At 71.7% G+C, this 53251-nt stretch carries 60 protein-coding genes, 1 pseudogene and 1 riboswitch (2 of these 62 only partly in view); of the genes and pseudogenes, 24 read left to right on the top strand and 37 right to left on the bottom strand.

Annotated features, from left to right (window positions below):
• On the bottom strand, positions 1–1126 hold the 5' portion of the coding sequence (locus IE246_RS04130; RefSeq protein ID WP_189987676.1) for a Zn-dependent hydrolase. 140 nt of this gene lie to the left of the window's left edge; only the first 1126 of its 1266 coding nucleotides appear in the window; it begins with the start codon at positions 1124–1126; its stop codon lies beyond the left edge, outside the window.
• 130 nt (positions 1127–1256) lie between these two features.
• On the opposite strand from IE246_RS04130, the gene IE246_RS04125 reads away from it, so the two are divergent.
• The 5 genes from IE246_RS04125 to IE246_RS04105 all read left to right on the top strand — a co-directional run bounded on the left by IE246_RS04125 (position 1257) and on the right by IE246_RS04105 (position 7718).
• A complete protein-coding gene (locus tag IE246_RS04125) occupies positions 1257–2828 on the top strand; it encodes an ABC transporter substrate-binding protein (protein WP_189987675.1) in 1572 nt (523 codons plus the stop codon).
• Positions 2829–3048: 220 nt separating this feature from the next.
• Positions 3049–3993: an ABC transporter permease gene (locus IE246_RS04120; protein ID WP_189987674.1), complete on the top strand. Its 945-nt coding sequence runs from the start codon at positions 3049–3051 to the stop codon at positions 3991–3993.
• Complete coding sequence (locus IE246_RS04115) at positions 3993–5945, top strand: dipeptide/oligopeptide/nickel ABC transporter permease/ATP-binding protein (RefSeq protein WP_189987673.1); 1953 nt, start codon at positions 3993–3995, stop codon at positions 5943–5945. The genes IE246_RS04120 and IE246_RS04115 overlap by 1 nt, the downstream gene beginning before the upstream one ends.
• Entirely contained in the window at positions 5942–6943 is a 1002-nt protein-coding gene (locus IE246_RS04110) for an ABC transporter ATP-binding protein (RefSeq protein ID WP_189987672.1), read from the top strand. Before IE246_RS04115 ends, IE246_RS04110 begins: the two co-directional genes overlap by 4 nt.
• Positions 6936–7718, top strand: a complete 783-nt coding sequence (locus IE246_RS04105) for a FadR/GntR family transcriptional regulator (RefSeq protein WP_189987671.1) — start codon at positions 6936–6938, stop codon at positions 7716–7718. Before IE246_RS04110 ends, IE246_RS04105 begins: the two co-directional genes overlap by 8 nt.
• Here the strand turns inward: IE246_RS04105 and IE246_RS04100 are convergent.
• Genes IE246_RS04100 through IE246_RS04085 form a run of 4 tightly spaced genes read right to left on the bottom strand, consistent with a single transcriptional unit; the run spans position 7715 to position 11131 of the window.
• Positions 7715–9334, bottom strand: coding sequence for a Na/Pi cotransporter family protein (locus tag IE246_RS04100; protein WP_189987670.1), 1620 nt, complete (start codon positions 9332–9334; stop codon positions 7715–7717). The genes IE246_RS04105 and IE246_RS04100 overlap by 4 nt on opposite strands.
• Positions 9335–9357: 23 nt before the next feature.
• On the bottom strand, positions 9358–10068 hold the full coding sequence (locus tag IE246_RS04095; protein WP_189987669.1) for a TIGR00266 family protein: 711 nt from the start codon (positions 10066–10068) through the stop codon (positions 9358–9360).
• Between the two features lie 38 nt (positions 10069–10106).
• Positions 10107–10409 carry an AzlD family protein gene (locus IE246_RS04090; RefSeq protein WP_189987668.1) on the bottom strand — a complete coding sequence of 101 codons (303 nt, stop codon included), beginning with the start codon at positions 10407–10409 and terminating at the stop codon, positions 10107–10109.
• Positions 10406–11131: an AzlC family ABC transporter permease gene (locus IE246_RS04085; protein ID WP_189987667.1), complete on the bottom strand. Its 726-nt coding sequence runs from the start codon at positions 11129–11131 to the stop codon at positions 10406–10408. Before IE246_RS04085 ends, IE246_RS04090 begins: the two co-directional genes overlap by 4 nt.
• A gap of 77 nt (positions 11132–11208) precedes the next feature.
• Between IE246_RS04085 and IE246_RS04080 the strand changes: the two genes are divergently transcribed.
• The 3 genes from IE246_RS04080 (at position 11209) to IE246_RS04070 (ending at position 12809) form a co-directional block, all read left to right on the top strand.
• The gene (locus IE246_RS04080) at positions 11209–11823 is read left to right on the top strand and encodes a CGNR zinc finger domain-containing protein (protein WP_189987666.1); all 615 of its coding nucleotides are present in this window, start codon (positions 11209–11211) and stop codon (positions 11821–11823) included.
• 73 nt (positions 11824–11896) lie between these two features.
• Positions 11897–12349, top strand: coding sequence for a VOC family protein (locus IE246_RS04075; protein ID WP_189987665.1), 453 nt, complete (start codon positions 11897–11899; stop codon positions 12347–12349).
• Between the two features lie 43 nt (positions 12350–12392).
• On the top strand, positions 12393–12809 hold the full coding sequence (locus IE246_RS04070) for an HIT family protein (protein ID WP_189987664.1): 417 nt from the start codon (positions 12393–12395) through the stop codon (positions 12807–12809).
• Between the two features lie 6 nt (positions 12810–12815).
• Here the strand turns inward: IE246_RS04070 and IE246_RS04065 are convergent, their stop codons facing one another.
• From IE246_RS04065 to IE246_RS04040, 6 genes and pseudogenes are all read right to left on the bottom strand, one after another.
• Complete coding sequence (locus IE246_RS04065) at positions 12816–13379, bottom strand: L,D-transpeptidase family protein (protein ID WP_189987663.1); 564 nt, start codon at positions 13377–13379, stop codon at positions 12816–12818.
• Between the two features lie 28 nt (positions 13380–13407).
• Positions 13408–13890 (bottom strand): PAS domain-containing protein, encoded by a 483-nt coding sequence (locus IE246_RS04060; RefSeq protein WP_189988093.1) that lies wholly within the window; start codon positions 13888–13890, stop codon positions 13408–13410.
• A gap of 10 nt (positions 13891–13900) precedes the next feature.
• A complete protein-coding gene (locus IE246_RS04055) occupies positions 13901–15292 on the bottom strand; it encodes an NAD(P)(+) transhydrogenase (Re/Si-specific) subunit beta (protein WP_189987662.1) in 1392 nt (463 codons plus the stop codon).
• A gap of 16 nt (positions 15293–15308) precedes the next feature.
• A complete protein-coding gene (locus tag IE246_RS04050) occupies positions 15309–15737 on the bottom strand; it encodes an NAD(P) transhydrogenase subunit alpha part 2 (protein WP_189987661.1) in 429 nt (142 codons plus the stop codon).
• 128 nt (positions 15738–15865) lie between these two features.
• Positions 15866–17068, bottom strand: a pseudogene (locus IE246_RS04045) (Re/Si-specific NAD(P)(+) transhydrogenase subunit alpha); the annotation flags it as partial.
• An 89-nt stretch (positions 17069–17157) separates the two neighbouring features.
• The gene (locus IE246_RS04040; protein ID WP_189987659.1) at positions 17158–17799 is read right to left on the bottom strand and encodes a hypothetical protein; all 642 of its coding nucleotides are present in this window, start codon (positions 17797–17799) and stop codon (positions 17158–17160) included.
• Between the two features lie 85 nt (positions 17800–17884).
• Here IE246_RS04040 and IE246_RS04035 point away from each other — a divergent pair, with 85 nt between their 5' ends.
• Positions 17885–19087, top strand: a complete 1203-nt coding sequence (locus IE246_RS04035) for a class I SAM-dependent rRNA methyltransferase (RefSeq protein ID WP_189987658.1) — start codon at positions 17885–17887, stop codon at positions 19085–19087.
• A gap of 134 nt (positions 19088–19221) precedes the next feature.
• Here the strand turns inward: IE246_RS04035 and IE246_RS04030 are convergent, their stop codons facing one another.
• The 6 genes from IE246_RS04030 to IE246_RS04005 form a co-directional block, all read right to left on the bottom strand.
• On the bottom strand, positions 19222–20010 hold the full coding sequence (locus IE246_RS04030) for an enoyl-CoA hydratase-related protein (RefSeq protein ID WP_189987657.1): 789 nt from the start codon (positions 20008–20010) through the stop codon (positions 19222–19224).
• A 289-nt stretch (positions 20011–20299) separates the two neighbouring features.
• A complete protein-coding gene (locus tag IE246_RS04025; protein WP_229836362.1) occupies positions 20300–21658 on the bottom strand; it encodes an ABC1 kinase family protein in 1359 nt (452 codons plus the stop codon).
• A 115-nt stretch (positions 21659–21773) separates the two neighbouring features.
• On the bottom strand, positions 21774–23189 hold the full coding sequence (locus IE246_RS04020) for an FAD-binding oxidoreductase (RefSeq protein WP_189987656.1): 1416 nt from the start codon (positions 23187–23189) through the stop codon (positions 21774–21776).
• Between the two features lie 9 nt (positions 23190–23198).
• A complete protein-coding gene (locus IE246_RS04015; RefSeq protein ID WP_189987655.1) occupies positions 23199–23930 on the bottom strand; it encodes an SIMPL domain-containing protein in 732 nt (243 codons plus the stop codon).
• 105 nt (positions 23931–24035) lie between these two features.
• Positions 24036–25037 (bottom strand): SDR family NAD(P)-dependent oxidoreductase, encoded by a 1002-nt coding sequence (locus tag IE246_RS04010; RefSeq protein ID WP_189987654.1) that lies wholly within the window; start codon positions 25035–25037, stop codon positions 24036–24038.
• Positions 25038–25138: 101 nt separating this feature from the next.
• Positions 25139–25621, bottom strand: coding sequence for an SRPBCC family protein (locus tag IE246_RS04005; protein ID WP_189987653.1), 483 nt, complete (start codon positions 25619–25621; stop codon positions 25139–25141).
• Between the two features lie 314 nt (positions 25622–25935).
• Here IE246_RS04005 and IE246_RS04000 point away from each other — a divergent pair, with 314 nt between their 5' ends.
• Positions 25936–29436 carry an indolepyruvate ferredoxin oxidoreductase family protein gene (locus IE246_RS04000; protein WP_189987652.1) on the top strand — a complete coding sequence of 1167 codons (3501 nt, stop codon included), beginning with the start codon at positions 25936–25938 and terminating at the stop codon, positions 29434–29436.
• Positions 29437–29571: 135 nt separating this feature from the next.
• Here the strand turns inward: IE246_RS04000 and IE246_RS03995 are convergent, their stop codons facing one another.
• Complete coding sequence (locus IE246_RS03995) at positions 29572–29817, bottom strand: DUF2312 domain-containing protein (RefSeq protein WP_189987651.1); 246 nt, start codon at positions 29815–29817, stop codon at positions 29572–29574.
• A gap of 114 nt (positions 29818–29931) precedes the next feature.
• Here IE246_RS03995 and IE246_RS03990 point away from each other — a divergent pair, with 114 nt between their 5' ends.
• Positions 29932–30330, top strand: a complete 399-nt coding sequence (locus tag IE246_RS03990; protein ID WP_189987650.1) for a hypothetical protein — start codon at positions 29932–29934, stop codon at positions 30328–30330.
• A gap of 17 nt (positions 30331–30347) precedes the next feature.
• Here the strand turns inward: IE246_RS03990 and IE246_RS03985 are convergent, their stop codons facing one another.
• The 3 genes from IE246_RS03985 to IE246_RS03975 all read right to left on the bottom strand — a co-directional run bounded on the left by IE246_RS03985 (position 30348) and on the right by IE246_RS03975 (position 32067).
• Positions 30348–30899 (bottom strand): hypothetical protein, encoded by a 552-nt coding sequence (locus tag IE246_RS03985; RefSeq protein WP_189987649.1) that lies wholly within the window; start codon positions 30897–30899, stop codon positions 30348–30350.
• A gap of 8 nt (positions 30900–30907) precedes the next feature.
• Complete coding sequence (locus tag IE246_RS03980; protein WP_189987648.1) at positions 30908–31222, bottom strand: DUF1244 domain-containing protein; 315 nt, start codon at positions 31220–31222, stop codon at positions 30908–30910.
• 68 nt (positions 31223–31290) lie between these two features.
• Positions 31291–32067 (bottom strand): N-formylglutamate amidohydrolase, encoded by a 777-nt coding sequence (locus IE246_RS03975; protein WP_229836341.1) that lies wholly within the window; start codon positions 32065–32067, stop codon positions 31291–31293.
• A gap of 242 nt (positions 32068–32309) precedes the next feature.
• On the opposite strand from IE246_RS03975, the gene IE246_RS03970 reads away from it, so the two are divergent.
• Positions 32310–33524 carry a glycosyltransferase gene (locus IE246_RS03970; protein WP_189987646.1) on the top strand — a complete coding sequence of 405 codons (1215 nt, stop codon included), beginning with the start codon at positions 32310–32312 and terminating at the stop codon, positions 33522–33524.
• Between the two features lie 65 nt (positions 33525–33589).
• Here the strand turns inward: IE246_RS03970 and bfr are convergent, their stop codons facing one another.
• Positions 33590–34075, bottom strand: a complete 486-nt coding sequence (bfr, locus tag IE246_RS03965) for a bacterioferritin (protein ID WP_189987645.1) — start codon at positions 34073–34075, stop codon at positions 33590–33592.
• 154 nt (positions 34076–34229) lie between these two features.
• Here bfr and IE246_RS03960 point away from each other — a divergent pair, with 154 nt between their 5' ends.
• The gene (locus IE246_RS03960; RefSeq protein WP_229836333.1) at positions 34230–34925 is read left to right on the top strand and encodes an alpha/beta fold hydrolase; all 696 of its coding nucleotides are present in this window, start codon (positions 34230–34232) and stop codon (positions 34923–34925) included.
• Here IE246_RS03960 and IE246_RS03955 read toward each other — a convergent pair.
• The 5 genes from IE246_RS03955 to IE246_RS03935 all read right to left on the bottom strand — a co-directional run bounded on the left by IE246_RS03955 (position 34901) and on the right by IE246_RS03935 (position 38437).
• Positions 34901–35602 carry a glutathione S-transferase family protein gene (locus IE246_RS03955; protein ID WP_189987644.1) on the bottom strand — a complete coding sequence of 234 codons (702 nt, stop codon included), beginning with the start codon at positions 35600–35602 and terminating at the stop codon, positions 34901–34903. The two genes, IE246_RS03960 and IE246_RS03955, sit on opposite strands and share 25 nt — an antisense overlap.
• A gap of 87 nt (positions 35603–35689) precedes the next feature.
• Positions 35690–35914, bottom strand: coding sequence for a (2Fe-2S)-binding protein (locus IE246_RS03950; RefSeq protein ID WP_189987643.1), 225 nt, complete (start codon positions 35912–35914; stop codon positions 35690–35692).
• A gap of 86 nt (positions 35915–36000) precedes the next feature.
• Positions 36001–36471 (bottom strand): VOC family protein, encoded by a 471-nt coding sequence (locus IE246_RS03945; RefSeq protein WP_189987642.1) that lies wholly within the window; start codon positions 36469–36471, stop codon positions 36001–36003.
• A 71-nt stretch (positions 36472–36542) separates the two neighbouring features.
• Positions 36543–37766 carry an MFS transporter gene (locus IE246_RS03940; RefSeq protein WP_189987641.1) on the bottom strand — a complete coding sequence of 408 codons (1224 nt, stop codon included), beginning with the start codon at positions 37764–37766 and terminating at the stop codon, positions 36543–36545.
• Positions 37763–38437, bottom strand: a complete 675-nt coding sequence (locus tag IE246_RS03935; RefSeq protein WP_189987640.1) for a DUF1028 domain-containing protein — start codon at positions 38435–38437, stop codon at positions 37763–37765. The genes IE246_RS03940 and IE246_RS03935 overlap by 4 nt, the downstream gene beginning before the upstream one ends.
• Positions 38438–38528: 91 nt before the next feature.
• Here IE246_RS03935 and IE246_RS03930 point away from each other — a divergent pair, with 91 nt between their 5' ends.
• The gene (locus tag IE246_RS03930; protein ID WP_189987639.1) at positions 38529–39509 is read left to right on the top strand and encodes a ketopantoate reductase family protein; all 981 of its coding nucleotides are present in this window, start codon (positions 38529–38531) and stop codon (positions 39507–39509) included.
• A 3-nt stretch (positions 39510–39512) separates the two neighbouring features.
• Here IE246_RS03930 and IE246_RS03925 read toward each other — a convergent pair whose 3' ends face one another.
• On the bottom strand, positions 39513–40667 hold the full coding sequence (locus IE246_RS03925) for a putative sulfate/molybdate transporter (protein WP_189987638.1): 1155 nt from the start codon (positions 40665–40667) through the stop codon (positions 39513–39515).
• 155 nt (positions 40668–40822) lie between these two features.
• Here IE246_RS03925 and IE246_RS03920 point away from each other — a divergent pair, with 155 nt between their 5' ends.
• From IE246_RS03920 to IE246_RS03910, 3 genes are read left to right on the top strand one after another with little or no spacing between them, the layout of a single operon-like run.
• Positions 40823–41290 (top strand): Lrp/AsnC family transcriptional regulator, encoded by a 468-nt coding sequence (locus IE246_RS03920; protein WP_189987637.1) that lies wholly within the window; start codon positions 40823–40825, stop codon positions 41288–41290.
• A 3-nt stretch (positions 41291–41293) separates the two neighbouring features.
• Positions 41294–41941 (top strand): LysE family transporter, encoded by a 648-nt coding sequence (locus IE246_RS03915; protein WP_189987636.1) that lies wholly within the window; start codon positions 41294–41296, stop codon positions 41939–41941.
• A 13-nt stretch (positions 41942–41954) separates the two neighbouring features.
• A complete protein-coding gene (locus IE246_RS03910; RefSeq protein ID WP_229836328.1) occupies positions 41955–42452 on the top strand; it encodes a hypothetical protein in 498 nt (165 codons plus the stop codon).
• 13 nt (positions 42453–42465) lie between these two features.
• Here the strand turns inward: IE246_RS03910 and IE246_RS03905 are convergent, their stop codons facing one another.
• Positions 42466–43041: a manganese efflux pump MntP gene (locus IE246_RS03905; protein ID WP_189987635.1), complete on the bottom strand. Its 576-nt coding sequence runs from the start codon at positions 43039–43041 to the stop codon at positions 42466–42468.
• Positions 43042–43111: 70 nt separating this feature from the next.
• Positions 43112–43213: riboswitch (yybP-ykoY riboswitch) on the bottom strand.
• 116 nt (positions 43214–43329) lie between these two features.
• On the opposite strand from IE246_RS03905, the gene IE246_RS03900 reads away from it, so the two are divergent.
• The 3 genes from IE246_RS03900 to IE246_RS03890 all read left to right on the top strand — a co-directional run bounded on the left by IE246_RS03900 (position 43330) and on the right by IE246_RS03890 (position 45342).
• Positions 43330–43707: a rhodanese-like domain-containing protein gene (locus tag IE246_RS03900; protein ID WP_189987634.1), complete on the top strand. Its 378-nt coding sequence runs from the start codon at positions 43330–43332 to the stop codon at positions 43705–43707.
• 183 nt (positions 43708–43890) lie between these two features.
• The gene (locus tag IE246_RS03895; RefSeq protein ID WP_189987633.1) at positions 43891–44280 is read left to right on the top strand and encodes an STAS/SEC14 domain-containing protein; all 390 of its coding nucleotides are present in this window, start codon (positions 43891–43893) and stop codon (positions 44278–44280) included.
• Positions 44281–44382: 102 nt separating this feature from the next.
• Positions 44383–45342 carry a D-2-hydroxyacid dehydrogenase gene (locus IE246_RS03890; protein ID WP_189987632.1) on the top strand — a complete coding sequence of 320 codons (960 nt, stop codon included), beginning with the start codon at positions 44383–44385 and terminating at the stop codon, positions 45340–45342.
• Between the two features lie 18 nt (positions 45343–45360).
• On the opposite strand, the gene IE246_RS03885 is transcribed toward IE246_RS03890, so the two are convergent.
• From IE246_RS03885 to IE246_RS03875, 3 genes are all read right to left on the bottom strand, one after another.
• Complete coding sequence (locus tag IE246_RS03885; RefSeq protein ID WP_189987631.1) at positions 45361–46185, bottom strand: N-acetylmuramidase domain-containing protein; 825 nt, start codon at positions 46183–46185, stop codon at positions 45361–45363.
• A gap of 134 nt (positions 46186–46319) precedes the next feature.
• The gene (locus tag IE246_RS03880; RefSeq protein ID WP_189987630.1) at positions 46320–46907 is read right to left on the bottom strand and encodes an HD domain-containing protein; all 588 of its coding nucleotides are present in this window, start codon (positions 46905–46907) and stop codon (positions 46320–46322) included.
• A gap of 58 nt (positions 46908–46965) precedes the next feature.
• Positions 46966–47529 carry a carboxymuconolactone decarboxylase family protein gene (locus tag IE246_RS03875; protein WP_189987629.1) on the bottom strand — a complete coding sequence of 188 codons (564 nt, stop codon included), beginning with the start codon at positions 47527–47529 and terminating at the stop codon, positions 46966–46968.
• An 84-nt stretch (positions 47530–47613) separates the two neighbouring features.
• Between IE246_RS03875 and IE246_RS03870 the strand changes: the two genes are divergently transcribed.
• On the top strand, positions 47614–48471 hold the full coding sequence (locus IE246_RS03870; protein WP_189987628.1) for an NHL repeat-containing protein: 858 nt from the start codon (positions 47614–47616) through the stop codon (positions 48469–48471).
• A 255-nt stretch (positions 48472–48726) separates the two neighbouring features.
• Positions 48727–49485, top strand: coding sequence for a DUF1028 domain-containing protein (locus tag IE246_RS03865; protein WP_189987627.1), 759 nt, complete (start codon positions 48727–48729; stop codon positions 49483–49485).
• Between the two features lie 43 nt (positions 49486–49528).
• On the opposite strand, the gene IE246_RS03860 is transcribed toward IE246_RS03865, so the two are convergent.
• Positions 49529–50035: a PAS domain-containing protein gene (locus IE246_RS03860; protein ID WP_189987626.1), complete on the bottom strand. Its 507-nt coding sequence runs from the start codon at positions 50033–50035 to the stop codon at positions 49529–49531.
• A gap of 296 nt (positions 50036–50331) precedes the next feature.
• Here IE246_RS03860 and IE246_RS03855 point away from each other — a divergent pair, with 296 nt between their 5' ends.
• Positions 50332–50721, top strand: coding sequence for a rhodanese-like domain-containing protein (locus IE246_RS03855; protein WP_189987625.1), 390 nt, complete (start codon positions 50332–50334; stop codon positions 50719–50721).
• A 5-nt stretch (positions 50722–50726) separates the two neighbouring features.
• Here the strand turns inward: IE246_RS03855 and IE246_RS03850 are convergent, their stop codons facing one another.
• From IE246_RS03850 to IE246_RS03835, 4 genes are all read right to left on the bottom strand, one after another.
• Positions 50727–51923 (bottom strand): EAL domain-containing response regulator, encoded by a 1197-nt coding sequence (locus IE246_RS03850; RefSeq protein ID WP_189987624.1) that lies wholly within the window; start codon positions 51921–51923, stop codon positions 50727–50729.
• A 61-nt stretch (positions 51924–51984) separates the two neighbouring features.
• Complete coding sequence (locus tag IE246_RS03845) at positions 51985–52380, bottom strand: VOC family protein (RefSeq protein WP_189987623.1); 396 nt, start codon at positions 52378–52380, stop codon at positions 51985–51987.
• Between the two features lie 67 nt (positions 52381–52447).
• A complete protein-coding gene (locus tag IE246_RS03840) occupies positions 52448–52876 on the bottom strand; it encodes a gamma-glutamylcyclotransferase family protein (protein WP_189987622.1) in 429 nt (142 codons plus the stop codon).
• A 29-nt stretch (positions 52877–52905) separates the two neighbouring features.
• Positions 52906–53079, bottom strand: a complete 174-nt coding sequence (locus IE246_RS03835) for a hypothetical protein (RefSeq protein ID WP_189987621.1) — start codon at positions 53077–53079, stop codon at positions 52906–52908.
• Between the two features lie 154 nt (positions 53080–53233).
• On the opposite strand from IE246_RS03835, the gene IE246_RS03830 reads away from it, so the two are divergent.
• Positions 53234–53251, top strand: partial view of a phytanoyl-CoA dioxygenase family protein gene (locus tag IE246_RS03830; RefSeq protein WP_189987620.1) — the start only. Its footprint extends 816 nt past the window's final position; 18 of the gene's 834 nt are visible here — the first part of the coding sequence; it begins with the start codon at positions 53234–53236; its stop codon lies off the right edge, out of view.

The raw sequence follows: 53251 nt of genomic DNA, 5'->3' as shown, positions 1-53251 counted from the left end.
CGGCCGGCAGGTGGCGGGCGAAGGTCTGGGCGTCGTGACCGGCACCGGACGGCATGGTCCGGGCGGCGCCGGCGATTGTCGCCAGCCGACCGGCGATAGCCGGGTCCATGGCGGTCGGCGGCAGCCAGCTCTGCTCCGCGATCGCGACGCCGAGGCCGTGGGCGGCGGCGGCCCGTTCGATCTCGGCCCGGCAGGCGTCCGCCACCGCGCGCATCACCGCCTCGTCGACGTCGCGGCCGATCAGCGAGAACACCGCCCGGCCGGCGATGCTGTGCGGAAAGTTCGGGCTCAGCGCGACCTTGCCGACGGTCAGCCGGGTGTCCGGGCCGCCGTGGCGCGCCAGGATGCCGTCGATCGCCGCCCCGAACCCCGCCATCCCGCGGAAGGCGTCGCGGCGCAGGTCCATCGGCGTGGTCCCGGAGTGGTTGGCCTCGCCGTTCAGCGTGACTGTCCAGTTGAACACCCCGGACACCGCGTCGACCACGCCGATCCGGTCGCCGGAGGCCTCGAGTACCGGGCCCTGCTCGACATGCAGCTCCAGGAAGGCGGCGATCTCCCGCCGCCGGTCGGCTGACGCGGCAGCGGCCGGATCGAGGCCCTGGGCGCGCATCGCGTCGACGAGCCGGACGCCGCCGTCGTCGACCGCCGCGGCGATCCAGTCCGGCCCGACCTCGCCGCAGATCGCCTGGCTGCCGAGCATGCCGCCGAACCGGCCCTCCTCGTCGGCGGTGGCGACCACCTCGACCGGGCGGACCGGCCGCAGCCCGGCGTCGCGCATCGCCCGCACCGCCTCCAGCGCGGCGCAGACCCCGAGGGTGCCGTCGAGCGGGCCGCCGTGCGGGACGGTGTCGAGGTGCGAGCCGGCCAGCAGCGCCGGGCCGGCACCCGCCTCCCAGCGCCCGAACACGTTGCCGACGGCGTCCATCCGGGGGGCCAGGCCGGCCTCCTCGATGCGGCCGAGCAGCCAGCGCCGGCCCGCCATGTCGGCGTCGGAGAAGCTGATCCGGTTGATGCCCGGCATGCCGTCGATCCGGCCGATCGCGTTGACCGCATCGATGTCGGCGCGCAGGCGTCCGGCATCGATCGCGAGGGAGGCGGTGGCGGTTTTCGCCCTGGATTCAGTCATCAAGCCCAACCGTCGCGGCGGACGGTTCCTTCCGGATTCATTGATCACGATCAATTTTTGACCAATTGGAATTTATCATGAATAATTAACCAAAGTCCAACCGGGCCGGGTCTCGACAGGAGGATTGCCGATGCTCACCACCTTCCGCCGGATCGCCGCCGCGGCGGTCACCCTCGCAGCGCTCGGCGGCTTCGCCGGGCCGGTCGCGGCGCAGACGCCCCCGGGCGTGCTGGTCGTCGCCCAGATCGCCGAGCCGAAGTCGCTGGACCCGCACGCCGTCACCGCGGTCAACGACTTCCGGATCCTGATGAACGTCTATGACGGGCTGGTGCGCTACAAGTCCGGCACCCTGGCGGTCGAGCCGGCCCTGGCGACCGGCTGGACGATCAGCGACGACGGCAAGGTCTACACCTTCAGCCTGCGCGACGGGGTGACGTTCCACGACGGCACGCCGCTCGACGCGGCGGCGGTCAAGTTCAACTTCGACCGCATGCTGGACGAGAACAACCCGTATCACGACACCGGACCGTTCCCGCTCAGCTTCTTCTTCAGCGCGGTCGACACGGTCGCGGCGCCGGATCCGAGGACGGTGGTGTTCAACCTGAAGGAGCCGTACGCGCCGTTCCTGTCCAACCTGGCCTACCCGACCGGGCTGATCGTCTCGCCGGCGGCGGTGAAAAAGCACGGCAAGGACTTCGGTCGTCATCCGGTCGGCACCGGGCCGTTCCGGTTCGTCGAGTGGGAGTCGAACGCCAAGGTCGTGGTCGAGGCCAACCCGGACTACTGGGACGGCGCGCCGGACCTGCAGGCCGTGGTGTTCCGGCCGATCACCGACGCCAACACCCGGGTCGCCGAAATGCTGTCCGGCGGGATCGACATGATGGTCGAGGTGCCGCCGGACAACCTCGCGACCTTCGACCAGGATCCCGGCTTCACGGTCAGCGAGCAGGCCGGCCCGCATCTGTGGTTCTTGATCCTGAACGCCAAGGAAGGTCCGATGGCCGACAAGCGGGTCCGGCAGGCGGTCAACTACGCGATCGACAAGAAGGCGCTGGTCGACAACGTGCTGCAGGGCACCGCCGAGGTCGCCGCCGGCCCGACCCCGCCGGCCTTCGCCTGGGCCTACGACCAGACGCTGCAGCCCTATCCCTACGACCCGGACAAGGCGAAGTCGCTGCTGAAGGCGGCCGGCGCCGAGGGCGCGGACCTGACCTTCTACGTCACCGAGGGCGGCTCCGGCATGCTCGACCCGGTCGCCATGGGCTCGGCGATCCAGGCCGATCTCGCCGCGGTCGGCCTGGACGTGAAGATCGAGACCTACGAGTGGAACACCTTCCTCGGCAAGGTGAACCCCGGCCTCGAGGGCAAGGCCGACATGGCCGAGATGGCGTGGATGACCAACGATCCGGACACCCTGCCGTATCTCGCCCTGCGCACCGACGCGTTCCCGGACAAGGGCGGCTTCAACTCGGGCTACTACTCCAACCCGAAGGTCGACGAGCTGCTGGAGCAGGCCCGGCGCGAGACCGACCAGGACAAGCGTGCCGCGCTGTACCGGCAGATGCAGGAGATCGTGCACGACGACGCGCCCTGGGCGTTCATCGCCAACTGGAAGCAGAACGCGGTGACCAGCGCCCGGGTCCAGGGCTTCGAGCTGCAGCCGTCGTTCTTCCTGCTGCTGCACGGCGTCGAGAAGGGCTGAGCGGGGCTGCCGATGACGGCAATGCGCCCGTCGCTTCGTGGGTTCCGGATGTGGCCCCTCGAGCAAGTCGAGGGGCCACTCCGGAATGACGACAGGAGGGAGTTGCCGGACGGCGTATCCTTCTATTCCGTCATTCCGGACGAGACGGGTCGCGCAGGCGGGCCGGATCGAGCCGGAACCTACCCGCCGCCGCGCGCCGTGACGTTAGGATAGCCGCCGCATGTGGAGCTACATCGGCAAGCGCCTGGTCGTCGCCGTCCCGATCCTGTTCGGGCTGTCGGTCATCGTGTTCGCGATGATGGCGATGATCCCGGGCGACCCGGCGACCGCGATCCTCGGCAGCTACGCCACGCCGGAGAACATCGCCCGGCTGAACCGCCAGCTCGGCCTCGACCAGCCGCTGGTGCAGCAGTACTTCACCTGGCTCGGCAACCTGCTGCAGGGCGACCTGGGACGCAGCTACGCCCTGAACCGGCCGGTCGCCGACGAGGTGTTCGAGCGGTTCGGCGCCACCCTGGTGCTGGCCGGCAGCGCGCTGCTGCTGTGCGCGGTGCTCGGGCTGATCGCCGGGATCGCCGCGGCGGTCCGGCAGTTCGGCTGGACCGACCGGGTCGTCACCTTCCTGGTGCTGGTCGGCATCTCGACCCCGTCGTTCTGGCTCGGCCTGCTGCTGATCATGCTGTTCGCCGTGCAGCTGCGCTGGCTGCCGGCGTCCGGGATGTTCGCGATCTACGGCGGCGGCGACCTGCCCGACCTGCTGGCCCACCTGGCCATGCCGGCGGTCACCCTCGCGGTGGTGGCGACCGCGGTGATCGCCCGGCTGACCCGGGCGGCGATGCTGGAGGTGCTGCGCCAGGACTATATCCGCACCGCCCGCGCCAAGGGCCTGTCGGAGCGCCGCGTCGTCTACTGGCACGCGTTCAAGGCCGCCCTGGTGGCGGTGATCCCGGTCATCGGCATCCAGGCCGGCTTCGTGCTCGGCGGTGCCGTCTACATCGAGACCGTGTTCCAGTGGCCGGGCATCGGCCGGATGCTGGTCAACGCCATCGCCACCCGCGACCTGCTGCTGGTGCAGGGCGGGGTGCTGGTGGTGGCGGCCAGCTACGTGCTGTTCAATCTGCTGGCCGACGTCGCCCAGACGCTGGTCGACCCGAGGCTGCGCTGATGGTGTCGCTCGCCCTCGGCCGGCGGTCCGCAGCGGCGGCGAGCGGCCGGCCGTCGCCGTTCCGGCTGCTGGTCGCGAACCGGCTGTCGGCGCTCGGCCTGGCGGTCCTGGTGGCGATCGCCGCGCTGGCGGTGCTGACGCCGCTGCTGCCGCTGCCCGACCCCGACGTCACCGACCCGGCCCAGCGCCTGCTGCGGCCCGGCGCGGAAGGCGCCCTGCTCGGCACCGACCATCTGGGCCGCGACATCCTCTCGCGGCTGCTGTGGGGGACCCGGGTGTCGATCCTGGTCGGGCTGTCGGCGACCGCGATCGCCGCGCTCGCCGGCTCGCTGATCGGGCTGGTGGCCGGCTATGCCGGCGGCGCGACGGACAGCGTGCTGATGCGCGGGATCGACCTGGTGATGGCGTTCCCCTACATCCTGCTGGCGCTCGGGATCGTCGCGGTGCTCGGGCCCGGCCTGCTGAATGCGCTGTACGCCATCGCGATCGTCAACGTGCCGTTCTTCGCCCGCAACATCCGCGGCATCACCCTCGGTCTCGCGCGCCGCGAGTTCGTCGACGCCGCCCGGCTGTCCGGCGCGTCGCATCCTGCGGTGCTGTTCGGCGAGGTGCTGCCGAACGTGCTGCCGACCATCGTGGTGACCATGTCGACCACCGTCGGCTGGATGATCCTGGAGACCGCCGGGCTGTCGTTCCTCGGCCTCGGCGCCCAGCCGCCGCAGGCCGATCTCGGCTCGATGCTCGGCGAGGGCCGCAAGCTGCTGTTCACCGCACCGCATGTCTCGGTGATCCCTGGGCTGATGATCTTCGCCCTGGTGATGAGCATCAATCTGGTCGGCGACGGTATCCGCGACGTGCTCGACCCGCGCCTGAAGTCCGGCGCCCTGGCGGCCCCGGGGGCGGCCACCGCGGTGCGGCGCGATACGATCCCGGACGCCCCGGCGCCGGGCCCGGTGCTGGCGGTCGACGGCCTGCGCACCGAGTTCCGCACCGGCGACCGGGTCTACAAGGCGGTCGGCGGGGTCGACCTGACGCTGGCGCCGGGCGAGCGGGTCGGGCTGGTCGGCGAGTCCGGCTCCGGCAAGTCGGTCACCGCGCTGTCGCTGCTGCGCCTGGTGCCGACGCCGCCGGGCACCATCACCGGCGGCCGCGTGACCATCGGCGGCGACGACCAGCTGGCTGCCTCGGACGAGGCGCTGCGCCGGCTGCGCGGCGGCCGGGTGGCCTATGTGTTCCAGGACCCCCTGACCACCCTGCACCCGCTGTTCACCGTCGGTGACCAGGTGATGGAGGCGGTGCGGGCGCACCAGCCGCTTTCGGCCCGCGCGGCCCGGGCCAGGGCCATCGAGCTGCTGGAGCGGGTGCAGATCCCCTCGGCCGCAGCCCGGTTCGACGCCTATCCGCACGAGCTGTCGGGCGGCATGCGCCAGCGGGTCTGCATTGCCATGGCGCTGGCCAACGACCCGGAGCTGATCGTCGCCGACGAGCCGACGACGGCGCTCGACGTCACCGTGCAGGCCCAGGTCCTGAAGCTGCTGCGCAGCCTGTCCGAGGAACGCGGCTCGGCCGTCCTGTTCATCACCCACGATTTCGGCGTGGTGTCGGAGCTGTGCGACCGGGTGGCGGTGATGTACGCCGGCCGGATCGTCGAGATCGGCCCGACCGCCGAGGTCCTGGCCGCGCCGGCCCATCCCTACACGGCGAAGCTGATCGACTGCGTGCCGGTGCTCGGCCAGCCGGAGCGGCGGCTGGACGCCATCGAGGGGCTGCCGCCGGCGGTCGACCGGCTGCCCGAGGGCTGTGCCTTCGCCGAGCGCTGCCCGTTCGCCGAGGCGCGCTGCCGGGATGGTGACATCTCCCTCGACAACCTGTCCGGCGACCCGCTGTCCGGCGACCCGCTGTCCGGCGACCGCGCCGCCCGCTGCGTCAAGCCGCTGTGGGGCGAGGCGTGAGCTGGGCGCTGGAGGCCGAGGGCCTGACCCGCACCTTCGGTGGCGGCCGCACCCTGCTCGGCCGGCGCCGGCCGGCGGTGCACGCGGTGCAGGGCGCCGACCTGGCGGTCCGCGAGGGCGAGACCCTGGGAGTGGTCGGCGAATCCGGCTGCGGCAAGTCGACCCTGGCGCGCATGCTGGTCGGGCTGGACCGGCCGACCGAGGGCACCATAAGCATCGGCGGCCAGGATACCGCCGAACCGGCGCGCGGCGACCGCAGGGCGCTGGCCCGCCGGGTACAGTACGTGTTCCAGGACCCGGTGGCGTCGCTGAACCCGCGCAAGACCATCCGCCAGACGCTGGAGGCGCCGATGCGCCGGCTGCTCGGGCTCGACGCGGCGGCGCGCCGGCAGCGGCTCGCCGAGCTGATGGCGGCGGTCAGCCTGCGCGAGGAGTTCCTCGACCGCTATCCGCACGAGTTCTCCGGCGGTCAGGCCCAGCGCATCGGGATCGCCCGGGCGCTGGCCGCCGACGCCCGGGTGATCGTGCTCGACGAGCCGGTCTCGGCCCTCGACGTGTCGGTCCAGGCCCAGGTCCTGAACCTGCTCGACCGCCTGAAGCGCGAATTCGGCTTGACCTACGTCTTCATCAGCCACGATCTGAGCGTCATCGAAAGCGTATGCGACCGGGTGGCGGTGATGTATTTCGGGCGGATCGTCGAACTCGGCACGGCGCGCGAGCTGTTCGCCCGGCCGCGCCACCCGTACACCGCGCTGCTCATGCGCTCGGCACCGACGCCGGGTGGCCGTCGGATCGAGGCCGAGGCCGAGCCGGCCGAGCTGCCGGACCCGCTGAACCCCCCGGCCGGCTGCGCCTTCGCCTCGCGTTGCCCGCGCGCCGACGCCACCTGCCGCGACCGCCGCCCGCCGCTGGAGCCGAACGGCGGGAGCCTCGCCGCCTGCTGGCACCCGCTGGATGCAACGGCCCCGGCTGGAGCGGATTTGGGCGACCATGGCTGACGAGGCGGCTCCGAAGCCGCTGATGGCGTCCCGGCAGCGCCGGCGCGAGACCATCAGCGAGCAGATCAAGGACATGATCTACGAGCGCGGCCTGCGGCCCGGCGAGCGGCTGCCGGCCGAGCGCGAGCTGATGGAGCGGTTCCGGGCGTCCAAGGGCTCGATCCGCGAGGCGCTGAGCGCACTGCGCTCGCAGGGCCTGATCCGCACCCGCACCGGGCCCGGCGGCGGGGTGTTCCTGACCGAGATCGGCCCGCAACGGGCGATGGCGCTGCTGTCCAACTACTTCCTGTTCCGCACGCCGTCGATCACCGACATCTACGACGTGCGCTGCGAACTTGAACCGGAACTGGCGGCGTCGGTCGCCGGCCAGCTCTCCGAGGCCGACTTTGCCCGGCTCGAGCGGACCATGCGGGTCTACGACGCACCGCCGGGCACCGGCGAGGAGGAGTACGCCCAGCGCATGGCCGAGCTCGACTTCCACAGCGTCCTGGCCGAGCTGTGCCCGAACCCGGTGCTCGGGCTGTTCTGCGGCTTCCTGCAGACCCTGCTACGCGAGATGGTGGTGTGCCGGCGGATCTACGACGCCCCGCACCCGACGCTGCGCGACACCGCGCTGCACTACCAGATCCGGCTGATGCGGGTGCTGAAGTCGGGCGACGCGGCGGCGGCCCGCGAGATCATGGCCGAGCACATGGTGGCGGCGCGGGACTACATGGTGCGGATGGAGGCCAGCATCGCCGGCCGGTTCCTGCGGGCCGACGGCGACCGCGGCTAGGCCGAGGGACGGGCCGGCACACCGGGCGTGGCCGCCTCGTCGTCGACCAGATGGCGCAGCAGCCAGACGCAGCGTTCCAGCACGCCGGTCATCTGGTAGACGAAGCCCAGGTCCTCGGTCTCGATCAGGTCGTCGGATCGCCCCACCTTCTCGCGCAGCCGCCGCAGGATGCCCGACCGGTCGTCGGTGAGGGCGCGCGCCAGGGCGAGGTCGTCGCCGGAGCGGTCGTCGCCTAGCGCCTCGCCGACCGCGGTGACCAGCGCGTGCAGGCTCTCCGACATGGCGTCGACGATCGGGGCGATCGCCGGAGAGGTCGCGGCCACGTGGGCCAGCACGGCGAACTCCGACAGCGCGGCGTTCAGCTCCATCAGCGCGTTGGTCCGGATCATTGCCCGGGTCGCCCGGGCCACCGGCCGGCGCTCGTGGCTGCGGTCGATCAGGTCGGTCGCGAACCGGTCGATCGCCTGCCCGAGGGCGGCGATGCCCCGGGTCGTCGCTTCGGCCCGCCCGGTCGCGGTCCCGCGGTTCTCCGGCAGCGCCGACTCCACGACCAGGGCGAGATGCGGGACGATCCGGTCCTGCTCGCGCCGGATCAGGTCGAGGGCGGTCTCCGGGTCGACCGCGTCGGCGTCGAACAGGTAGCGCGGCGCCGCCAGTGCCTCGTCGCCGTCCGGCCGGTGCCTGACCAGCGCGGTGAGCCGCGGCCCGATCCAGATCCAGAGGCAGACCCCGGTAAGTACCTGCAGTGCGAGGTATAGGACGGCCAGGCCGAAGGCGTCGGTTGGGTGCAACAGACTGCCGACTGCCTCCGCGAGTGCGGTTGCGTCACCGACAGACGCCAGCAGCCCGGCGACTGCGACCACGGCGGCGGCGAGCCTCGGGACGATCTGGGCGTTGACGAGCTGCCGGACCGTGCCGCCGAGCCGGCGGAGCAGGACCAGCTCGGCGAGCGTCGAGCCGGCGAGGGCGCCGGCCAGGGCGAGGGCAGCAGCCGCCGGGGCCAGCACGCCGGGCTCGACGACGGCGATCACCAGGATCGCCGCGTGCCAGGCGGACACGGTCAGCCCGCCGAGAACGGCGCCGATGAGCAGGGCGGCCGGCGGTGTGGCGAGGATGGCGAGCCAGTCGCTGGCGCCCGGAGCGGCAGCCAGGGCCTCGCCGCCGAACCGCGCCGTCACCAGCCCGATGAACAGGATGATGGTGGCCAGGACCGCCTCGCCGGCGAACTGGGCCTGGTCCGCGTGCCGGATGTCGAGCAGGAACAGGATGGCGGCGACGGTCAGGACGCCGATCCCCATCGTGTAGGGGGCGATGGGGACCAGGAACACCAGGAACGCCGTTCCGACCGCGGCACCGCACAGCAGCGCCAGCACCCGCGACGGGCGTGCGCCCTCGGTCGACAGCAGGCCGCCGGCGGTCAGGGTGATGGTGCCGGCGTTGCGGGCGACCGCCCCGACCGCGAGGCCGGCCAGCCAGGGGGTGAGGGTGCCGCCGATGCCGCTTCTGACCACGGCGTCGAGGCGCCGGCTGGCCAGCCGGCGATAGCTGTAGGCGAGCAGCCTGAGTCCGGCGTAGATCAGGCCGAGCCCGGCCAGAACGGTGATCGCGTACTGCATGGCGCTGCCCCCGTCGAAGCCGCTCAGTCGGCGTGGCTCTCCTTCGGGACCAGGGCGTGCAGGGCGAGCGCCAGGTCGGCGATCGGCTGGGTCTGCACCACCACCTTGCCCGGCCCGGTGACGTGGGTGACGAACAGGCCCTCGCCGCCGAACAGCAGGTTCTTGATGCCGCGCTGCATCGAGATGTCGTAGTCGCAGGTCGTCGAGAAGCCGACCAGCGAGCCGGTCGAGACCGTGATCCGCTCGCCCTTGCCGAGCGTGCGCTCGACCAGGGTGCCGCCGGCCGCCAGGAACGCCCAGCCGTCGCCCTCCAGCTTCTGCAGGATCAGGCCTTCGCCGCCGAACAGGCCCGAGGTCAGGCGCCTGGTCAGCGCGATGCTGATGCCGATGCCCTTGGCGCTGGCCAGGTAGGAGCGGCGCTGGCAGTAGAACCCGCCGCCCTCGGCGGCCAGGTCGAGGGCGCGGATCTGGCCGGGCATCGGCGAGGCGAACGAGACCGCGCGCCGGGTCCGGCCGGTGTTGGTGAAGAACGTCATGAAGAAGGTCTCGCCCGACACCTTGCGCAGGATCGAGCCGAAGAAGCCGCCGGGCATCTCGGTCGACATCTCGATGTCCGGCTCCATCATCACCATGGTGCCGGCCTCGGCCTGGACTGCCTCGCCCGGATCCAGGGTGACGGTCAGCATCGGCGAGAAGTCGCCTTCGATGGTGTAGTCGATCTCGTCGGCGGCCATTGGTTCCTCCGGTTCGCGCTGCCCGGAGACTTGTAGCGTCAGATCAGCTGGCGCAACACCGCTACCAGCGCCACCGCGCCGAAGGTGGCGATCAGGGCGGAGAGCCGCAGCATCGCCATGGCCACGGCGGCGGCGATCGCCACCGGCGCGCCCCAGCCGCCTTCCAGCGCCATCGGCGCTAGGATGGCGATCACCACGGCCCCCGGCAGGTGGTGCAGCCAGCGCCGCACGAACCCGCCCTCCGGCACCAGGATCATCAGCCAGAAGCCGCCGACCCGGGTCAGGTAGGTGACGGCCGCCATGACCAGGATCGCGGCCACCGTCTGGATCTCCGGGCTCATGCCGTCCTCCGCTCGGCCCAGGCGGCGGCTAGGCTGCCGGCGAGGCCGCCGACGATGACGTGCCAGTAGCCCGGCAGCACCATGTGCGCGGCCACCGCGACCCCGGCGGCGATCGCCCACGGCCAGGCCCGGGTCCGGCCCGGCCACAGCGGGGTCAGCATCAGCGCGAAGAACGCCGGCAGCACGACGTCGACGCCATAGACCCGCGGGTCGCCCAGCGCCGCCCCGACCAGATGGCCGATCGCGCTGCCTGAGACCCAGCCGAACCACATGACGATGCCGGAGCCGATCAGGATGGCGGCGTCGCGCTCGCCCCGGCGGTGCTCGGCCATGGCCATCGCCCAGTTGGCGTCGGTCATGAACCACAGCGACAGGTGCGCGGTCGACGACGGCAGCTTCGAGAACCACGGGCGCAGGGCGGCGCCCATCACCACGTGGCGGACGTTGATGGCGAAGGTGGCGAGCGCCAGCACAAGGATCGGCGGTAGCGCCGACCACAGGTCGAGGGCGGCCATCTGTGAGGCGCCGGCGAACACCGTGGCGCTCATCAGGACGGTCTCGCCGAGGCTCAGCCCGGCCTCCCGCGCCAGCACGCCGAACGCGATGCTGAACAGCACGCCGCTCAACGCCAGCGGCGTCGCCATGCGGAAGCCGCGGGCGAAGCCGTCGCGGGTGAAGACGACGGGCCGGCTGGGCGCCGGTTCGGCGGGAAGGTCGGTCATCGGCGGACGGTAGTTCCGGGGTTCTCTCGTGTCAAACCGTTTAACCGGTTAAACAGTCAAATATCCTGGCGTCATGCATGAGCCGCGCCTATGGTGGCGGCATGACCCCGAGCGATATCCTGCGAGCGAACTACCGGCCGATCGGCGGCGTGCTGTGCCTCGATTTCGCGAACACGGTCGATTGGCACGACTCCGAGCGTCGCGTCGAGCTGCTGGCCGACGCCGAGTGCCTTGCGGCCTGGGCACGGATCGCCGGCGCCGGCGATGTCGACCCCGCCGCTGCCGACCTGCACCGAGCCTGCCGGCTGCGCGACGCGGTGTGGGCGGTGTTCCGGGCGAAAGCGAAGGCAGAGACGGTCCCCGGCGACGCGGTCGCGGAGATCAACCGGGCCCTGGAGCGGGCGCCGGCGGGCCGGCGGCTGCGGGTCTCCGGCGACGAGGTGGTCTGGGCGGACGGGACGGATGGGGGAACCGACGCGCTGCTCGGCGCCATCGCGCGCTCGGCGGCCGAGCTGCTGACCGATCCGGACCGGCGCGCACGCGTCCGGATGTGCGCCGGCGAGGGCTGCGGCTGGCTGTTCCTGGACGAGAGCCGGGGCGCGCGGCGGCGCTGGTGCTCGATGCAGGGTTGCGGCAACCGCGCGAAGGGGCGGGCGCACTACCGGCGGAAGGCCAGGTTAACACAAGTATAGACTTGTATTAAAGTCGCGCGTCCGCATATGACCCCGATGGCGCCGAAGCGCCGGCGAGACCAGGGAGGAACCCATGACCGAGACTCCGAAGGCCCGCGCCGTCGGGTTCAACCACGTCGCCCTGGAGGTTGGCGACATCGATGCGGCGCTCGAGTTCTACGGCAGGCTGTTCCGCTTCGAGCTGCGCAGCAGGGGCGAGACCTCGGCCTTCATCGACCTCGGCGACCAGTTCCTGGCCCTGCAGAAGGGCCGGACCCAGCCGGCCGACGAGGGCCGGCATTTCGGCCTGGTGGTGACCGACAAGGAGGCGGTCCGGCAGGCGCTGATCGCGGCCGGCGTCGAGCTGCTGCCGGGCCGGTTTCTCGACTTCCTCGATCCCTGGGGCAACCGGATCGAGATCGTCGGCTACGACAACATCCAGTTCACCAAGGCGCCGCACGTGCTGCGCGGCATGGGGCTGGAGGGCCTGGCCAAGAACGAGCGGGCGGTCGAGGAACTGACTGCCAAGGGGATGGCGCCGGAGTAGGGTGACGGGAAGTCCGGCGACGGGCACCGCGGGGGAGGGAGTCATGGCCTACGACGACGGCAACGTGTTCGCCCGGATCCTGCGCGGCGAGATCCCGTGCGCGAGGGTTTACGAGGACGCCGACACCATCGCCTTCATGGACGCCGGGCAGGTCAACCCCGGCCACGTGATCGTCGCCACCACCCATCCCTGCGCCACCATCCTCGACCTGACCGACGACCAGGCGGCGGCGCTGTTCCGGACCGCCGCCAGGGTGGCGCGCGCGGTCGAGGCGGCGTTCGCGCCGGCCGGCATCACCATCCTGCAGGCCAACCGGCCGGCCGGCTGGCAGACCGTGCCGCACGTCCACCTGCACGTGCTGCCGCGCCACGCCGACGACGGCGTCGGCCTGACCTGGCCGCGCAAGGAACCGGGGCTGCCGGCCCTGCACGAGCTGGCGGCGCGCATCCGGGTGGAATAGGGCCCGCTACGGCAGGATCCGGATCGGCGTGCCGTCGGGCACCGCGTTCCAGATCTCCTCGATCTCCTCGTCGGTCACCGCGATGCAGCCGGCGGTCCAGTCGTCGCGCAGGTGCAGCGGCCCGAGCCAGCCGAGGCCGTTGCGGATGCCGTGGATCATGATCCCGCCGCCGGGCGCGACGCCGCGGGCGCGGGCGGCGGCGATGTCACGCGGCTCGGGATAGCTGATGGCGAGGGAGCGGTGGAACTCGCTGTTCGGGTTGCGCCCGACGATCCGGTACAGCCCTTCCGGCACCCGGTTGTCGCCGGCCTGCCGCTTCGGCTCGAGGCCGCCGGTGCCGAGTGCGACCCGGTAGGTCTTCACCGCCTGGCCGTCCTTGTACAGCGTCATCTCGTGGGCGGCCTTGCGCACGACGATGTAGTCGGCGCGGATCGGCACCACCGGCCTGGCCGGCGGTGGCGGCAGCACGGCCGGGGTCGCGGGCGGTGCCGGGGGCGGCGGCGGCTCGGGCGGTCGGGCGCATCCGGCGAGAACGCCGAGGGTGGCCGTCAGGAAGTCGCGTCGTCGCATCCTTGCCCTGCCGTCGGGTTGCCGCCGCTCAGTTCCCGGCCTCCGCCTCGGGCCGTCCGTCGGTCTCGCCGGCCGGAATGATGGCGACCATCAGGATCGCGACGTCGGTACCGTCGCCCCGTGCGAACGGCAGGATGACCCGGCAGTGCTGCCACTCCCGCGTCTGGTCCGAGAGGCGTCGATAGGTGACGTCGCGCGCCACCGGCTCGCGGGCGGTCGTCGCCTCGTCGTAGGTGGCCTTGAACTGCGGCCAGAGACCCGGCGGCAGGGCGCCGGGCTCGTCCAGGTAGCGCCCGGTCAGGTCGTCGCCGCGCAGGGCCGCGATCGCCGTGCCGTACAGCCGCACGCGATAGCGGACCGGCTCGCCGACCAGCTCGACCACCACGATGTACGGCAGCAGGCTCTTGACCTCGGTCGGGTCGAAATCCTCCCAGGTCGGAAGCTCGCGTCCCTTCCTCAGGCGCCGCCAGATCGCGACGAGACGCTCCCGTTCGGCTAGCGCGCTTTCCAGGCCGGCCCCCTCACTCGAGCGACTTGAGGATCTCCTCGCACATTTTCTTGGCGTCGCCGAACAGCATCATGGTGTTGTCGCGGAAGAACAGCTCGTTCTCCACGCCGGCGTAGCCCGAGGCCATCGACCGCTTCACGAACAGCACGGTCTTGGCCCGCTCGACGTCAAGGATCGGCATGCCGTAGATCGGGCTGGTCGGATCGGTCTTGGCGGCCGGGTTGGTCACGTCGTTGGCGCCGATCACGAAGGCGACGTCGGTCTGCGCGAAGTCGCGGTTGATCTCCTCCAGTTCCAGCACCTCGTCGTACGGCACGTTGGCCTCGGCCAGCAGCACGTTCATGTGCCCGGGCATCCGGCCGGCCACCGGGTGGATGGCGTAGCGCACCTGGACGCCGTTGCTCTTCAGCAGGTCGGCCATCTCACGCAGCGCATGCTGGGCCTGGGCGACCGCCATGCCGTAGCCCGGCACGATGATCACCGAGGCGGCGTTGTCCATGATGAACGCCGCATCCTCGGCGCTGCCCGCCTTCACGTTGCGGTCGCCGCCGGGGCCGCCGGCGGCCGCCGCGGTCTCGCCGCCGAAGCCGCCGAGGATGACGTTGAAGAACGACCGGTTCATCCCCTTGCACATGATGTAGCTGAGGATGGCGCCGGACGAGCCGACCAGCGCGCCGGTGACGATCAGCAGGCTGTTCTCCAGGGTGAAGCCGATGCCGCAGGCGGCCCAGCCCGAGTAGGAGTTCAGCATCGACACCACGACCGGCATGTCGGCGCCGCCGATCGGCAGGATCAGCAGGAAGCCGAGGGCCAGCGACACCGCGAAGATCAGCCAGAACGCCGTCGGGTTCTGGTCGGCGATCAGCCAGCCGATCAGGACGAACACGGCGATGCCGAGGGCGGCGTTCAGCGGATGCTGCCCGGTGAACACCAGCGGCCTGCCGGTGACCAGGCCCTGCAGCTTGCCGAACGCGATGATCGAGCCCGTGAAGGTGATCGCGCCGATGGCGAGGCCGAGCGACATCTCGACCAGCGAGCTCGTGGCGATCGCCCCGGTCTGGCCGATGCCGTAGGCCTCCGGACGGTAGAACGCCGCCACCGCCACGAAGCAGGCGGCGAGGCCGACGAGGCTGTGGAACGCCGCGACCAGCTGCGGCAGCGCCGTCATCTGGATGCGCCGGGCGATCACCGCGCCGATGGCGCCGCCGATCACGATGCCGAGGATGATGGTCTCGTAGGACAGCACCGAGGGCAGCGCCAGCGTGGTGCCGATGGCGATCACCATGCCGACCATGCCGAACAGGTTGCCCTGGCGCGCCGTCTCCGGCGACGACAGTCCGCGCAGCGCCATGATGAAGCAGACGCTGGAGACGAGGTAGAGAAGGGCCGAGATCGTGCCGCTCATCACATGCTCTCCCGACTCACTTCTTCTTCCGGAACATCGACAGCATTCGCTGGGTCACCAGGAAGCCGCCGAAGATATTGACGCTCGCCAGGATCACCGCGAAGAAACCCATGATCGACGAGAAGTCCATCTGGGCCGGGCCGGCGGCGATCAGCGCGCCGACGATGATCACCGACGAGATCGCGTTGGTGACCGCCATCAGCGGCGAGTGCAGCGCCGGGGTCACCCGCCAGACCACGTAGTAGCCGACGAAACACGCCAGCACGAACACCGTGAGGCCGACCACCGCCGGGTCGAACTGGCCGCCGTCATGGCCGGGTGCGGCCGGAACCGCCGCGACGGCCTGCTGGCCGGCGCTCGCCGCCGCCTCGGTGGCTTTGGCCGCCAGCGCCTGGGCCTGCTCGGCGAGCGCGCGCAGCTGTTCGGTAAGCGAAGTCTCCGCCATCGTCGCCTCCCTCAGGACTCGGAGCCGGAGCCGTCGGCCCCGCTGCCCGTGGTCTCGCCGCTATCGGCCTTCTTCGGCTTGGGGGCCGCCTTGGGCTTGGCCGCAGCCTTGGGTTTGGCCGCGGCTTTGGGCTTCGGCGCCGCCGCCGCTTTCGGAGCGGCGGCCTTCGGTGCCGCGGCTTTCGGCGCTTCCTCGAGCGGCAGCTTCAGCACCGCTTCGCTGACCACCTTGCCGTCCTTGGCGATCATCGACGCCTTGATGATCTCGTCGCTCTCGTCGATCTTCAGCGACTTGCTCTCGGCGTCGACCAGCGGCGTCAGGAAGTTCAGCAGGTTCTTCGCGTACAGCGCGCTGGCGTCGACCGCGATCCGGCTCGGCACGTTGGTGTGGCCGACGATCTTCACGCCGTACGCCTCGACCACCTCGCCGGGCTTCGACAGCGGGCAGTTGCCGCCCTGCTCGACCGCCAGGTCGACGATCACCGAGCCCGGCTTCATGGTCTTCACCATGTCCTCGCTGACCAGCACCGGCGCCGGTCGGCCCGGGATCAGGGCGGTGGTGATGACGATGTCCTGCTTCTTGATGGTCTCGGCGATCAGCTCGGCCTGCTTCTTCTTGTAGGCGTCGCTCATCTCCTTGGCGTAGCCGCCGGCGGTCTCGGCCTGTTTGAACTCCTCGTCCTCGACCGCGACGAAGGTGCCGCCCAGGCTCTCGACCTGCTCCTTGGCGGCCGGCCGCACGTCGGTCGCCGACACCACCGCGCCGAGCCGGCGGGCGGTCGCGATCGCCTGCAGGCCGGCGACGCCGGCGCCCATCACCAGGCAGCGGGCCGGCGGCACGGTGCCGGCGGCGGTCATCATCATCGGGAAGGCGCGCCCGAACTCGGCGGCGGCGTCCAGCACCGCGCGATAGCCGGCCAGGTTCGACTGCGAGGACAGCACGTCCATCGACTGCGCCCGCGTGATGCGCGGCACCATCTCCAGCGAGAACGCGGTCACGCCCCGGGCCGCCAGCGCTTCCAGCAGCGCCCGGTCGCGGTACGGCTCCATCAGGGCGACCACGACCGCACCCTTCTTCAGCAGCGGGATCTCGTCGGTCGACGGCTTGCGGACCTTGAGAACGACGTCGGCGTCGGCCAGCGCCTCCTTGGCGGTCTTCACGATGCTGGCGCCGGCGGCCTCGTAGGCCGCGTCGGTCACTGCCGCCGCGACACCGGCGCCGGTCTCGATCCGGACCTCCAGCCCCATGCCGACGTAGCGCTTGACGGTATCGGAGGACGCCGCCACCCGCCGTTCGCCGGGGTGACGCTCTTTTACGATGCCGATCCTCATGGGCTCCCTCGCCTCCCGCAGGGTTTGGCGGAACCATGCCGCCTGACGGCCGGCGGCGCAAGCCGGCACGCTGTCGCGGGGGCGCGCAGCTACTGGAAGGTCGCCCGCCGACGCTCGACCTCCAGGCGACGCAGATCGTCGGCGCGCTGCTGGGCGAGAACCTCGCGGGCGGCCCGGCAGGCATCGGCATCGGGCTTCGCGGTGCCGAGCGGCGGCACGAAGTACGGTCCGCACTCGGTGTCGAGCCGAACGGCGAACGCCTGCCAGCGCTCCTCCCGCTGCTGCCGCAGCCTCCCGAAGTAGCGGTCGCGGGCGCCCGGGCTGGTGAACAGCAGCGGCCGCATCGGCACCGTGATCCCCGCCGGCACCGGGCTGTCGGCCGGCACCAGCGGCGGCGGCACGGTGTCGGCCATCGGTGCCAGCCGGGCGCCGCGGACCAGGGCGGTGGCGAGCGGCGGCTTCGGCAGCGGCTCGATGGTCTCGGTGCTCGGCTGGAAGCCCTCGCGTTCGCAGGTCACCACCACCGGCAGGCCGAGTGCCAGGGTCTCGATCGAGTACGGCACCGGCCGGGCGTCCCGGCGCGCGGTCTTGCCGACGGCGCGGCAGCGAACCTCGTTCTGGTCGGCGTTGATGGTGGTCTGCGGGATCACCGGCGGCGGCTGGGCGCAACCGGCGACTGCGGAGGCGATCAGCAGGACGGGGAGGAAACGCCGAATCACTAGTTTGATCATGGTCCGATCATAGCGGTTCCGCGCGCCCGCGACAGCGCCCGCCGGTCGTGGCATAACCCGCCGCCGAACGACCGGAGAGCCCGCCATGACCGATGCCCGCCCGACCATCCGCCTGCAGCGCGGCGCCGACGCCCGCCTGCGCCGCGGCCACCCCTGGGTGTTCTCCAACGAAGTGGCGATGACCGCCGAGGCCAAGGCGATCGCACCCGGCACCATCGTGCGGGTCGAGGCCGAAGGTGGCGGCAAGGGGGGCGAGCCGCTGTGCTGCGCCTACTTCAACCCGCACAGCCTGATCGCCCTGCGGCGCCTGGACGACGACGCCGACCGGACGATCGACGCCGGCTTCCTGGCGGAACGGCTGGCCACCGCGCTCGGCTGGCGCGAGCGGCTGTTCGACGCCCCGTACTACCGCCTGGTCCACGCCGAGGCCGACGGCCTGCCGGGGCTGGTGGTCGACCGCTTCGGCGACGTGGTGGTGGCGCAGGCCAACACCGCCGGCATGGAGCGGCTGGAGCCGGCGCTGCTGGAGGCGCTCGGCCAGGTGCTGGACCCGGCGGCCGTGGTGCTGCGCAACGACACCTCGGTGCGCGGCCTGGAGGGCTTGCCGAGCGAGGTGCGGCTGGCCGCCGGCACGGTGCCGGCCAGCCCGACGGTGGCCGAGGGCGGGGCGCTGTTCCCGCTCGATCCGCTGGGCGGCCAGAAGACCGGCTGGTTCTTCGATCATCGCGACAACCGGGCGTTCGTCGCCAGGCTGGCGGCCGGCGCCCGGGTGCTCGACCTGTACTGCCACACCGGCGGATTCGGCGTGCAGTGCGCGGTCGCCGGCGCCGCCCGGGTCGACCTGGTCGACCGGGCCGCGCCGGCCCTGCAGATCGCGGCGCGGGCGGCCGAGCTGAGCGGCGTCGCCGACCGGGTGACCACGCGCAAGGCCGACGCCTTCGCCGCACTCGAGCACCTGATCAAGACCGGCGAGAGCTACGACGTGGTGGTCTGCGACCCGCCGGCCTTCGCCAAGTCGAAGAAGGACGTCGGCGGCGCCGCCAGGGCCTACCGCAAGCTGGCCCGGCTGGCGGCCCAGGTGACGGCGCCGGACGGCGTGCTGCTGCTGGCGTCGTGCTCGTTCCACATGGATCCGGCCTCGTTCGCCCAGCAGACCGCCCGCGGCGTCGGCGAGTCCGGCCGGACCGCCCGCATCCTGCGCCGGGCCGGCGCCGGGCCGGACCACCCGATCCACCCGCAGCTACCGGAGAGCGCCTACCTGAAGTGCGAGGTGATGGCGCTGGACTGAGGGGCGTCCGGCCATCATCCCTCATCCCGGCCGGAGCGCAGCGCAGAGCCGGGACCCGGCCTCGCGTGTGGACGGCCCTGGGTCCCGGGGCGCGCTTCGCTTGCCCGGGATGAGGTAATGGGAAGCATCTTCCGCTACGCCCGCCCCGTGAACGTCGGCTTGCGCTTGTTGACGAAGGCGTCGACCCCGGCGCGGCCGTCGGGCTCGATGGCGGAGGCGGCGATGTAGCGGCCTTCAAGCTCCATCTGGCTCTCGAAGCTGGTGTCGAAGCTGTCGACCAGCAGCCGCTTGGCGCGGCCGAACGCCCGGCTCGGGCCATGGGCGAGCTTTCGGGCCACCTCGGCGGCGTGGAGCTGCAGGCTGTCGTCCGGCACGACCGCCGTCACGATTCCCCAGTCGACCGCCTCGGCGGCGGTCAGGCGGCGGTTGGTCAGGGTCAGCTCCTGGGCCCGGCGCAGGCCGACCACGCGCGGCAGCATGAAGGTCGAGCCGCCGTCCGGCGACAGTCCCGCCGCGGTGTAGGCCATGGTGAAGAACGCGCTCTCGCCGGCGTACACCAGGTCGCCGAGCAGGGCGAGCGACAGCCCGGCGCCGGCGGCGGCCCCCTGCACTGCGATCACCAGCGGCGCGTCCATGCGTGCGAACGCCGAGCAGGCGGCGTGCAGGTAGTAGGTGACCTCGCGGACATGGCCGTCGATGCCGTCGCCCTGGGCGTGGAACGACTTCAGGTCGCCGCCGCCGCAGAAATTGGCGCCGGCCGCGGTCAGCAGCACCGCCCGCACGTCACCGCCATGGGCGCAGCGCACCGCCGCCTCCATCAGGCTCCTGGCGAGCTCGCGGTTGAGGGTGTTGTAGGCGTCCGGCCGGTTCAGGGTCAGGCGGGCGAGACCGTCCTCGACGGTCAGGGTCGTCGGTTCGCTCATCGGTGTCCTCCCTCGATTTTCGACGGAGGCTAGGGGCGGGAAATCGGCCCCGCAAGATGCCGCAGCGTCAGCCGAACTGGGCGCTCGCCGGTGCCGTCGGGTGCTCCATCCCCCCTTGTCGTCATTCCGGCCGTAGCGACGATGTCGCGAAGAGCCGGAACCCACCCGCTGCTTCGGCGTCGCCGCCGCCGGCGCCGGTCGCCGCGTGGGTTCCGGCTCACCCGCGCTGCCGCGCGGGCGTCCGGAATGACGGCAAAGAGGGGGAGGGGAGGGAGGGTCGCCGACCGGTTCAATCCGGGCGTTCCAGCCCCTCGGCCGCCAGCACCTCGGACTGCCGGCCCTCCATGGCGTCGGCGTCGAAGCCCTCGATCAGCTCGTGGAACAGCCGGTGCCAGTTGACCTCGGCCTTGAGGTGCATGAACACCGAGCCGAGGCCGAGCGCGGCGCGGTCGACCAGCACGAACTCGCGCGGCGGCCTCACACCGTTCAGGCGCCGCAGTTCGGCATGCACCTGCTCGGCGATCTCGCGGCCGTACAGGCCGGTGCCGGTCTCGTTGATCCTGCGGGTGCGATCCTCCAGCAGCGGGCCGTACAGGAACCGCGCCCACATGTTCAGGACGTCGATGGTCTCGCGGTCGAGGTCGTGGAAGCCCCAGCTCTGGTAGGCGTGGACCGCCAGTTCCTCGTCGTCGTCGCGCAGCGCCTTGTACAGGTCGATCACGCCCTTCACGAAAGTCTTCGGGAAGATCCGGATGCAGCCGAAGTCCAGCAGGTTGACCGAGCCGTCGTCGCGCACCGTGTAGTTGCCGAGGTGCGGGTCGCCGTGGATCACGCCGTAGAAGTAGAACGGCACGTACCAGGCCCGGAACATGGTCAGCGCGAACGCGTTGCGCAGCTCCAGCGGCGGCTCGCCCTCCAGGAACCGCATCAGCGGGGTGCCGTCCAGCCAGGTCATGGTCAGCAGCCGGTCGGTCGACAGCTCCTCGATCACCTCGGGCACGAACACGCCGGGCTCGTCGGCCAGCATGCGCCGATACAGCGCCATGTGCCGGGCCTCGCGGGCGTAGTCCAGTTCCTCGCGCAGCCGGGCCGACAGCTCGGTGTGGATCTGGCTGGTGTCGATCGCCTTGTCGTAGCGGCGGTAGATCGAGAAGATCCAGTCGAGCTGGCGCAGGTCGGCCTCGACCGCCGACGACATGTCCGGGTACTGCAGCTTGGCGGCGACCTGGCGGCCGTCGTGCAGGGTGGCGCGGTGTACCTGGCCGAGCGAGGCCGCCGAGGCGGCGGTGTGCTCGAAGCTGGCGAACTTCTCCTGCCAGCCCGGGCCGAGCTCGGTGGTCATCCGCCGCTTGACGAACGGCCAGCCCATGGCCGGCGCGTTCGACTGCAGGTGGCTGAGCTCCTGCACGTACTCCTTGGGCAGGGCGTCCGGCACGGTCGACAGGATCTGCGCGACCTTCATCAGCGGCCCCTTGAGGCCGCCCAGCGCGGTGCGCAGCTCCGAGGCGTGGGCGCCCTTGTCCAGGCTCCAGCCGAGATAGCGTTCGCCGGCGACCCGCGCGGCGAGACCGCCGACGGCGCTGCCGACCCGGGCGTAGCGGCGCATCCGGCCGCCGAGGGAATTGCGTTCGGTGTCCATGTCGCTCATGCGCGGTGACATAGGGGCGCGAAGGCCCCCGGACCAGGGGGCCGGAAATGCGAATGGCGACGGCGTGTCACACTGCGCGGGCAGTGTCCAGTCGGTTCAGCGGCGCAGAGCCGGCCTACAGCATCACCCCCGGGTTCAGCACGCCGTCCGGGTCGAGGGCGTGCTTCAGGCGCCGCATCAGCTCCAGGTCGAGCGCCGGCTTGAGCCGGCGGGCGGCGGCGACCTTGCTGCGGCCGAGGCCATGCTCGGCGGCGATCGAGCCGCCGAGCCGGGTCGCCACGTCCTCGATCGCCGCGATCAGCTCCGGCCAGCGCGCTGTGAAGGCCTGCGGGTCGCCGTCGGGCGGCGGGTTCAGGTTGAAGTGGATGTTGCCGTCGCCGAGATGGCCGAACGGGATCGGTACGCAGCCCGGAACGATCGCCGCCGATGTCACGCTGGCGTCCCGGATGAAGGCGGGGATCGCCGCCACCGGCACCGAGGTGTCGTTCTTCAGGTTGCCGGGCGTTTCGACCTGCGCGACCGCCAGCCCCTCGCGCAGCGCCCACAGGCCGGCACGCTGCGCCTCGGAGGCGGCGATCACGGCGTCGTCGGCCTCGCTGGCCTCCAGGGCGGCGCCGACGGCGGCTTCCAGGGCGCCGGCGACGTCGAAGAACCGGCTTCCGCTCGCCAGCTCGACCAGCACCTGCCAGTCGTGCGGCCGGTCGAACGGTTCGCGGGCGCCGCTCCGGCCTCCGCTCCGGGCGAAATGCAGGTCGAGCCCGGCGCGTGGGATCAGCTCGGCCGCCGACACCGCCTCGCCGACCTCCCGCTGCAGCCGGGCCAGCACGGCGAGGGCGGCGTCCGGGTCGGGCACCGCCACCAGCGCGGTCGCCACCGCCTGCGGTAGCGGGTGCAGCTTCAGCACCGCGGCGGTGACGATCCCGAGGGTGCCCTCGGTGCCGATGAACAGTTGCTTGAGGTCGGTGCCGGCGTTGTCCTTGGCCAACGCCCGCAGGCCGTCCCAGACCCGGCCGTCGGCCAGCACCACCTCGAGACCCAGTACCAGGCCGCGGGCCATGCCGTAGTGCAGCACGTTGTTGCCGCCGGCGTTGGTGGCGACGTTGCCGCCAATCCGCGACGACAGCCCGCCGTGGTGCAGGGCCAGCAGCCGGCCGTGCCGCTCCGCCTCGGCGCGGGCGTCGGCCAGGGTCACGCCGGCCTCGACGGTCATGTGGCCGCCGAGCGGGTCGAGGTGGCGGATCCGGGTCAGGCGTTCGGTCGACAGCACCACGGCCGAGCCGTCGGGCGGCGGGGTGGCGCCGCCGCAGAAGCCGGTATTGCCGCCCTGGGGTACGACCGCGACGCCCGCGGCGGCACACAACCGGACGGCCGCCGACACCTGCCCGGTCGAGCGCGGCCGCAGCACCGCGAGCGCCCGGCCGGTGCGGGTCTTCAGCAGGTCGGTCTCGTAGCCGGCACGGTCGCCCGGTTCGGTCAGCACCCCGTCGTCGCCCAGGACGGCGCACAGGTCGGCGATCAGGGTATCGGCCATCGGCCGGGGCTACTCGACCAGGAAGAACTCGATGGTCGAGACCACGCGCACCCGCTTCTCGACCTCGCCGTCGGCGAGCGCGGCGCCGACGCCCTCGCGACCGCCGATGGTGAACACGCCCTGGTTCGCCTGCCGGATCGCGCCGACGCTGCTGCCGCTGTCGGCGGCGAACTGCTCGGCGCCGGCGCGCGCCGCCTTGGTGGCCTCGGCGATCATCTCCGGCTTGATCTCGTTCAGCCCGGTGAAGGCGTAGACCGGGCCGCCGGTGTCGCCGAACACCACGCCGAGCTTCACCAGCTCGCCGGTGCGGGCGCTGGCTGTCCGCACCTTGTCGACCTCGGCGGTCCGCACGGTGACGGTCTGGGCGATGATGTAGCGGGCCTTGTCGGCGCCCTCGGGGCGGTACGGGCTGGCCATCAGGTCGTTGACCTCGACCCGGCCGCGCTCCAGCGCCTCCTTGGGCAAGCCCTCGCCGACCAGGAACACGGTCAGCGAGTCGACCGACTGGTCGACCTTGGACTGCACCGCGCCCAGGTCGTTGCCGGTGGCGGTGACGCGGATCGGCCAGACCGCCAGGTCGGCGGTCACGGTGCGCTCGGCCAGGCCCTTCACGGTCACGTAGCGGTCGGCGGCGCGTCCCATACGGAACCCGTCGCCGACGAACTTGCCGGCGGCGGCGAGGCCGACGGCGACCAGGATCGCGGCGACCAGGGTGGTTATGTGACGAAGCTGGTCCGGCATGGCGAGGTTCCGTTCTGGAGACGGCCGTCCGTCGTTGCGGGCGGCATCATATATCCGCGATGACGACCGCGGCGAGTCGCGACGGTGGCGCAGCCGGGGCGGGCCCTAAAGCCCGTGGTAGCGCCGGAACCAGTCGACGAATCGCGGAATGCCGACCTCGATCGGCGTGGCCGGCTCGTAGCCGAGGTCGCGGCGGCTGGCCTCGATGTCGGCGTAGGTCTCCAGCACGTCGCCGGGCTGCATCGGCTTCATCACCAGCTCGGCCGGTTTCCCGCAGGCCGACTCGATCACCCGGATGTAGTCGAGCAGGGCCACCGGCCGGTGGTTGCCGAGGTTGTAGACGGCGGCCGGCGCGTCGGTCCCGGAGGCGGCCGGCGGCCGGTCCAGGGCGGCGATCACGCCGGCGACGATGTCGTCGATATAGGTGAAGTCGCGGCGCATCTGGCCGTTGTTGAACACGTCGATCGGCCGTCCGCGCAGGATCCGGTCGGCGAACAGCCAGGGCGACATGTCCGGTCGGCCCCACGGCCCGTACACCGTGAAGAACCGCAGGCCGGTGCTCGGGATGCCGTACAGGCTGGCGTAGCTGTAGCTCATCACCTCGTTGGCCTTCTTGGTCGCCCCGTAGAACGACATCGGCCGGTCGGCCCTGTCCTCGACCGAGAACGGCACCTCGCGGTTGGCGCCGTAGACCGAGGACGAGCTGGCGTACACGAAGTGCTTGAGGCCCCCGTCGCCCGGAGACCGGTCCATGCGGCTGCGCGCCATCTCCATCATGACCAGGTGGCCCATGAGGTTGGCCTGCAGGTACTCGAAGGGCTGCTCGATCGAGTAGCGCACGCCGGCCTGGGCGCCGAGGTGGACGATCCGGTCGATCTCGGGATGGGCGTCGTCGTAGGCCGCCATGGCCTCGCGGTCGGAGAAGTCGACGGCGTCGAAGGTGAAGCCGTTGCGGCCCTGCAACTCGGCGAGCCGGGCCTGCTTGAGCGCGGGATCGTAGTAGGCGTTGAGGTTGTCGATGCCGACGACGCGGTCGCCGCGGTCCAGCAGCGCCTTCGCCACGTGCATGCCGATGAAGCCGGCAACCCCGGTCACCAGAACGGTCATCCAGACGACCCTCTATCCCGTTGCATCCGCCCGGCGGGCCCGCCCGACGAGCCCGGAATGCATAACCGCAGCGCCGGGCCGCGTCGAGACGGGGAGCGGAATCAAAGGGTCGCGACGACCTCGGCCAGCTGCCGGGCCGCCTGGCTCCAGCCTTCGTGAAAGCCCATCCGCTCGTGCGCGTCGCAGTCCTCGGCGGACCAGTGCAGGACCCGGGCGGTGTAGCGGGTGCGGCCGCCGTCCTTCTCGAAGCTCAGGATCGTGGTCATGAACGGCTTGGCGGCCGGTTCCCAGGCGGCGGTGTAGGCATCCGTCATGATCAGCCGCCGGTTCTCGACCACCTCGAGGTACACGCCGGGGCACGGATACTCCTGGCCGTCGGGGCCGCGCATGACGATCCGGCTGGCGCCGCCCGCTCGCACGTCGAGCTCGGCGACCGGCGTCTCGTAGGGGCGGGGCGCGAACCAGCGCTTGAGCAGAGCCGGCTCGGTCCAGGCCCGGTAGACCATCTCCGGCGGCGCGTCGAAGGTGCAGGCGAGGACCAGCTCGCGGTCGGAGGGTTTCTCCGTGCGGATGTCGACGGTCATGAGGTGCTGCTCCGGTTGCCGTGCATAAGTTGATATCAACTATCAATGAGGTATTGGCAAGTCCGGCAGCGCCAGACGCCGTCGTCGACGGTCGTGCTTCGGCACGAATGCTGTTTTGGGTGCGGGTCCGGTTTCCCGGCGATTGCCATGCTATAGAGTCGGCGAGTCGGCCCGTGGCGGTGCGCCGCCGCCGCGGCGTCGTGCTCTATGGCTTGCAGGCGATTGCCGAATAGGTCAGGAAGACTTACCTTATTTCCAGCGCCCCCGACCCCACGTTAGTCGTGGCGAGAAGCAGGGGCCGGGAGGCAGAAGCGATGGCGTTGGCCGAGGTCACACTCGACGACAAGTATACCCTCGACCGGGGACGGATCTATCTGACCGGCGTGCAGGCGCTGGTCCGGCTGCCGCTGATCCAGCGGCGCCGCGACCTGGCTGCCGGTAAGAACACCGGCTGCTTCATCTCCGGGTACCGCGGCTCGCCGGTCGGCACCTACGACCAGCAGCTGTGGCGGGCCGGCAAGCTGCTGAAGCAGCACCACGTGCACTTCCAGCCCGGCGTGAACGAGGAGCTGGCCGCCACCGCGGTCTGGGGCAGCCAGCAGTCGAACCTGTTCGACGGCGCCACCCACGACGGCGTGTTCGGCATCTGGTACGGCAAGGGGCCGGGCGTCGACCGCTCGGGCGACGTGTTCAAGCACGCCAACTTCGCGGGCACCTCGCCCTGGGGCGGCGTGCTGGCGATCGCCGGCGACGACCACGTCGCCAAGTCCTCGACCGTGCCGCACCAGAGCGACTTCGCCTTCGTCGACGCCTCGATCCCGGTGCTGAACCCGGCCGGCGTGCAGGACACCCTCGACTTCGGGTTGCTCGGCTTCGCCATGGGCCGGTTCGCCGGGGTGTGGGTCGGCTTCAAGACCACCGCCGAGATCATGGACAGCTCGGCCTCGGTCGAGACCGACGTCCAGGCCCTGAAGATCGTCACGCCCGAGTTCGCCATGCCGCCGGGCGGCCTGCACATCCGCTGGCCGGACCCCTGGCTCGAGCAGGAAGAGCGGCTGCACGACTGGAAGATGCCGGCGGTCGCCGCCTTCGCGCGCGCCAACGCTATCGACAGGGTGGTGATCGACAGCCCGAAGCCGCGGCTGGTGATCGTCACCACCGGCAAGTCCTACCTCGACGTCCGCCAGGCCCTCGACGACCTCGGCATCGACGCCGAGCTGGCCCGTGACCTTGGGATCCGGGTCTACAAGGTCGGCATGCCGTGGCCGCTGGAGCGCGAGGGCGCGCGCGAGGCCTGTGCCGGCGCCGAGCGGGTGCTGGTGGTCGAGGAGAAGCGCTCGCTGATCGAGTGGCAGCTCAAGGACATCCTGTACGACCTGCCGGGCGACCGGCGGCCGGTGGTCGAGGGCAAGGAAGACGCCGACGGCCGCAAGCTGTTCCGGATCAACGGCGAGCTGCACGCCAACGAAGTGGCGCTGGCGATCGCCGATCGGGTTCTGGCGTTCGCCGACGTCGAGCGCGTGAAGGCCCGTCGCGCCCTGATCCGGCAGCGCATCGAGGCCGGCGCCGAGAAGCAGCCGAGCGAGTTCCAGCGCACCCCGTATTTCTGCTCGGGCTGCCCGCACAACACCTCGACCCGGGTGCCCGAGGGCAGCCGCGCGGTCGCCGGCATCGGCTGCCACTTCATGGCGGCCTGGATGCCCGAGCGGAAGACCGAGACCTTCACCCAGATGGGCGGCGAGGGCACCTCGTGGATCGGCCAGGCGCCGTTCACCGAGACCCCGCACGTGTTCGCCAACCTCGGCGACGGCACCTACAATCACTCGGGCAGCATGGCGATCCGGATGGCGGTCGCCTCCAAGGCCAACATCACCTACAAGATCCTGTTCAACGACGCGGTCGCCATGACCGGCGGCCAGCCGTCGGACAATTCGCTCACCCCCTGGATGATCGCCCGCCAGGTCGCGGCCGAGGGCGTCGCCCGGCTCGACGTGGTCACCGACGACCCGGACAAGTACCCGTCCGACGACATCTGGCCGGCCGGCACCCGCATCCACCACCGTGACGACCTGGACGAGGTCCAGCGCGAGCTGCGCGAGACTCCCGGCGTCACCGTGCTGATCTACGACCAGACCTGTGCGGCCGAGAAGCGCCGGCGCCGCAAGCGCGGCACCATGGAGGACCCGAACCGCCGGGTGTTCATCAACGAGGCGGTGTGCGAGGGCTGCGGCGACTGCGGCCTGCAGTCGAACTGCGTGTCGGTGCTGCCGCTGGAGACCGAGTTCGGCCGCAAGCGGGCGATCGACCAGTCGAGCTGCAACAAGGACTTCTCCTGCGTGAAGGGGTTCTGCCCGAGCTTTGTCGACGTGATCGGCGGCAAGGTCCGCAAGACCGCCTCGGCGGCGCCGAAGCCGGCGGCCGCGGGCGCACCCGACGTGTTCGAGGTGCTGCCCGAGCCGACCCTGCCGTCGCTGGACGAGCCATACGCCATCCTGGTCACCGGCATCGGCGGCACCGGCGTGGTTACGATCGGCGCGCTGCTCGGCATGGCCGCGCATCTTGAAGGCAAGGGCGCCACCACGCTCGACATGATCGGCCTCGCCCAGAAGGGCGGCGCCGTGCTGAGCCACGTCAAGATCGGGGCTTCGCCCGACGCCCTGCACGCGCCGCGCATCGCCTCCGGGGCGACCGACCTGCTGCTGGCCTGCGACATCGCCACGGCGACCTCGAAGGACGGGCTGGAGGCGATCAGCCGCGACAAGACCCGGGCCGTGGTCAACACCCACGAGACCATGACCGGCCGGTTCACCCAGAACCCCGACATGGTGTTCCCGTCCGACAGCATGCAGTCGATCCTGCGCGGCGCCGCCGGCGACAACTCGACCGAGTTCGTCGACGCCTACCGGATCGCCAGCAAGCTGCTCGGCGACTCGATCGCCGCCAACCTGTTCATGCTCGGCTACGCGTGGCAGCTCGGCCTGGTGCCGATCGGGCGCGAGGCGATCGACCGGGCGATCGAGCTGAACGGCGTGGCCGTCAAGTTCAACCAGCAGGCCTTCCTGTGGGGCCGGCGCACCGCCCACGACCGCGAGGCGGTGGAGCGGCTGATCGAGCCGAAGCCGGCGGCAAAGTCGCTGCGCTCGACCTTCGCGGAGACGCTCGACGAGATCGTGAAGATCCGCGTCGACGGCCTGACCGCCTACCAGGACGCCGCCTACGCGGCGCGCTACAAGGCGCTGGTCGACAAGGTGGCGGCGGCCGAGGGCAAGGCGACGCCGGGCCGCGACGACCTCGCCAGGGCGGTGGCGCGCTACGCCTACAAGCTGATGGCGATCAAGGACGAGTACGAGGTCGCGCGGCTGTACACCGACGGCTCGTTCCAGCGGAAGCTGCGCGAGCAGTTCGAGGGCGACTTCAAGCTGCGCTTCCATCTCGCCCCGCCGAGCTTCGCGCAGCGCGACCCGCAGACCGGCCATCTGAAGAAGGCGATCTACGGGGCCTGGATGATGCCGGCGTTCCGGGTGCTGGCATCGCTGAAGGGGCTGCGCGGCGGGCCGCTCGACCTGTTCGGCCGCGGCGAGGAGCGGAAGATGGAGCGCCGGCTGCGCGACGAGTACTTCGCGACCGTCGACGAGATCGTCGCGCGGCTGACGCCGGAGACCCACGCCGTCGCCGTCGAGCTGGCCAGCGTGCCGGAGCACATCCGCGGCTTCGGCCACGTCAAGGAACGCCATGTGGCACGGGCCGAGGCGGAGAAGGCGACCCTGCTCGGCCGGCTCAGGAATCCCGAGGCGGCGAAGACCGCGGCGGAGTAGTCAGCGCAAGGGGTGGGTTCCGGCTCTTCGCGGCTTCGCCGCTCCGGCCGGGATCAGGGCATGGTTGTCGAATTCCCTCGACCTCATCCCGGACGGTCGCGCGAGCGCGGCCGATCCGGGACCCATCGGCCGGTGTCACTCCATGCCGAGCGCGCGCTTGTACAGGTCGAGCACGGTCTCCAGCTCGTCCCGGTCGTCCTTGTCCATCTTCCGGAGCTTGATGACCTGGCGCATGATCTTGACGTCGAAGCCGTTGCCCTTGGCCTCGGCGAACACGTCGCGGATGTCGGCGGACAGCGCCGCCTTTTCCTCTTCCAGGCGCTCGATCCGCTCGATGTAGGAGCGGAGCTGATCGCCCGCGATGCCGCCCACGTCCACCATGTCATCCTCGATTCGGCCGCTTGAACAGGGGCCGGAACCTAGCCGCCCGCGCGGGGGCGTTCAAGCCGCAAACGGGGCTTGACAGGATAAGAACAAAAAAAGAACATCGAACCCATGCTGGCGACCATGATCTCCGACCCGACCGATCCGGTCCGCGCCCTGTGGGAGCGGATGAACGCCCGCGACTGGGCGGGCATCCAGCGCCTGCTGGATGGCGGCTTCCAGGCGGTGTGGCCGCAGACCGGCGAGCGGATCCCTAGCCCCGCGGCCTATGTCGGGCTGAACCGGACCTATCCCGGGGTGTGGCGCTGCACGGTGCTGGCGGTCGACGCCACCGCCGAAGGGGCGGTCGCCCGGGTCAGGATCTGCGACGGCGACACGGCGTTGTACGCCGTCGGGTTCTACCGGGTGATGGGCGGGCGGATCCTGGCGGCCGAGGAGTATTTCGGCGACGCCGGTCCGCCGCCGCACGATCGCTCGGACTGGACGGAGCCTCTGCCGGCGCCGCGCTGATGGGGGGCAGGCCGTCGTCAGCCGGGTGGGGCAGCGGCGGGCTCGTGGTCGCGCAGCCATCTGGTCATGGCCGGGAACGGGGTTAGATGGTCGAACGCCGGCGGCGCGTCCGGTAGCCGGGTCATCTCCCACCACTGCAGCAGCGGCACGCCGAACGGCACGCCCGCCGTGAAGCTCTCCCGGAGCCATCGCCCCCCGGCCTTGAACTTGTCGTGGAACACCACGTCGAGCGGCAGCGAGAACGCCACCGCCGCCGCGTAGGACCAGGCGAGCGCCGCCATCTCCTGGCCGCCGTCGGCCGGGAGCAGGCCCACGGTCCGTTCGCGCTCCGACGGCGGCAGTACCGCGACGTGCCCGGCCTCGTGCAGGACGTCGCCCGGGAACAGCAGCCTCGCCTCGTCGACCAACAGCGTCCCGCGGTCGATCAGCACCCCGGGCAGCAGCAGGTCGTCCGGCACCGCGCCGCGGCGCACCGGGATGCCGACGGCGCTGACCGCGTCGGCGATCTCGCGGAGACGCGGGTCGGTGAAGGTGTGGCCCGTGCCGTCGCCCGGCGACCCCGGTGTCATGGCCGGCTTCAGTGCCCCGGGTGGGACACCGCGAACTTGGCCTTCTGCTCGGCGCTGGCCTCTTTCTGGTACTTGTCCTTCCACTCGCCGTACGGCATGCCGTAGACGATCTCGCGGGCCTGCTCGTAGTCGATGTCGAGGCCCTTCTCCTCGGCGGCGGCGCGGTACCACTTCGACAGGCAGTTCCGGCAGAACCCGGCGAGGTTCATCAGGTCGATGTTCTGGACGTCGGTGCGCTCGCGCAGATGCGCGACCAGCGTGCGGAACGCGGCGGCCTCCAGCTCGGTGCGGGTCTGCGGGTCGAGGTTCTCGTCGGCGGCCATGGCGGCTCTCCCAAGCGGTCGTCGTTTCTGGGGGCAAATATCGGTGGTCCAGGCCGGCTCCGCCACCCCTAAGCGGGCAGCCCGCGCTCCAGCAACTCGGCCAGGGCGTCGCCGAAGCGGTCGGCCCAGGCGTCGCCGCCCGCCGGGTCGGAGACCAGGTCCTGGCGGAACTCCAGGGTCAGGTTGTGCAGCCCGCGGCCCTCGGCGTGGACCGGCACGGTGTAGCCGCCGGGGGTAGCGCCGGAATAGGGTTGGTTGGCGCCGACCATGGCGTCCGGGTTGCGGTGCCGGAACAGCTCGATCATCGGCGCCGTGGCGCGGTCGTCGGCACCCCACAGGAAGCCGATGTGCCAGGGCCGGGCGCTGCCGCCGACCCGCAGGAACGGCGTGAAGCTGTGCAGGGCGACGAACAGCGGCGGCGTGCAGGCGGCGATCGCCCGGTCGAGATGGGCGGCGATCGCGGCGTGGTACGGCTCGAACAGCGCGGCGTAGCGCTCGCGCCGCGTGGCGTCGTCCAGGTCACGGTTGCCCGGCACCTCGGTGCCGTCGGAGACCGGCGGGATCGAGCCGGGGGTGTACGGCACCCGGTTGCAGTCGACCACCAGCCGAGAGTACCCCGACGCGATCAGCGGCGCGTCGAAGCGCTCGGCCAGCCGGCGCGCGATCCGGGCCACGCCCGGGTCGTAGCCGATGTGGCGCCCCAGCTCGTCGTCCGGCAGGCCGAGACGGTTCAGCACGGCCGGCACCGCGTTGGCATCGTGGTCGGAGACGAACAGGATCGGCGCGCGTCCGTTCGGGTTCTCGATCCGTACGGGGGAGGGATCGTCGGCGGTCAGCAGCGGCAAGACGGGCTCCTGAGAGGTCGGGCGGCCAGGCGCGGGCCGGCCGGCGGGGCCCCTGGTTGTTGTTCGGAACCGGTCCCCGGTCAACGGGCCTCGCGGTATGACCCGCATGCGGCCGGCGCGTGACGCGGGCGGGCCGGTGCGCTAAGCACGAGGCGCAGTCAAGGTGCCGGAGCGTGGCGTGAACCGGATCGAACGGCGTGGGTGAGGCCAGGGTGGGTGGGGTCAGGGTGGGTGGGAGCAGGATGCGGGTCCTGTTCGGATGGGAATTCGGGGCCGGGCTCGGCCACCTGACGCGGTTCCGGCCGATCGGCGACCGGCTGGTGGCCGAGGGCGCCGAGGTCGTGCTGGCGCTGCAGGACGTCGACCGGGCGGGGCCGTTCCTGGACCCGGCGACGGCCCGGCCGCGTCCCGGCTACCGGCTGCTGCAGGCGCCGCGCTGGAACATTCCGAGCGACCCGGCGGTCCGCAAGATCCCGACCCACAGCTTCGCCGACGTGCTGCGGATCATCGGCTACGGCCACCAGGGCGGGCTGGCCCGCCGGCTGACCGCCTGGGAGGGGATCATCGAGACGGTCCGGCCGGACGTGGTGGTCGGGGATTTCTCGCCGACCCTGAACCTGGCGGCCCGCGGCCGGGTGCCGTCGGTGGTGGTCGGCAACGGCTACACCATCCCGCCGCCGGGCCGGCCGATGCCGCCGATCCGGCCGTGGCAGGACAGCCTTGAGCGGTTCAGCCTCGATCACGAGGCCGAACTGTTGGACGCCGCCAACGGGGCGCTGCGGGCGCGCGGCTGGGCGCCGATCGACCATCTGGCGGACGCGTTCAGCGGCGACCGGACCTTCGTGTTCTCGCTGCCGCTGGTCGATCCCTATGCCCGGTTCCGGACTGCGCCGACCCTGGCGCCGTTCAACATGCCGCGCGGGATCCGGCCGCGGCCGTGGGAGGAGCGCCGCGAGGGCGGGGTGTTCCTGTACCTGCCGGCCGGGCACGCCCACGTGAAGCTGGCGCTCGACGCCTTGGCGGCCGCGAAGGTGGCGGGCGAGGCCTTCGTCGGCGAGCTGCCGGCCCAGGCGCGGCCGCAATTCGCCCGGCCCGGGGTCACACTGCACGGCGAGCCGCAGGACTTCGCGACCGTGATGCCGTCGTCGCGGCTGGTGATCGACCATGCCGGGCTGTCGACCGCGGTCGCCGCGCTGATGGCCGGCACCCCGCAGCTGATCCTGCCCTGGAACCTGGAGCACCTGGTGACCGCCCGCGCCATCGAGGCGACCGGCGCGGCCGTGGTGGTGCCGACCGACCGCACCGACGTGCAGTCCCTGGTCAACGCGATCCGGGTGCTGGTCGATGACCGGGAGCGGGCGGCCAGGGCCGAGGCGGCAGCCGCCGCCGTCGACCTCGGCGATCCGGCCGCCGGCGTCGAGGCGGTGGTGACGGCGGTCCGGCGGATGGCGGCCTGAGCCGGCCGCCGGTTGCGCCCGGCTCCCCGCTGCGCCCGGCCCCCCGCGCCCGGTCGGCGCTTTCGTCAGTCGCCGGTCTCGTTGGCTTCGGTCTGCAGGTGCGTGAAGTGCTCGATGCCGATGCGGCCGATCAGGTCGAGCTGGGTCTCCAGGTAGTCGACGTGCCCCTCCTCGTCGTCGAGGATCTTCCGGAACAGGTCGCGCGAGACGTAGTCCTGCACGCTTTCGGCATGGGCGATCGCCGCCTTCAGATCGGGGATCGCCTTCATCTCGAGCTTGAGGTCGCATTCGAGGACCTCCTTCACGGACTCGCCGATCCGCAGCTTGTCCAGCTCCTGCAGGTTCGGCAGCCCCTCGAGGAACAGGATGCGCTTGATCAGCCAGTCGGCGTGCCGCATCTCCTCGATCGACTCGTCGTATTCGTGCTTGGCGAGCTTCGACACGCCCCAGTCCGCCAGCATTCTGGAATGCAGGAAGTACTGGTTGATCGCCGTCAGCTCGTTCTTGAGGATGCGATTGAGGTGCTCGATGACCTTCTTGTCGCCCTTCATCGGAACCGTCCTCCACGATGGCATTGACCGGATCATACGCCAAACCGGCCTAGGAGAGAATATCTCCGTGAAATTAATGACTTAACTGATAGTCACTCGCACTAGCAGACGGGGTGGAGCATTGCCTGGTCATCCGGATTCGACCGACAAGACCTTGATCCTGCTGCCGGGATTCATGTGCGACGCCGACCTGTGGACCGACCTGGTGCCGCTGCTGCGGCCCGGCTGGCGGGTGCTGCACGCCGACCTGTTCAGCGATTCCTCGATCGAGGCGATGGCGGCGCGGGTGCTGGAGGAGGCGCCGGAGCGGTTCGTGGCGGTCGGCTTCTCGATGGGCGGGTTCGTGGCGCGCCAGATCGCGCTGACCGCGCCGGAGCGGGTCGAGGCGCTGGCGCTGATCGCCACCTCGGCGCTCGGCACCACGCCGGAGCGGGCCGAGCGCAACCGCCAGCGGCGGGCCCGGATCGCGGCGGCACCGTTCCGCGGCCTGTCGCGCAGCGACCTGCGCCGGGCCCTGCATCCGTCGCGCCGGGACGACGCCGTCCTGGTCGAGCGCATGCTCGCCATGGGGACACGGCTCGGCAAGCAGGTGCTGCTGCGGCAGCTGGCGGCCGAGCGGGTCGACGGCTACGGCCGGCTGCCGGAGATCCGCTGCCCGACCCTGGTGGTGGCGGCGGAGGCCGACGAGTTGCGGCCGCGCGACGAGACCGATCGGCTGGCGGCCGGGATCCCGGGGGCCCGCTACGAGATCGTCGCCGGCTGCGGCCACATGATCCCGCTCGAGCAGCCCGGGGTCCTGGCCGCCCTGCTGAACGGCTGGCTCGATCAGGCGGCGCCCGCCACCGGCTGAAGCTCCGGCATCAGGCTCGACAGGTGCGAGCCGCGGCGCCGCAGGAAGCCCGCCAGGCGCTGCGGGTAGTCGGGGGCGACCGCGTCCCGGACCGACGGGCGGGCGGCCAGGGCCGACCGGTAGGCCGCCACCCGTGGGCAGTGGTCGAGCAGGCCGAACTCGCCGATCGTCTCGAAGGTGTCGAGGTAGCGGAACACCGGCGCCCAGGCGGCGTCGACCAGGCGAAACGCCTCGCCCGAGAAGTACGGCTGCGCCTCGAGTCCGGCTTCCAGGCGCGCCAGCCGGTCGGCGAGCGCCCGCCTCTTGGTCTCGAAGGCCTCGGCGTCGGGAGCGGCGTAGAACCCGGCGATCGCGTCTAGGGTGGCCGACGCCATCTCGATCCAGGCCCGGTGGCGGGCGCGCTCCAGCGGGGCGGCGGGGTGCATCGGGCGGTCGGTGACCTCCTCCAGGTACTCGACGATGACCGCGGACTCGAACAGGGCGGTGTCGTCGCCGATCCGCAGCACCGGCACCCGGCCGAGCGGCGAGATCGCCCGGAACCAGTCCGGCTTGTCCGCCAGGTCGATGTCGATCCGGCGGAACGGCACCCGCTTTTCGGCGAGGGTGATGACCGCGCGCTGCACGTAGGGGCAGAGCGCATGGCTGATCAGGGTGTACGGGGTGTCGGGTCCGGGCATCATGCGTCTCCATGTGAATGTAATTGCATTGATATGGAGGCAGATGGGGTGGCGCCAAAAATATGCAAGTGCATTTTCTGTTGTCGGTCAGGCCGCCGCGGGTTCCGCCGGCATGCCGAAGGGCTGGGCCGCCTCGGCCGGGGACTGCATGGCGTGCCGATCCGTCAGCATCTCGCGGATGGTGTCCTTGCACTTGCCGCACTGGGGCACCGCGTCGAGCCGCTTGTAGACCTGGCCGACGGTATGGGCGCCGGCATCGATGGCGCGGTTCACGTCGCGGTCGGTGAAGGCGTTGCAGAGGCAGACATACATGCCGGGACCCCAGGCTGCGGACCGGACTAACCTGCGCATGCTGCGAACGATTGTCAATTGCGCTCGCGCCGGTGAGTGCCGGGCGGTCAGCCGTCGGCCGCCGCCCGAAGCGCCGCGATATCGAGCCTGGTCATCTGCAGCATTGCCTGCATCGCCCGACCCGCCCGCGCGGGATCCGGGTCCCCGAGCAGGTCCGGCAGCACCGTCGGGACCACCTGCCACGACACCCCGAAGCGATCCTTCAGCCAGCCGCACTGTTGCGGCGTGCCGCCGTCGGAAAGGCGGTCCCAGTAGTGGTCGACCTCGGCCTGGTCGGCGCAGTCGATCACGAACGACACCGCCTCGGTGAACCGGAACTGCGGGCCGCCGTTCAGCGCGTTGAAGCGCTGGCCGTCGAGCTCGAACGAGGCGACCAGGACGCTGCCCTCGGGTCCGGGCCCGGCCTCGCCGCAGCGGGTGACCTCGAGCGTCCTCGAGTTCGGGAAGATCCCCAGGTAGAAGTTCATGGCGTCCTCGGCCTGTCCGTCGAACCAGAGAAACGGCGTGATCCGGGGCATCGGAAATCCTCTCCGTCGGTCGGCACTTAGTAATGTTGATATCAACATACAAGCCGGATCAAACGATCCTGTCAACGGCGCCCGCCGGCCAGCCGCTGCGCCTCCGGCATGCCGCGCAGCCGCAGCATGGCCCACACCCCGAACGCCGGCCCCAGCGCCAGCGGTGCGAACGCCCAGCGCCAGCCGACCGTCTCGGCCGCCCACGGCACCAGGTTGATGGTCGCCAGCGTCAGCAGGAAGCCGACCGAGGTCTGCAGGGTCAGCATGGTGCCGATGGTCTCCGGCGCCGACAGCTCGGCGACTCCGGCCGAGAACTGGGCGGAGTCGGCGACGACCGTCAGGCCCCACACCAGCACCACGACGGTCAGCAGCACCGGGGCGCCGTGGAACACGGTGCCGACCAGCAGGGCGCAGGCTCCGCTGACCGCCATGCAGGCGCTGGTGACCAAGGTGCGCCCGACCCGGTCGGCCGCGAACCCGGCGATGATCGCCCCGAGCCCGCCGACGGCGATTGCCGCGAACGTCACCAGCGCGGCGTACAGGCCGGCATCGGCACCGGCGCTCGGGGCGTAGGCGCGGGCCAGGAACACCCCGAGCCACGCCCACATCGCGTACAGCTCCCACATGTGACCGAGGTATCCGAAATTGGCGTAGCGCACCGGCCGGTCGGTCCAGTACCGCAGGGCATGCCCCGGCTCGAACCGGGTGGCGCGCCGGGTCGCCGGGCCTTCGCGAACGCCGAGGATCAGCAGCCCGCCCGCGGCCGCGGCGACCGAGCCCGCCATCAGCGTCAGCCGCCAGTCGAGGCCGCCGAGCGCCAGGAACAGGTGCGGGCTGGCCGAGCCCAAGGTGAGCGCGCCGACCAGCAGCCCCACCAGCAGCCCCATGTCGCCACGCGCCCAGCCGGCGGCGAGCCGCATGCCGACCGGGTAGATCCCCGCCATGCAGATCCCGGTGATCATGCGCAGGCCGACGATCGCCCATGAATCCGGCGGCAACGCCAGGATCGCCAGGTTGGCGGCCGACGCGGCGAGGGCGCTGGCACAGAACAGGCGGCGGCCGTCGAGCCGGTCGGCGAGCCCGAGCAGCGCACTCGCCAGGGTGCCGATCACGAAGCCGATCTGCACGCCGCCGGTGAACCAGGACGCCAGCGCGGCCGGAATGTCGGCTTCGGCGCGCATGGCCGGGACCACGGCGGTGGCCGAAAACCAGAGGGTCATCGCCGCCACCTCGGCGATCACGAGCAGCGCGAGAGAGGTCGATCGTGCCGGCCCGACCGCCGCCGAGGTGGTCATGGGTCGCCCGGCACCCCGTAGGCCGGTGCCGTTGCCGGATCGAGCGCGCGGGTCACATAGGCGTCCATCTCCGGCGCCCAGCGCCCCCAGAGGTCTTCCAGATCACCGATCGGGTCGTGCGCCCAGTCGACCCGCAGGTCGGCGACCGGCCACGGGGCCGACTTGACCATGAGCAGCCCGGCGGAGTGCACCGGCCCGGCCTCGCCGCCGGCCGACAGCCCGGCCCGCAGCGCCGCCAGCAGGCGGTTGCCGAGCGGCTCGCCGACACTGCCCTCGAACGCCGCCACCATCGCCGCCGGCACCCCGGCGTCGGCCAGCAGGTTGCCGGCCGCCACGCACCCGCCGCCGCGCTCGGCGGCGTGCACGCCGAGGGTCCTGGCGCCGCTGTGCACGGCGCTCCGGCCTTCGCGGTCGAGCACGGCGAGCTGGCGGTATTCGGCGTGCGGCGCCGCGGCGACCAGCCGGTCGAGGGCTTCCGGCGCCGACAGCCCGGCGGCCAGCAGGTCGAGCCCCTGCGGGCCGAGCCGCGGGTCGGTGATGTTCTGGCTGGCGACCGCTCCGACCCCGGCCCGGGCATAGGCACAGCGGGCGGCGACGGCGGTCGACGACGAGCTGACCACCATTCCGAAGGCGCCGGTGGTCGCGCATCGACCGAGCAGCGAGAAGGTCATCGGTCAGGTCCGAAAGCAGGGCATGGGCAGAACGATGCCGGTGACGCTATACCGGTCCGGACGCGGCGTAAACGGAAGGGCGGAGCAGGGCATGCGCATCGGCATCGTGGGCGCGGGAGCGGTCGGCGGCTTCCTGGCGGGGCATCTGGCGCGGGCCGGGACCGAGGTGGCCCTGCTGGCCCGCGGGCCGCATCTGGCGGCGCTGCGCGACCGTGGCCTGACGGTGGAGAGCCGGGGCGAGCGCTGGACCGTCAGCGTCCCGGCGTCCGACAAGGCGGCCGAACTCGGGCCGGTCGACGCCGTGGTGGTGACCGCCAAGGCGCCGGCCCTGCCGGCGATCGCGGCGGCGATCGCGCCGATGCTGGGGCCGGACACCCCGGTGGTGTGTGCGATGAACGGCATTCCCTGGTGGTACGACCACGGCCGCGCCGGCGTCGAGAGCCGGACCATCGCCCGGCTCGACCCGGACGGCGCGATCTGGCGCGGGATCGGGCCGGAGCGGGCGATCGGCTGCGTGGTCGACTGCCCGAGCCAGGTCGTCGAGCCCGGATTCGTGCGGCACGTCGCGCCGCGGCCCGGGGCGCTGACCCTGGGCGAGCCGTCCGGCGCGCGGTCCGGGCGGGTCGAGCGGCTGGCGGCGGTGGTCGAGGCGTCGGGCGTGAAGGCGCCGATCGCCGACGACATCCGCGCCGCACTCTGGGCCAAGCTGCTGGTCAACATCTCGCGCTCGCCGCTTGGCGTGCTGACGGGCTTGAGCGAGCGCGGCCTGGCCGAGGATCCCGAGACCCTGGAGATCACCCTGGCGATGATGCGCGAGGCCCGGGCGGTGGCGCGCTCCCACGGCATCGAGGTGCCGTTGGACGAGGCCGGCAACCGCGACCCGCAGCGCCGGTCCGAGCACCGCTCCTCGATGCTGCAGGACTGGGACCTCGGGCGGCCGATGGAGATCGACGGGATCGTGCGGTCGGTCCAGGACTTCGCCCGTGCCGCCGGCCTGCCGACACCGACCCTGGACGTTGTGTCGGCCCTGCTGGTCGCGAAGGCGCGGGTCGCGGGAACCTACCCGGGGTAGCCCTCAGCGGCTGCGGGCGTCGCGCCGCAACAGCCGGCGCACCACGGCGACCCGCACCAGCTCGGCTCCGCAGCCGGCCAGCAGCCCCCAGAACGGATCGGCCCAGAGCGTGACCGCGGCGGTCGCGGCGATCACCGGCAGGCAGGACGGCTTGCCGTCGAACAGCCGCCTGCTGAGCGCCAGCTCGCCGGCCGCCACCAGCAACAGGGCGCCGAGGCCGGCGGCCGGAACCGCCGCCAGCAGCTCGATCCCGAGCCGGCCCGGCGCCAGCGCCAGGGCTGCCAGGGCGAGGCCGAGCAGCAGCGGTGCGGTACCGCTGCGGGCGCCGAACCGGTGGTGGGCGGCCAGCCCGCCGGCGCCGTGGCACATCGGCAGCGCCCCGAACGGCGCCAGCAGCAGGTTGGCGAGGCCGGTGGTCACCGACAGCCGGGCCGGGGTCACGTGGGTGGCCCTGGACCCGTAGTAGTCGCCGGCCAGCAGGGCGGTGATCAGCACCGCGTTGGTCAGGGTCAGCGACAGCTGCGGCAGCACCAGCTGCGTGACCGACTGCCGCAGCTCCGCCAGGGTCGGCAGCGCCGGCAGGGCGAAGCCGGCGGCCGGGTCGCCGGAGAACCCGACGCCCGGAATCTCGACCGCCTGGGCCAGCAGGACCGCGGCGAGGAGCGCGATCAGCGCCGCCGGGTAGCGGGGAACGAGCAGCAGGGCGAGCAGCAGGCCGAGGATCACGGCACCGGCGACCGGCGCGGTCCCCAGCAGCTCGACGGCGACCAGGGCGAGCGCCAGGCCGAGGCCGAGCTGCAGCCCGGCCAGCACCGATTGCGGCACCGCCCGGGCCACGCGGTCGATCCAGCCGGTAACCCCGAGCAGCAGCATCACGGCGCCGATGGTCACGCCTGCGGCGACCAGCCCGGCGCCGGACACCTGGGTGGTCAGCAGGACGGCGGCCACCGCCTTCATCGGCTGCACCGGAATCGGCAGCCGGTAGACCAGGGCGGTCGCGACATAGAACGCGGCGAAGCCGAGCAGGACCGGTGTCGGTGCCAGACCGGCCACCGCAATCACGCCGAGCATCAGAGGCAGCAGCGTGCCGAGATCGCCGAGCGCGCCGCCGACCTCGCACAGGTCCAGGGTGAATCGGTTGCCGGTCGACCGGTCCATGGCGCCGATCTCTCCCTCTCCACGGCGCGAAGGCGACCGCAATCATAGCGGAAGCCCGACAGTCGCGCACCGGGGTCGGCGGAAGATCGGGCCGTCTGGTCGAGATTCTGGAGATCATATTGATCATCGGTATAAGTTCGAGTAATTATCCTGTTATGGATGATGTTGACCGGAAAATTATCGATATCGTGCAGATCGACGGTCGGGTGACGAATGCCGCCCTCGCCGAGGCCACCGGCCTGTCGGTGTCGGCCGCCAACGAGCGGCTGCGCCGGCTGCAGGAGCGCGGGGTGATCACCGGCTGGGGCGCCCGGGTCGACCCGGAGACGGTCGGCCTGGACCTGCTGGCGTTCCTGTTCGTGCTGGTCGACCGCACCGAGCACAACGCCGGCTTCATCGCGGCGGCTTCCGCCCTGCCGGAGGTGCTCGAACTGCACCACGTGACCGGCGAGTGGTCGTACCTGCTCAAGGTCCGGGTCGCCGGCACCAAGGCGCTGGAGCGGCTGGTCAGCGACCGCATCAAGGCGATCCCCGGGGTGGCCCGCAGCCTGACCTTCATCGCGCTGTCGAGCGCCAAGGAGACGGCGGCGCTGCCGGTACCCGGGCCCGAGGGACGGGGCTGACCGATGGCGCCCGAACTCGGGACATCGGAGTTCCTGACCGGGCTCGCCTTCGGGCTGGCGCTGGCCATGCCGGTCGGGCCGATCGGCCTGCTGTGTATCCGCCGCAGCCTGGAGGACGGGTTCGCCGTCGGCTTCGCTACCGGGCTGGGGGCGGCGGCCGCCGACGCCGGCTACGGCGCCATCGCGGCATTCGGGCTGACCGCGGTGTCGGCCTTCCTGCTGGCCTGGCAGGGGCCGCTGGCGCTGGTCGGCGGCGGGCTGCTGCTGTGGCTCGGCCTGGCATCCTGGCGGTCCCGGCCGGCGACCGCGGCGGCGACCGCCGGCCGGGCCAGGCGCCCGCTGGCGGCGTTCGCGCAGACCGCGGTGCTGACCGCCGGCAACCCGCAGACCGTGCTGACCTTCGCCGCCCTGGTCGGCGGCCTGGGCGTCGGGATCGGCGCCGGCGGGGCGGCCTGGGGCCGGGCCGGCGCGCTGGTGGCCGGCGTGTTCCTGGGGTCGGCCGGATGGTGGCTGGTGCTGGCCGGCGGGGTCGCCGGGGTCCTGCGCGGCCGCCTCGGCGAGACCCGCATCCTGTGGATCAACCGGATCGCCGGCCTGGTGGTCGCCGGCTTCGGGCTGGCGGCGATCGCCCGCGGCCTGGGTTTCGTGTAAGGAGAGACGCTGCATGGCGATGGACAGTCCGCATTCCTGGAACAAGCCGGGCAAGGTCTACGACGGCCCCGACGCGATCCTCGCCCGGGTCGCGGCGTTTCGGGCCCGCACCCTGCCGAAGCCCGAGTGGGATCATTTCGCGCACCTCACGATCGGCCACCACTACGTTGCGACCTACGGTGCCGAGGAAGCGCTCGAGCGGCTGCGGAACGACATCTCGCGCTACAACGAGGCCTGCGGGGTGCCGAACTCCGACACCCGCGGCTATCACGAGACCATCACCGCGTTCTACGTACGAAGCATCGCGCGCTATCTCGCGCAGGTGCCGGCGTCGATGCCGCTGCTCGACCAGGTGCACGGCCTGCTGAACGACGCGCTCGGCTCCAAGGCGATCGCGTTCGACTTCTGGAGCAAGGAGCGGCTGCTGTCGACCGAGGCCCGGCGGGCGTGGCTGGCGCCCGACCTGAAACCGATCGACGCGCTGGAGGCGTGGGTGCGGGAGGCCGCCTGACCGCCGCGACCGCTCAGCCGAGCATCCCGGTGTGGTCGAGCAGGATCGCGGAGCCGAGCGCCACCAGGCCGAGGCCCCCGGCGATCTCGGCGACGTTGCCGAGCCGGGCGCCGACCGCGCGACCGACCATCATCCCGAGCGACGCCATCGCGAAGGTCGCCAGTCCGATGGCGGCCGCGATCGCCAGGATGTCGGCCTGCAGCAGGGCGAGCGACACGCCGACCGCGGCGGCGTCGATACTGGTGCCCACCGCAGTCGCCAGCAGCGGCAGCAGCCCGCGCCGGACCGCCGGCTGCCGGTCGGACGGCGCGGCCGACAGGCGCCGCGACCCGTCGAACGCCATGCGCAGGCCGACCAGGCCGAGCAGCCCGAACGCGATCCAGTGATCGACCGCGGCCACGAAGCCGGAGGCGGCGAGTCCGAGCGACCAGCCGAGCAGCGGCGTGACGGCCTCGATCGCGCCGAATACCAAGCCGGTGCGCATGGCGCCGAACAGGCTCGGCCGATGGGCCGCACCCCGTCCGACGGCGGCGGCGAAGGCGTCGGCCGACATGCTGAGCGACAGGACGGCGATCGAGGTGGGAGTCATCCGACGATCCACCGGGCGTGAGACCATGCCTTCCGGCGAGCCCGAACCGCCGGAGTGCGATGGTCTTGCTAGGCGGATGGTGGTCCGCTGACCGCGCCACGCACCTGACGGTGCGAGTGTGTTGACGCGGTCCCGGCCGGTTGGCCGGAAGCTACTCCCCAACGGCCCAGGGTCTACCGCCCGCGCCGCCGTCGGGCAACCCCGCATGGCTGGCGGCCCGAACGCCTTGCCATGACCGCCGGCTCGGCGGCACTCTCCCCGGCAACCGTTTCCAAGGGAGATGCCCCGATGAAGACCGTCCAGCAGATGCTCGCCGACGCCGAGGCCGCGGTGCCGCGGATCAGCCCCGAGGAGGCCAAGGCGCTGGTCGGCCGGCCCGACGTGCTGTTCCTGGACGTGCGCGAGCCGGCCGAGGTCGCGGCCTCGGGCAAGGTGCCGGGCGCGCTGTCGATCCCGCGCGGCCTCGTGGAGTTCCGCGCCGATCCGGCCTCGCCGCTGCACGACGCCTCGTTCGACCGCGCCAAGACGGTGGTCGCCTACTGCGCCTCCGGCGGCCGCTCGGCGCTGGTCGGCAAGGTGCTGAAGGAGATGGGCTACGAGAACGTCCGCAACCTCGGCGGCTTCAAGGGCTGGGTCGACGCCGGCGGCGAGGTGGAGAGCGTCTGACGCCGGTCGGGGCCTGTGGTGCCGCAGGTCGGCTCGATCGGCGACTGGCCCTGAAGTTCCGTGCCGGGGGTTGACGACCGGGGCACCCGACCGCAGTTCACGTGGAAGGGGCGCGACCACGTCGATCCGGCGTGACCCGCGGCCGGACGTCGACGTCTGCAGTCAGGAGACCGGGAGGCGGGTTTGACCGAACCGATCGCCGTCGAAGTAGTCGAGGAACTGAGCCTCTCGATCTTCACGGTGGTTGGCGACGTCCGGGCCGACGAGTTGGTCCGGGTCATCCTGGAGCACTTCCCCGAACACCGGACCGACAACTCGCTCTGGGACCTCGGCGAGGCCGATCTGAGCGTGCTTGCCAAGGACGGAATCGTCAGGATTGCCGAAGCGGGCCAACGCGTTTCCCACTACCGGCGGGCCGACGGCCGTACGGCGATCGTCGTGCAGACCAACGTCGAACGGACGCTCCTCAGGCTCTACGAGGCCGTCAACGAACTGCAGGGGTCGCCGAGGGTCTACCGCTTCTTCGACAACCGCGACGACGCTATCGCCTGGATCGGCGAGTCCGCGCCTTAACCCGGCGTTGCCCCGGCGGAAACGGTCTCGGAGTGCACCGGCCACTGGCTGTGACGGGCCGGCATCGCTAGCGTTCGGGTTCCACCTGGAGGAGCCGACGCCGTGACCGAACCCGCCCATATCCTGCTCTGGACCGACAAGCCCGAGGCCTATGTCGAGGCGGCCGGGGCCGCCGGCCTGTCCGGACGGGTCGTCATCGACACCTTGGCGCGCAAGGACCGGCCGTCCCCCGAGCAGCTCGCCCGCACCGAGGCGCTGATGGCGGTCGGGGCGCCGGCCGGGGTGCTGTCGGCGATGCCGAAGCTGCGCTGGATCCAGTCGATGACCGCCGGGGTCGAGGGCTGGCTGGCGGTGCCGGACCTGCCGGCCGGGGTCACGCTGACCTGCGCGCGCGGCACCCACAGGGAGTCGATGCCGGAGAACATCGTCGCCGGTCTGCTGTACGTGGCGAAGCCGTACGCGGCGGCGGCGGCCAACCAGAAGCAGGGCAAGTGGGTGTCGACGGTCGCCCAGCCGATCAACGGCAAGACCCTCGGCATCCTCGGTCTCGGCGCCATCGGCCAGGAGGTCGCGCGGATTGCCGGCGCGCTGGGCATGCGGGTGATCGGTACCCGGCGCCGGCCGGAGCCGATGGAGCACGTCGAGGCGGTGCTGCCGCCGGAGCGGACCGACGAAGTGCTGGCGCAGTCCGACTTCGTGCTGCTGCTGCTGCCCGCCACGCCCGAGACCGACAACATCATGGATGCCGAGCGGCTGGCGAAGATGAAGCCGACCGCCTGGCTGCTGAACTTCGGCCGCGGCCACCTGATCAGGGACGACGACCTGATCGCGGCGGTCAGGGCCGGGACCATCGCCGGCGCCGTGCTCGACGTGTTCCGCCAGGAGCCGCTGCCCGAGGATCACCCGTTCTGGGGCACCGAGGGCATCCTGGTGCTGCCGCATATCGGCGGACCGCACCCGCAGCGCGACCGCATCGTCGCCCGGCTATTCGTCGAGAACCTGCGCCGGTTCCTCGACGGCGAGCCGCTGAAGGAGGTGGTCGACCGGGCGGCCGGATACTGACCGCCCGGCGATTGCGCATCACACGTCGTTCAGGCGGGCCGAGGTCGCGACCGGGTCGTGATCGTGCGACAGGCCGAGTGCCGCCAGGGTGGCGGGATCGGCGACGCCGGTGATCGGCAGCCCGGCATCGCGCTGGAACTCCCGGATCGCCGCCCGGGTCAGCGGTCCGGTCTTGCCGTCGGTGTCCAGGTTGGCGCCGCGGGCGTTCAGCGCGCGCTGGACGTCGAGCGTGGTCGGGGCGATCGCGCCGCCGCTGTAGCGGGCGTAGGCGTCGGCCATCTTCTCGTCGTAGCGGTTCTGCCGGTAGCCGGGGCCGTTGTAGCCACGGGCGAAGTCGCTCCAGCGGCGGTCGCGCAGTTCGTCGTCGAGCCGGTTGGCGGTGACGAAGCCGGCGAAGGCGTCGAGGTGGGCGCCCTCGGAGACCAGCTGCGCCGTCACATAGGCCTGGACGTCGCCGAACCCGGCGACGGCGAAGTTGACCCCGAGGATCTGGAACATGCCCCAGCTGGTCGACTTCAGGGCGGCCTCGCGGTCGAGCGCTATCGCCTCGTTCAGCCGCTGGTACTCGGCGGCACCGCCCCTGTAGTTGCGCACCCAGGTCGGCGTCGAGATCCCGCCATGGCTGGCATCGTAGCGGCCGCCGGTCAGCTTGTGGAACCAGCGCGACTCGAACAGGATCTTCGGCCGCTTGTCGGGCAGGAAGCCGGACCGGCCGCCGGACTCGACCTCGGCGACCGCCCGGATAGCGGCGACCTCGCAGCCGAGCCGGGCGGCCGCCCGCTCGAAGTCGCTGTCCTTGAGGGGCAGGGCCTGTCCCTTGAACTCGCTGTCGGTGTCCGGCATCGGATCGCCTCCCGGGATTGACGGGCGCGGGCGCTCGGTTCGCGTCGAGCGGTCGCCGCCGGCCGACGGGCGTCGCCTCGACCTTCGGCTTTGGAAGCCTATCCCAAATTTCGCGAAAAGATAGCGAAGCGGTCTCAGGGCTCCAAAGCGCCGCGCCGGACCGCGTCGTCAAGCAGGCGCTCCGCCAGCGCCCACAGCGCCGGGTAGGGCTCGAGGGCGGCGCGCTTGTAGTCGCGCATGAAGCCGGCGGTCACCGGCGCGTGCACCTCGTCGGAGCCGCCGGGTCCCCAGACCAGCAGCATCGGGTGCAGGCTGTCCAGCGCCCGGGCGAACCGGGCCTCCTCGGTCGCGCGCGCCTCGTACTCGGTCCACAGCGCGTGAAACCGGTCGCGCTGGTCGGCCGGCAGCAGCCCGAACAGCCGCTCGGCGGCGGCTGCCTCCTTGGCGGCGACCGCGGCAGCGTTGCCGTCCAGCACCCAGTGGTCGCCGGCCTCGATCTCGACCACGTCGTGCACGATCAGCATCTCGACGACGCGCGCGGTGTCGGTACCGGGCGGCGCGTGCTCGGCCAGGGTCAGCGCCATCAGGGTGAGGTGCCAGCTGTGCTCGGCGCTGTTCTCGTTGCGGCTGCCGTCGTGCAGGCGGTTCTTGCGCACCACCTGCTTCAGCCGGTCGGCGGTCAGCAGGAAGGCCAGGTGACGGTCGAGGCGCTCGGGGATCATCCCGGACCCTTACCCGATCCGGCGCGACTGTCCACCGCCCGCCGGTGTGCCCGGCCGGTCAGGCGCGCTCGGGGAACGGGAAGCGTTCGAGGTAGGGCGCGTAGTCGTCCTCGACGTCGATCCGCAGGCTGGCGAGGATCCGCACGACGCCGCAATAGAAGCCGATGGTGACGATCAGGTCGACGACCACCTCGCGGTCCAGGTGACGCTCCAGGGTGGCGTAGGTCGCGTCGGACACGCCGAGGTCGGTGACCATCTCGCGGGCGGCCTTCAGCACCGCGGTCTCCAGCTCCGGGAACCCGCCGTCGCCGGCCTCGCCGTCGGTCTCGCGCGAGATCGCCCGGATGTCGTCCTCGGTCACGCCGAACTGCTGCAGGCCGAGCCTGGTGTGGTGCGAGTACTCGTAGTCGCTGCGCGTGAGGTAGCCGACCTGAATGATCGCCAGCTCGCGCAGCCGCGGATCGAGCCGGCTGCCATAGCGGATGTGCTGGCCGAGCCCGAGGAACGCCCGGGTCATGCCGGGGCTGTTGACCAGCGCCCGGTGCAGGGTGATCGGCCGCTTCAGCAGGTCGCGGTCGGCCTCGGCGAGATCCTCGGGCGACAGATAGGGGACACGGGCCATGCGGGGTTCCTCGGTCGGGATGGATGCAGGCGCCGGCAGGCTGGCATAGTGGTGCGACGGATGCCGGCAATGGGAGGGCGAGGGATGCTTGCGAACGAGGGGATCGTGACCGACCTGGGCGACCGGCGCTACCGGATCGAGCGCGGCTGGGCCCGGCTGCCCGCCGGCATGGGCTTCGGCATGGTCAGCCACTTGGCGGCGGCGGCCGACGGGCGGGTGTTCGTGCTGCAGCGCAAGGACCCGCCGGTGCTGGTGTTCGGGCCGGACGGCAGTTTCGCGGGCGGGCTGCTGGAGGGGCGGATCGCCGACGGCCACGGCATCCACCTGGACCGCCGGCCCGACGGGTCCGAGCGGCTGTTCGTGGTCGACCGCGACGCCCACGAGATCGTCTGCTGCGATCTCGCCGGCGGCATCCTGTTCACCCTCGGCCGTCGCCACGTCCCGGCCTTCGAGGCGCCGTTCAACAGCCCGACCGACCTGGCGGTGGCGCCCGACGGCGAGATCTACGTGACCGACGGCTACGGCAACACAAGGGTGCACCGGTTCGCCGCCGACGGCCGGCATCTCGGGTCCTGGGGCGGGCTCGGCAGCGTGCCGGGCCGGTTCATGACCCCGCATGCGGTGACCGTCGACGGCCGCGACCGGGTGCTGGTCGCCGACCGCGAGAACGGCCGGGTCCAGGTGTTCGACCGCACGGGCCGGCTGCTCGACATCTGGCGCGGCTTCCAGAACCCGATGGACGTGACGGTCGACGACCGCGGCCTTGTGCTGGTGTCCGACCAGGTCCCGCGCATCCATGCCCTGAACCTCGACGGGACCATCGCCGGCCGCGGCCGCGCCGCCATCAACGGCGCCCACGGCCTGGCGGTCGGCCCGGACGGCGCGGTCTACCTGGCCGAGCTGGCCCCGGAGACGGTGACGAAACTGACGCCGGTCGGGTGAGGGTGCCCGTTGCGCGGGTGGGTTCCGGCTCGCCCGCGCCGAGGGCGGCGCGTCCGTCCGGAATGACGACAATGAAGAACAGGACCTCGACGGCCCCCTCTTCCTGTCGTCATTCCGGACCGGACCGCCGGAGGCAGGACGGAGCCGGAACCCACCCGCCGCTCCATCGTCCGCCGTTACCCGCCGACCGGGGCTGACGCCGCCGCGCTCCGGCGGCATGCTGCCGGCGACACCTGACTTTCCCCCGGAGTCCCCATGACCTTCTCGATCATCGCCCGTTGCCCGGAGACCGGGGCGTATGGCGGCGCCATCGGCACCTCGTCGCTGGCGGTCGGCAACCGCTGCCTGCGAGTGCTGCACGGCAAGGGCGCGTTCCTCAGCCAGCACCGCACCGACGCCCGGCTCGGCGACCGCGGCATCGCGCTGCTGGCCGACGGCGCCTCGGCCGACGAGGCGATCGCCCGGGTCACCGCCGGCGAGCCGGGGATCGAGTGGCGCCAGCTCGCCGCCCTCGACGGCGCCGGCCATGCCGCCGTGCACCACGGCAACCGCATGTACTCGATCTACACCGACACGGTCGGGGACGGCTGCGTCGCCATCGGCAACATCCTGGCCAACGAGCGGATCACCGACACCATGGTCGCGGCCTTCGAGGCGACTTCCGGCGAGGCCCTGGAGGAGCGTTTGCTGCGGGCGCTGGAGGCCGGCCGCGACGCCGGCGGCGAGATCCTGGAGCCGCTGCACTCGGCCGCGCTCAGGGTGACCTCGCCGCACGGCATCGACCGCTGCGACCTGCGGGTCGACAAGGCCGACGAGGCCGTAGGGGCGTTGCGCGAGCTGCTGGCGGCCTATGGCGACCAGGAGGAGATCCTGCGCCGGGTCGCGCTCGAGCCCGACACGGTGCCGGTGTCGCGCGCCCTGTTCGAGGCCTCGATTGCGCGGATCGCCGAGCTCGGCCTCGAGGACCGGTTCCCGACGGCGCGGCGCTGTGCCGACTGGACCCTTCGAGACTGACCGCCGGCGCGGGCCGGGTGGCGCCGTCCGGCGTCGTGCGACCCTACGTGTCCGGGTCGTTCTCGAACAGTTCGAAGGCGACCATGAGCTTGTCGATCCGGCCGGAGGCTTCCGCGAGCGGCATCACGACGCCCTCCCAGCGGAAGATCCGCGAATCGGTCATGAACAGCCGCTCCGAGACCATTTTCGCCTCCCGCGATTCCACCACCGCCTGGAATACAGCCCAGACGAAGGTGGCGTACTGCGGGTCGGGATAGTCCCTGACCGACCTGCCGGTCAGGTCGGCGTCCACGTAATCCGCCCCCTTCACGCTGTGCACCCGGAACCGGAAGTCGAGCGGATCGTGATGGACGTCGACCAGGTTCAGGTTGGGCAGGATGTAGCCGAGCCGGTCGATCTCCATCTGCGCGCGCCGCGGCAGCCGGTCGCCGTCGCACTGGCCCAGCCAGTAGGCATGGATGCGGTGAAGCTTCTCGGACCCGATTTCGGACAGCGACCGGAACCGGGGCACGGCGGCCGACTGACCGGGTTCCAGGTCGAGCCGGAACATATTGCTCCCGTCGCCGGCATGGCGTCCGGTCGGACTGACAGGCGCCGGGGAGCTCGTCGATTCGCGGGCGGCGACCATGGGGGATGGTTCCTCAGTCACGGATTCGACCAAGACCTAGACCCGGAGTCTGGTCGTTCAAGATTCAAAAAACAGTTAAATTTTCGCTTCTTGGTCCGGGCCGGCCGGATCGCCGGGAGGTCCGGGTCCGCCGAACGGCACCTGGCCTGTCCGGTTCCCCTTGGTCCCCGGGCGGCGGCTTGGCAGGATGGGGCGCCGGCAATGAGGAGACCGCCCCCATGAAGCGCGTGAAGGACATGGTGGCCGAGGCCAACACGAGGGTCCGCTCGATCCCGGCGGCCGAGGCCCGGGACCTGCTGGGGCGCGACGACGTGCAGTTCGTCGATCTGCGCGACGTCCGCGAGCTGCAGCGCGAGGGCATGATCCCCGGCGCGTTCCACTGCCCGCGCGGCATGCTGGAGTTTTGGATCGACCCGGAGAGCCCGTACGCCAAGCCGCAGTTCCAGGCCGACAAGACCTTCGTGTTCTACTGCCAGAGCGGTTGGCGCTCGGCGCTGTCGACCCTGGCGGCCCAGGACATGGGCCTGCCGAAGGTCGCCCACGTCGTCGACGGCTTCAAGGGCTGGGTCGGCGCCGGCGGCCCGGTCGAGCAGAAGGAGAAGAAGTAGCTGCGCTATCGCGCCAGGCACCAGGCGGCGAACGCGTCGACCGGCATCGGACGGGCGACGGCGTAGCCCTGCACGGCGTCGCAGCCGAGGTCACGCAGCACGTCGACCTCGTCATCGGTTTCCGCACCCTCGGCCACGCATTTCATGCCGAGGTCGTGGGCGAGCTGGACGGTCGAGGCGATGATCGTTCGGGCCGAGCGGTCGGCGGCGCAGCCATGGACGAAGGCGCGGTCAAGCTTGACCTCGGTGAACGGGATGGCGGCCAGCCGGCCGAGCGAGGAGTGCCCGGTCCCGTAGTCGTCGATCGACAGTCCCGAGCCCTTGAGGCGCAGCCGGGTCAGGATCTCGATGGCTGCCCCCATGCTCTCCAGCGCCGCGGTCTCGGTGACCTCCCAGACGATCCGGGCCGGTTCGATGCCGGCGTGATCGAGGGCTTCGGCCAGCCGGTCGGCAAGGGCGGGGTCGGCGAGCGAGCTGCCGGGCAGGTTGATCGACAGAGTCGGCGGCGGCGTCCCGACCGGCCAGGCCGCCAGGGCGCCCGCGACGGTGCGGGTGACGGCGAGGGTGAAGTCGGCGGTCAGCATCCGGTCGCTCTCGATCACCGGAACGAACCGCCCGGGCGGGATCCGCAGCCCGGCGACCGGCGAGAACAGCCGGGCCAGCGCCTCGGCGCCGCCGACCGTCCCGCTCGCCAGCTCGAGCTTGGGCTGCAGGTCGATCGACAGGTGACCCTGCCCGATCCAGGAGCGGATTTCCGCAGCGGACAAAGCGACGACCGACGGCCCCGGAATGCGGACCGGGGGAACCGGTGCCGCGCCCGCCACCAGGGCATGCAGGGCGGCCCGGGTCACCGGTTTCGCCACGCTGCCGAGCAGGCGCATGCCATAGGCCCGGGCCACCCGCTCGGCCGCCGTCAGGATCGACGAGTGCTCGGCGCTGACCAGCACGACCATCGGCGACAGCCCGCGCTCGGCGACGTGGCGGAGCAGGGCGACGCCGTCCATCACCGGCATCTGCAGGTCGGTGATCAGCAGGTCGAGCTCGCTGCGGCCGTCCAGCTTGGACAGCGCGTCGGCGCCGTGCTCGGCCACGAGCAGGTCGCCGGAGGTGAGCGGCCGGGCGAGCCGGGTGAGGATCTCGCGCTGGTGCGGATCGTCTTCCGCCAGCAGGACGGCGCCCCGGAGCAGCGTGGTCTCGGTCATGGGTCCGCCCGTGCTCCCTGCCAGAGTGCGCAGGGCAGGATACGCTAGTTTTCGGCGAGAGCTACGAATACACCGCGACCTCGATCAGGTTGCGGTCGGGGTCGTAGAAGTACACCGAGGTCATAGCCCCGAGGGCACCGGTCTGCGCCACCGGGCCGTTGGCGATCTCGACCCCGCAGGCGGCCAGGTGCGCCATCGTCTCCTCGACCGGCGAACGGGTGACGAAGCACAGGTCGAGGGCGCCGGGCGCGTCGTTCTGCACGCTCCACCAGTGCGCGGTGCCGGTCGGCCGGACGTTGAACTTCTGGTCGCCGAACCGCAGTGCCGTGTGGGTGTGGCCCTGGTAGTCGAACTCCTCGCGGCGCATGCCGAGCACCTTCTGATACCAGGCGACCGTGGTCTCCAGGTCGCGGCAGTTGATGACCACGTGGTCGATCCGGTCGACGGCGAACGGCATGGGGTCCTCCCGGGGTTCGGCAATGGCGGGCGACGAGACTATCGCCTCGCGGCGCCCGCGCCAGCCGTCAGTCGGTTGCCGGCTCCGCCCGTTCCCACCAGAACGTGCCGGTCGCCGGGTCGTGGCCGATCCGGTCCTGGCGCTCCGACGGCGGGTCGGGCGCGATCAGCAGGTAGATCCAGGCGTGGCCGCCGTCGCTCATCGCCGCCCATTCGCGGCGGTAGCGCGCGCCGTTCTGCTCGAGCCGGTCGAGGGCGGCGAGGCCGGCTTCGTCGACCGCGTAGATCTCGCCGCGTACGAACCCGCCGCCGCCGGCCAGCACGCCTGGGGTCTGCTTGCCCGGGCTGGAGGACGAGGCGAACTGCCGCATGACGAACCGGGCCTCGGCGGTGGTCGCGTCGGCCGCCACCAGGACGGCGCCGTCCAGCAGGGCGGCGTTGCGCGCCCCCCTCATCAGGGTGCCGTAGACGAACACCCGTGCCGTCCCGTCTGCCATGCCGGTTCCCGCTGCGTGCTGGTTGGGTATCAGAGTCCGCGTCCGGTCCGACGGGCCGGCAGCTCCAGTTCGACGCCGCCGAGTGCAGCGAAGCGCGCATGGATCGACCGGCCGAGGTTGCGGGACTCGGATGCTGAGCTGGCCCGAAGGCACAGGCGCCGCATCAATGCGTTGATGAGGTTTCGGATGGTCGGGATCGTCACGCCTGATGCTCCAGGGGTTGCAGAGGACTTGGCTCACTATAGCGCAGTGCGGTGAGGGCCACCCTGGACTCGCAACCGCCGAGGGTCTGAAATACCCACAATGATCGGCGGGCCCACCGCCGCAAAGAAGAGCATCGACCGGAGGAACCATCGCATGAGCACCGCCCTGACC

Origin of the sequence: Thalassobaculum fulvum (genome assembly GCF_014652915.1) — a bacterium.
Taxonomy (GTDB): Bacteria; Pseudomonadota; Alphaproteobacteria; order Thalassobaculales; family Thalassobaculaceae; genus Thalassobaculum_A; species Thalassobaculum_A fulvum.
This window is presented reverse-complemented; position numbering and strand designations above follow the sequence as displayed.

Excerpts from the sequence above, each read along its gene's own strand:
- IE246_RS04125 (WP_189987675.1), top strand. The coding sequence starts at position 1,257 with ATGCTCACCACCTTCCGCCGGATCGCCGCCGCGGCGGTCACCCTCGCA.
- IE246_RS04120 (WP_189987674.1), top strand. The coding sequence starts at position 3,049 with ATGTGGAGCTACATCGGCAAGCGCCTGGTCGTCGCCGTCCCGATCCTG.
- IE246_RS04115 (WP_189987673.1), top strand. The coding sequence starts at position 3,993 with ATGGTGTCGCTCGCCCTCGGCCGGCGGTCCGCAGCGGCGGCGAGCGGC.
- IE246_RS04105 (WP_189987671.1), top strand. The coding sequence starts at position 6,936 with ATGGCTGACGAGGCGGCTCCGAAGCCGCTGATGGCGTCCCGGCAGCGC.
- IE246_RS04100 (WP_189987670.1), bottom strand. The coding sequence starts at position 9,334 with ATGCAGTACGCGATCACCGTTCTGGCCGGGCTCGGCCTGATCTACGCC.
- IE246_RS04095 (WP_189987669.1), bottom strand. The coding sequence starts at position 10,068 with ATGGCCGCCGACGAGATCGACTACACCATCGAAGGCGACTTCTCGCCG.
- IE246_RS04090 (WP_189987668.1), bottom strand. The coding sequence starts at position 10,409 with ATGAGCCCGGAGATCCAGACGGTGGCCGCGATCCTGGTCATGGCGGCC.
- IE246_RS04085 (WP_189987667.1), bottom strand. The coding sequence starts at position 11,131 with ATGACCGACCTTCCCGCCGAACCGGCGCCCAGCCGGCCCGTCGTCTTC.
- IE246_RS04080 (WP_189987666.1), top strand. The coding sequence starts at position 11,209 with ATGAGCCGCGCCTATGGTGGCGGCATGACCCCGAGCGATATCCTGCGA.
- IE246_RS04075 (WP_189987665.1), top strand. The coding sequence starts at position 11,897 with ATGACCGAGACTCCGAAGGCCCGCGCCGTCGGGTTCAACCACGTCGCC.
- IE246_RS04070 (WP_189987664.1), top strand. The coding sequence starts at position 12,393 with ATGGCCTACGACGACGGCAACGTGTTCGCCCGGATCCTGCGCGGCGAG.
- IE246_RS04065 (WP_189987663.1), bottom strand. The coding sequence starts at position 13,379 with ATGCGACGACGCGACTTCCTGACGGCCACCCTCGGCGTTCTCGCCGGA.
- IE246_RS04055 (WP_189987662.1), bottom strand. The coding sequence starts at position 15,292 with ATGAGCGGCACGATCTCGGCCCTTCTCTACCTCGTCTCCAGCGTCTGC.
- IE246_RS04050 (WP_189987661.1), bottom strand. The coding sequence starts at position 15,737 with ATGGCGGAGACTTCGCTTACCGAACAGCTGCGCGCGCTCGCCGAGCAG.
- IE246_RS04040 (WP_189987659.1), bottom strand. The coding sequence starts at position 17,799 with ATGATCAAACTAGTGATTCGGCGTTTCCTCCCCGTCCTGCTGATCGCC.
- IE246_RS04035 (WP_189987658.1), top strand. The coding sequence starts at position 17,885 with ATGACCGATGCCCGCCCGACCATCCGCCTGCAGCGCGGCGCCGACGCC.
- IE246_RS04030 (WP_189987657.1), bottom strand. The coding sequence starts at position 20,010 with ATGAGCGAACCGACGACCCTGACCGTCGAGGACGGTCTCGCCCGCCTG.
- IE246_RS04025 (WP_229836362.1), bottom strand. The coding sequence starts at position 21,658 with ATGAGCGACATGGACACCGAACGCAATTCCCTCGGCGGCCGGATGCGC.
- IE246_RS04020 (WP_189987656.1), bottom strand. The coding sequence starts at position 23,189 with ATGGCCGATACCCTGATCGCCGACCTGTGCGCCGTCCTGGGCGACGAC.
- IE246_RS04015 (WP_189987655.1), bottom strand. The coding sequence starts at position 23,930 with ATGCCGGACCAGCTTCGTCACATAACCACCCTGGTCGCCGCGATCCTG.
- IE246_RS04010 (WP_189987654.1), bottom strand. The coding sequence starts at position 25,037 with ATGACCGTTCTGGTGACCGGGGTTGCCGGCTTCATCGGCATGCACGTG.
- IE246_RS04005 (WP_189987653.1), bottom strand. The coding sequence starts at position 25,621 with ATGACCGTCGACATCCGCACGGAGAAACCCTCCGACCGCGAGCTGGTC.
- IE246_RS04000 (WP_189987652.1), top strand. The coding sequence starts at position 25,936 with ATGGCGTTGGCCGAGGTCACACTCGACGACAAGTATACCCTCGACCGG.
- IE246_RS03995 (WP_189987651.1), bottom strand. The coding sequence starts at position 29,817 with ATGGTGGACGTGGGCGGCATCGCGGGCGATCAGCTCCGCTCCTACATC.
- IE246_RS03990 (WP_189987650.1), top strand. The coding sequence starts at position 29,932 with ATGCTGGCGACCATGATCTCCGACCCGACCGATCCGGTCCGCGCCCTG.
- IE246_RS03985 (WP_189987649.1), bottom strand. The coding sequence starts at position 30,899 with ATGACACCGGGGTCGCCGGGCGACGGCACGGGCCACACCTTCACCGAC.
- IE246_RS03980 (WP_189987648.1), bottom strand. The coding sequence starts at position 31,222 with ATGGCCGCCGACGAGAACCTCGACCCGCAGACCCGCACCGAGCTGGAG.
- IE246_RS03970 (WP_189987646.1), top strand. The coding sequence starts at position 32,310 with ATGCGGGTCCTGTTCGGATGGGAATTCGGGGCCGGGCTCGGCCACCTG.
- bfr (WP_189987645.1), bottom strand. The coding sequence starts at position 34,075 with ATGAAGGGCGACAAGAAGGTCATCGAGCACCTCAATCGCATCCTCAAG.
- IE246_RS03955 (WP_189987644.1), bottom strand. The coding sequence starts at position 35,602 with ATGCCCGGACCCGACACCCCGTACACCCTGATCAGCCATGCGCTCTGC.
- IE246_RS03950 (WP_189987643.1), bottom strand. The coding sequence starts at position 35,914 with ATGTATGTCTGCCTCTGCAACGCCTTCACCGACCGCGACGTGAACCGC.
- IE246_RS03945 (WP_189987642.1), bottom strand. The coding sequence starts at position 36,471 with ATGCCCCGGATCACGCCGTTTCTCTGGTTCGACGGACAGGCCGAGGAC.
- IE246_RS03940 (WP_189987641.1), bottom strand. The coding sequence starts at position 37,766 with ATGACCACCTCGGCGGCGGTCGGGCCGGCACGATCGACCTCTCTCGCG.
- IE246_RS03935 (WP_189987640.1), bottom strand. The coding sequence starts at position 38,437 with ATGACCTTCTCGCTGCTCGGTCGATGCGCGACCACCGGCGCCTTCGGA.
- IE246_RS03930 (WP_189987639.1), top strand. The coding sequence starts at position 38,529 with ATGCGCATCGGCATCGTGGGCGCGGGAGCGGTCGGCGGCTTCCTGGCG.
- IE246_RS03925 (WP_189987638.1), bottom strand. The coding sequence starts at position 40,667 with ATGGACCGGTCGACCGGCAACCGATTCACCCTGGACCTGTGCGAGGTC.
- IE246_RS03920 (WP_189987637.1), top strand. The coding sequence starts at position 40,823 with ATGGATGATGTTGACCGGAAAATTATCGATATCGTGCAGATCGACGGT.
- IE246_RS03915 (WP_189987636.1), top strand. The coding sequence starts at position 41,294 with ATGGCGCCCGAACTCGGGACATCGGAGTTCCTGACCGGGCTCGCCTTC.
- IE246_RS03910 (WP_229836328.1), top strand. The coding sequence starts at position 41,955 with ATGGCGATGGACAGTCCGCATTCCTGGAACAAGCCGGGCAAGGTCTAC.
- IE246_RS03905 (WP_189987635.1), bottom strand. The coding sequence starts at position 43,041 with ATGACTCCCACCTCGATCGCCGTCCTGTCGCTCAGCATGTCGGCCGAC.
- IE246_RS03900 (WP_189987634.1), top strand. The coding sequence starts at position 43,330 with ATGAAGACCGTCCAGCAGATGCTCGCCGACGCCGAGGCCGCGGTGCCG.
- IE246_RS03885 (WP_189987631.1), bottom strand. The coding sequence starts at position 46,185 with ATGCCGGACACCGACAGCGAGTTCAAGGGACAGGCCCTGCCCCTCAAG.
- IE246_RS03880 (WP_189987630.1), bottom strand. The coding sequence starts at position 46,907 with ATGATCCCCGAGCGCCTCGACCGTCACCTGGCCTTCCTGCTGACCGCC.
- IE246_RS03875 (WP_189987629.1), bottom strand. The coding sequence starts at position 47,529 with ATGGCCCGTGTCCCCTATCTGTCGCCCGAGGATCTCGCCGAGGCCGAC.
- IE246_RS03870 (WP_189987628.1), top strand. The coding sequence starts at position 47,614 with ATGCTTGCGAACGAGGGGATCGTGACCGACCTGGGCGACCGGCGCTAC.
- IE246_RS03865 (WP_189987627.1), top strand. The coding sequence starts at position 48,727 with ATGACCTTCTCGATCATCGCCCGTTGCCCGGAGACCGGGGCGTATGGC.
- IE246_RS03860 (WP_189987626.1), bottom strand. The coding sequence starts at position 50,035 with ATGTTCCGGCTCGACCTGGAACCCGGTCAGTCGGCCGCCGTGCCCCGG.
- IE246_RS03855 (WP_189987625.1), top strand. The coding sequence starts at position 50,332 with ATGAAGCGCGTGAAGGACATGGTGGCCGAGGCCAACACGAGGGTCCGC.
- IE246_RS03850 (WP_189987624.1), bottom strand. The coding sequence starts at position 51,923 with ATGACCGAGACCACGCTGCTCCGGGGCGCCGTCCTGCTGGCGGAAGAC.
- IE246_RS03845 (WP_189987623.1), bottom strand. The coding sequence starts at position 52,380 with ATGCCGTTCGCCGTCGACCGGATCGACCACGTGGTCATCAACTGCCGC.
- IE246_RS03840 (WP_189987622.1), bottom strand. The coding sequence starts at position 52,876 with ATGGCAGACGGGACGGCACGGGTGTTCGTCTACGGCACCCTGATGAGG.